35 protein-coding genes and 1 pseudogene are annotated in these 44554 nt (G+C 64.9%); 18 read left to right on the top strand and 18 right to left on the bottom strand.

Annotated features, from left to right (window positions below; translation table 11 throughout):
- The first annotated feature begins 303 nt into the window (after positions 1-303).
- The 6 genes from APH27_RS20975 (at position 304) to APH27_RS20950 (ending at position 8205) form a co-directional block, all read left to right on the top strand.
- Positions 304-1896 (top strand): ABC transporter substrate-binding protein, encoded by a 1593-nt coding sequence (locus tag APH27_RS20975; protein WP_371262728.1) that lies wholly within the window; start codon positions 304-306, stop codon positions 1894-1896.
- On the top strand, positions 1893-2879 hold the full coding sequence (locus APH27_RS20970) for an ABC transporter permease (protein WP_060485802.1): 987 nt from the start codon (positions 1893-1895) through the stop codon (positions 2877-2879). The genes APH27_RS20975 and APH27_RS20970 overlap by 4 nt, the downstream gene beginning before the upstream one ends.
- Positions 2876-3739, top strand: coding sequence for an ABC transporter permease (locus APH27_RS20965; RefSeq protein WP_060485800.1), 864 nt, complete (start codon positions 2876-2878; stop codon positions 3737-3739). Before APH27_RS20970 ends, APH27_RS20965 begins: the two co-directional genes overlap by 4 nt.
- Complete coding sequence (locus tag APH27_RS20960; RefSeq protein ID WP_060485799.1) at positions 3736-5448, top strand: ABC transporter ATP-binding protein; 1713 nt, start codon at positions 3736-3738, stop codon at positions 5446-5448. The genes APH27_RS20965 and APH27_RS20960 overlap by 4 nt, the downstream gene beginning before the upstream one ends.
- A gap of 166 nt (positions 5449-5614) precedes the next feature.
- Entirely contained in the window at positions 5615-6826 is a 1212-nt protein-coding gene (locus APH27_RS20955; protein WP_060485798.1) for an acyl-CoA dehydrogenase family protein, read from the top strand.
- Positions 6823-8205 carry an MFS transporter gene (locus APH27_RS20950; protein WP_060485797.1) on the top strand — a complete coding sequence of 461 codons (1383 nt, stop codon included), beginning with the start codon at positions 6823-6825 and terminating at the stop codon, positions 8203-8205. Before APH27_RS20955 ends, APH27_RS20950 begins: the two co-directional genes overlap by 4 nt.
- 82 nt (positions 8206-8287) lie before the next feature.
- Here the strand turns inward: APH27_RS20950 and sfnR are convergent, their stop codons facing one another.
- From sfnR to msuE, 3 genes are read right to left on the bottom strand one after another with little or no spacing between them, the layout of a single operon-like run.
- Positions 8288-9388 (bottom strand): sigma54-dependent transcriptional activator SfnR, encoded by a 1101-nt coding sequence (sfnR, locus tag APH27_RS20945; RefSeq protein WP_060485796.1) that lies wholly within the window; start codon positions 9386-9388, stop codon positions 8288-8290.
- 9 nt (positions 9389-9397) lie between these two features.
- The gene (locus tag APH27_RS20940) at positions 9398-10582 is read right to left on the bottom strand and encodes an acyl-CoA dehydrogenase family protein (protein WP_060485795.1); all 1185 of its coding nucleotides are present in this window, start codon (positions 10580-10582) and stop codon (positions 9398-9400) included.
- A gap of 9 nt (positions 10583-10591) precedes the next feature.
- Positions 10592-11152 carry an FMN reductase gene (gene msuE / locus APH27_RS20935; protein WP_027920387.1) on the bottom strand — a complete coding sequence of 187 codons (561 nt, stop codon included), beginning with the start codon at positions 11150-11152 and terminating at the stop codon, positions 10592-10594.
- A gap of 773 nt (positions 11153-11925) precedes the next feature.
- Here msuE and APH27_RS20930 point away from each other — a divergent pair.
- Positions 11926-13413 (top strand): aldehyde dehydrogenase family protein, encoded by a 1488-nt coding sequence (locus tag APH27_RS20930; protein ID WP_060485794.1) that lies wholly within the window; start codon positions 11926-11928, stop codon positions 13411-13413.
- 58 nt (positions 13414-13471) lie between these two features.
- On the opposite strand, the gene APH27_RS20925 is transcribed toward APH27_RS20930, so the two are convergent.
- On the bottom strand, positions 13472-14320 hold the full coding sequence (locus tag APH27_RS20925) for a proline/glycine betaine ABC transporter permease (protein ID WP_027920385.1): 849 nt from the start codon (positions 14318-14320) through the stop codon (positions 13472-13474).
- Entirely contained in the window at positions 14317-15333 is a 1017-nt protein-coding gene (locus APH27_RS20920) for an ABC transporter substrate-binding protein (RefSeq protein ID WP_027920384.1), read from the bottom strand. The genes APH27_RS20925 and APH27_RS20920 overlap by 4 nt, the downstream gene beginning before the upstream one ends.
- Positions 15334-15502: 169 nt before the next feature.
- Here APH27_RS20920 and APH27_RS26940 point away from each other — a divergent pair, with 169 nt between their 5' ends.
- Both APH27_RS26940 and APH27_RS26935 read left to right on the top strand, forming a co-directional pair.
- Positions 15503-16381, top strand: a complete 879-nt coding sequence (locus APH27_RS26940) for a hypothetical protein (protein ID WP_060485793.1) — start codon at positions 15503-15505, stop codon at positions 16379-16381.
- Positions 16382-16427: 46 nt separating this feature from the next.
- A complete protein-coding gene (locus APH27_RS26935) occupies positions 16428-17441 on the top strand; it encodes a S8 family serine peptidase (protein WP_256250666.1) in 1014 nt (337 codons plus the stop codon).
- Here the strand turns inward: APH27_RS26935 and APH27_RS27245 are convergent.
- Both APH27_RS27245 and APH27_RS27240 read right to left on the bottom strand, forming a co-directional pair.
- Positions 17426-18181 carry a methyl-accepting chemotaxis protein gene (locus tag APH27_RS27245; RefSeq protein WP_371260267.1) on the bottom strand — a complete coding sequence of 252 codons (756 nt, stop codon included), beginning with the start codon at positions 18179-18181 and terminating at the stop codon, positions 17426-17428. The genes APH27_RS26935 and APH27_RS27245 overlap by 16 nt on opposite strands.
- Positions 18182-18283: 102 nt before the next feature.
- A pseudogene (locus tag APH27_RS27240) lies at positions 18284-19351 on the bottom strand (HAMP domain-containing protein); the annotation flags it as partial.
- A gap of 708 nt (positions 19352-20059) precedes the next feature.
- Here APH27_RS27240 and APH27_RS20900 point away from each other — a divergent pair.
- Positions 20060-21379, top strand: coding sequence for a Na+/H+ antiporter family protein (locus APH27_RS20900; RefSeq protein ID WP_060485791.1), 1320 nt, complete (start codon positions 20060-20062; stop codon positions 21377-21379).
- Between the two features lie 4 nt (positions 21380-21383).
- Here the strand turns inward: APH27_RS20900 and APH27_RS20895 are convergent, their stop codons facing one another.
- The 3 genes from APH27_RS20895 to APH27_RS20885 form a co-directional block, all read right to left on the bottom strand.
- Positions 21384-22391, bottom strand: a complete 1008-nt coding sequence (locus tag APH27_RS20895; protein ID WP_060485790.1) for a FecR family protein — start codon at positions 22389-22391, stop codon at positions 21384-21386.
- 161 nt (positions 22392-22552) lie between these two features.
- Positions 22553-24322: an acyl-CoA dehydrogenase C-terminal domain-containing protein gene (locus tag APH27_RS20890; RefSeq protein ID WP_060485789.1), complete on the bottom strand. Its 1770-nt coding sequence runs from the start codon at positions 24320-24322 to the stop codon at positions 22553-22555.
- Positions 24323-24340: 18 nt separating this feature from the next.
- Entirely contained in the window at positions 24341-25963 is a 1623-nt protein-coding gene (locus APH27_RS20885; RefSeq protein ID WP_027920378.1) for an acyl-CoA synthetase, read from the bottom strand.
- Between the two features lie 194 nt (positions 25964-26157).
- On the opposite strand from APH27_RS20885, the gene APH27_RS20880 reads away from it, so the two are divergent.
- The 6 genes from APH27_RS20880 to APH27_RS20855 all read left to right on the top strand — a co-directional run bounded on the left by APH27_RS20880 (position 26158) and on the right by APH27_RS20855 (position 32637).
- A complete protein-coding gene (locus tag APH27_RS20880) occupies positions 26158-27564 on the top strand; it encodes a sensor histidine kinase (RefSeq protein ID WP_060485788.1) in 1407 nt (468 codons plus the stop codon).
- A 12-nt stretch (positions 27565-27576) separates the two neighbouring features.
- A complete protein-coding gene (locus APH27_RS20875; protein ID WP_027920376.1) occupies positions 27577-28206 on the top strand; it encodes a response regulator transcription factor in 630 nt (209 codons plus the stop codon).
- Between the two features lie 112 nt (positions 28207-28318).
- The gene (locus APH27_RS20870) at positions 28319-28792 is read left to right on the top strand and encodes a MarR family winged helix-turn-helix transcriptional regulator (protein WP_027920375.1); all 474 of its coding nucleotides are present in this window, start codon (positions 28319-28321) and stop codon (positions 28790-28792) included.
- Between the two features lie 30 nt (positions 28793-28822).
- Positions 28823-30016, top strand: a complete 1194-nt coding sequence (locus APH27_RS20865; RefSeq protein ID WP_027920374.1) for an HlyD family efflux transporter periplasmic adaptor subunit — start codon at positions 28823-28825, stop codon at positions 30014-30016.
- A complete protein-coding gene (locus tag APH27_RS20860; protein ID WP_060485787.1) occupies positions 30013-31548 on the top strand; it encodes a DHA2 family efflux MFS transporter permease subunit in 1536 nt (511 codons plus the stop codon). Before APH27_RS20865 ends, APH27_RS20860 begins: the two co-directional genes overlap by 4 nt.
- 342 nt (positions 31549-31890) lie before the next feature.
- A complete protein-coding gene (locus tag APH27_RS20855) occupies positions 31891-32637 on the top strand; it encodes an SDR family oxidoreductase (protein WP_027920372.1) in 747 nt (248 codons plus the stop codon).
- A gap of 10 nt (positions 32638-32647) precedes the next feature.
- Here the strand turns inward: APH27_RS20855 and APH27_RS20850 are convergent, their stop codons facing one another.
- The 5 genes from APH27_RS20850 to APH27_RS20830 form a co-directional block, all read right to left on the bottom strand.
- Positions 32648-34708 carry a PAS domain-containing sensor histidine kinase gene (locus APH27_RS20850; protein WP_060485786.1) on the bottom strand — a complete coding sequence of 687 codons (2061 nt, stop codon included), beginning with the start codon at positions 34706-34708 and terminating at the stop codon, positions 32648-32650.
- A 63-nt stretch (positions 34709-34771) separates the two neighbouring features.
- Positions 34772-36400 carry a PAS domain-containing sensor histidine kinase gene (locus APH27_RS20845; protein ID WP_060485785.1) on the bottom strand — a complete coding sequence of 543 codons (1629 nt, stop codon included), beginning with the start codon at positions 36398-36400 and terminating at the stop codon, positions 34772-34774.
- Between the two features lie 65 nt (positions 36401-36465).
- A complete protein-coding gene (gene mapR, locus APH27_RS20840; protein ID WP_027920369.1) occupies positions 36466-37875 on the bottom strand; it encodes a GntR family transcriptional regulator MpaR in 1410 nt (469 codons plus the stop codon).
- Positions 37876-37914: 39 nt separating this feature from the next.
- The gene (gene ccoG / locus APH27_RS20835; RefSeq protein WP_027920368.1) at positions 37915-39285 is read right to left on the bottom strand and encodes a cytochrome c oxidase accessory protein CcoG; all 1371 of its coding nucleotides are present in this window, start codon (positions 39283-39285) and stop codon (positions 37915-37917) included.
- A gap of 122 nt (positions 39286-39407) precedes the next feature.
- On the bottom strand, positions 39408-39647 hold the full coding sequence (locus APH27_RS20830; RefSeq protein ID WP_027920367.1) for a DUF3203 family protein: 240 nt from the start codon (positions 39645-39647) through the stop codon (positions 39408-39410).
- A gap of 236 nt (positions 39648-39883) precedes the next feature.
- Between APH27_RS20830 and APH27_RS20825 the strand changes: the two genes are divergently transcribed.
- Complete coding sequence (locus APH27_RS20825; RefSeq protein WP_027920366.1) at positions 39884-40402, top strand: MgtC/SapB family protein; 519 nt, start codon at positions 39884-39886, stop codon at positions 40400-40402.
- 531 nt (positions 40403-40933) lie between these two features.
- Here APH27_RS20825 and APH27_RS20820 read toward each other — a convergent pair.
- From APH27_RS20820 to APH27_RS20810, 3 genes are all read right to left on the bottom strand, one after another.
- A complete protein-coding gene (locus APH27_RS20820; protein ID WP_060485784.1) occupies positions 40934-41833 on the bottom strand; it encodes a hydroxymethylglutaryl-CoA lyase in 900 nt (299 codons plus the stop codon).
- Positions 41834-41846: 13 nt separating this feature from the next.
- The gene (locus tag APH27_RS20815; protein WP_027920364.1) at positions 41847-42245 is read right to left on the bottom strand and encodes a MerR family DNA-binding transcriptional regulator; all 399 of its coding nucleotides are present in this window, start codon (positions 42243-42245) and stop codon (positions 41847-41849) included.
- 63 nt (positions 42246-42308) lie between these two features.
- Positions 42309-43187 carry a helix-turn-helix domain-containing protein gene (locus APH27_RS20810; protein ID WP_027920363.1) on the bottom strand — a complete coding sequence of 293 codons (879 nt, stop codon included), beginning with the start codon at positions 43185-43187 and terminating at the stop codon, positions 42309-42311.
- A gap of 129 nt (positions 43188-43316) precedes the next feature.
- Between APH27_RS20810 and pobA the strand changes: the two genes are divergently transcribed.
- Complete coding sequence (pobA, locus tag APH27_RS20805) at positions 43317-44504, top strand: 4-hydroxybenzoate 3-monooxygenase (RefSeq protein ID WP_060485783.1); 1188 nt, start codon at positions 43317-43319, stop codon at positions 44502-44504.
- Positions 44505-44554 lie beyond the last annotated feature (50 nt).

Genomic DNA, 44554 nt, shown 5'->3' with positions numbered 1-44554 from the left:
CGCTCGATCTCATAGGCGCCACCTCGCTATCGACGAACACTGCTGCCCCTCATAGGCGCCATCTCGCTATCGACGAACACTGCTGCCCCTCATAGGCGCCACCTCGCTATCGACGAACACTGTTGCCCCCCAAACACCCCCCAGACATTTTGCCCCCGCCCCAGCATCAAATCGCCCCCAAACCCCAGCAAAATCAACCCCTTGAACCCGGCACAACTCCTGCAACAGGCCTTTCACAGCCCAGTCCCCGCAGGAGCGCCCTTGAACACACCCATCCTTCCCCTGATACCGCTCTGCGCCGCACTGGCCTTGCTCGGCTGCGAAAAAGCCGGGCAGCACACCGCGCAAAGCACAACGCCACAGCAGGGCGGCACCCTGGTCTACGCGACCGACCGCGAGCCCACCTGCCTGGACCCCCACGTGGCCGGCGACATGCCCCAGGTGTTCGTGGCCCAGCAGTACCTCGACTCGCTGGTTTCGATGGACAGCCAAGGCCAGATCGGCCCCTGGCTTGCCAGCCGCTGGGAAGTCTCCCCAGACGGCCTGCGTTACACCTTCCACCTGCGCCGCGACGTGCACTTCACCGACGGCACCCCCTTCAATGCCGACGCGGTCAAGGCCAACCTCGACCACATGGCCAACCCCAAGACCCAGTCCAGTACCGCAGGGGGGTACATCCGCCAGTACCGCGGCACCAAGGTCCTTGATCCTTACACCGCCGAGGTCACCTTGGCGACGCCATACGCCGCGTTCCTCGAAGTCCTCGCCCAGGGCTTCCTCGGCATCCAGTCACCCACCGCGCTGCAGCGCAGCCGCGACGAGAACTGCGAAAGCCCGGTAGGCAGCGGGCCGTTCAAGGTGGTGCGCTGGGACCGGCAGAACCAAGTGGAACTGGTGCGCAACCCGGACTACAACTGGGCGCCGCCGACGGCGCAGCATCAAGGCCCGGCCTACCTCGAACGCATCGTCTGGAAGTTCATCCAGGAACCCTCGGTGCGCTTCGCCTCGCTGCAGGCTGGTGAGGTCGACGTGATCGAAGCGCTGCCGCCAGAGTCCCACGAGGCGGCACGGCGCAACCCCGACGTCGACCTGATCATCGCCCAGCGCCCGGGCAACCCCACCAACGGTACCTTCAACCTGCGCCGGGCGCCGTTCGACGACAGCCGCGTGCGTGAGGCCTTCGTGCGTAGCGCCGATGTCGAGGGTGCGCTCAAAAGTGTCTACTTCGGCGAGTTCCCCCGCGCCGGTGGCCCGCTGAGCATGGCCACGCCGTTCTACAGTGGCGACTTCGAGCACAGCCAGGACTACGACCCGGCCCGCGCCGCCAAGCTGCTCGACGAAGCCGGCTGGACCGGCCGCGACAACGAGGGCTACCGCACAAAGAACGGCCAGCGGCTGCGCGCCGTCGTGCTGATCGGTGCGCGCACGCCGCCGTCGGAGCTGACCCTGTGGGAACAGGTGCAGGCCACCACCCGCCAGGCTGGCCTGGAGCTGGTGCTCGACCAGATGAGCGACGCCCAGGTCACCGCTCGCCAGGCCGCCTGGGACTACGACATCCGCATCGGCTACTGGAACACCAACACCCCCGACGTGCTGCGCATCATCTTCACCAGCGCATTCGTGCAACCGGCCGGGGTCGGCGGCTACCACCAGAACTCCTCCGGCTACGCCGACCCCGGCTACGACGCGTTGCTTGACAGCGCCCTGGCCACCCAGGACGCCGACCAGCGCCGTCAGCACTACTTCAAGGCGCAGCAACAGGCCGCCGAGCGCTACCTGCAACTCACCACCTACCCGCAGAGCACGCGCCTGGGCATCTACAAGACCGCCCACGGTGTGCGCCTGGAGCCTTCGCTGGCGGTGACCTACCTCTATGACGCATGGGTGAACAAATGAGTACGACGACACTGGCGATAAGCGACCCGCGCCGCGAACGCCTGGCCGCCCTGGGCCGGCGCGCTGCCGTCCGGCTGGGCGGCGGCGTGCTGGTGCTGTGGGCAGTGGCGACCCTGACGTTCTTTGCCCTGCGCCTGATGCCAGGTGACCCGGTGCTGGCGATTCTCGGTGGCCCCAGCGCCAACCCGACGCCGGAAGCGATCGAGGCCGCCCGCGTCGAGTTCGGCCTCGACCAGCCATTGGCGGTGCAATACCTGTTCTACCTTGGGCGCCTGCTGCACGGTGACCTGGGTGTGTCCTACTCGCAGCACTTGCCGGTCACCCGCGTGCTGCTCGAACAGGGCGGGGCAACGCTTGAGCTGACCATCGCCGCGTTGGTACTGGCCTGGCTGCTGGTCCTGCTGCTGACGGTGGTCACTGCCGGGCGTGGCCGGGTGGTGGGCGGCATCGCGTCGCTGGCCGAAACCCTCAGCGCGGCCTTGCCGCACTTCTGGCTTGGCGTGGTGCTGCTGGCCGTGTTCGCCTTCGGCCTGCGCTGGTTCCCGCCTGCCGGTAGCGACAGCTTTGCCAGCCTGGTGCTGCCGGCGTTCTCGCTGGCGATTCCGTTGGCCGGCTTCATTGCCCAGGTCACTCGCGAATCCCTTGAGCTGACCCTCGAACAACCCTTCGTGCTCACGGCTCGCACACGGGGGCTCAGCGACCTGGCCGTGCGCTTTCGCCATGCCCTGCGCCATGCCTTGCTGCCTGGCGTTTCGCTGTCGGGCTGGGCCATCGGCGCGTTGATCAGCGGTGCGGTGGTGTGCGAGGTGATCTTCTCGCGCAAGGGCATCGGCCGGCAGCTGTACCAGGCGGTGCAGGCCCAGGACATGCCCCTGGTGATCGGCATCAGCCTGGTGGTGGCGGCCGGTTACGTACTGGCGAACATTCTGGTCGACCTGCTGTACCAGTGGATCGACCCACGGCAACAGGAGGCTGCAGCATGACTGACCTGACACTTGAACGAACCCTTGCGCCATTGCGTCGCCAGCGCCAGTGGACGCTGCCGCCACTGGGCGCCAGCCTGGCGATCCTGTTTCTGTCGGCGTTGATCCTGGCCGCGCTGGCCCCCGGCCTGTTCACCCGCATCGACCCGCTGGCCATCGTCCCCCGTGATGCGTTCCAGCCGCCCAGCTGGGCGCACTGGCTGGGTACCGACCAGTCAGGCCGGGACATCTTTGCGCGGATCATTCACGGCGCGCGGCAAAGCCTGCTGATCGGCGTGGCGGCCACCGCCATTGCCATGGCCATCGCCATCACCCTCGGTTTGCTCAGCGGCCTTGGCGGCGCGCGGGTGGACCGCGCGCTGGGCTGGTTGCTGGAAGTGCTGTTCGCCTTCCCCAGCCTGGTGCTGGCGCTGTTGTTCGTGGCGGTGTTCGGCAGCGGCGTCGGCCCGCTGATCGTCGCCACCGGGCTGGGGGGTGCGCCGGGCTATGCGCGCATGGTGCGCGGCCAGGTGCTGGCAGTGCGCAACGCCGGTTACATCGAGGCGGCGCGGGCATTGGGGCACCCGACCTCGCGCATCGTCCTGCGCCAGTTGCTGCCAAACGCGATGCGGCCACTGGTGGTGACGCTGACCATGGGCGTGGGTCAAGCCATCGTCTGGGCTTCGGCGCTGAGCTTCCTCGGCTTGGGCGCCAGGCCCCCTGCGCCGGAGTGGGGGACCATGTTGTCCATGGGCCGCGACTTCATCGCCAATGCCTGGTGGCTGACCTTTTTCCCAGGCCTGTTCATCGTCCTCACCACCTTGGCCACGACAGTGACTGGCCGCTACATCCAACAACGCCTGGAGGGCCGCCAGCCATGAACGACAAGACCCTGATCGTCGAAGGCTTGAACGTGGCCTTCGCGGGCCAAAGTGTGGTGCGCGACCTGTCCTTCACCTTGCCGGCGGGGCGCTGCGTGGCGTTGGTCGGCGAGTCCGGTTCGGGCAAGAGCGTCAGTGCCCGCAGCCTGGTTGGCCTGGCCGGCGCCAAGGCGCAGGTGAGCGCCCGTCAGCTGAGTTTTGCCGGGCATGACCTGCTCGACCTAGGCGAGCGCCAGTGGCGCGAGGTACGCGGCAAGGACATCGGCTTCGTGCTGCAGGATGCGCTGGTTTCGCTCGATCCGTTGCGGCCGGTAGGCAAGGAAGTGCTCGAAGTGCTGCAGACTCACCGCTACGGCGACCGTCAGTTGCGTGCTGCGCGGGTGCACGAGTTGCTTGAGCGGGTAGGTGTGCCCGACGTCGAGCTGCGCGCTCGCCAGCGGCCCGGGCAATTGTCCGGTGGCCTGCGTCAGCGCGCATTGATCGCCAGTGCCCTGGCCCTGGACCCTGCGCTGGTGATCGCCGACGAGCCGACCACTGCACTGGACGCCACGGTGCAGGCGCAGATCCTCGAGGTGTTCCAGCAGATCAAGGCCCGCGGCGCCTCGCTGCTGATCATCAGCCACGACCTGGCGGTGGTTGCGCAACTGGCCGACGACGTGGTGGTGCTGCGCCACGGTGACGTGGTGGAGCAGGGGCCGATGCAGCAGGTGCTGCGCCAGCCGCGCCACCCCTACACCCGGGCCCTGCTGGCCGCGGTGCCCGCCGAACACCCGCGTGGCAGCCGGCTTTCACCGGAGCGGGCAGGCGTGCGCCGTGAGCCGCGTGCGCGCGCTCACTGTGATGTGCTGCTGGAAGGGCGTGGCCTGGGCAAGCGCTATCTTGGCCCGGACGGGCTGGTTCGCCAGGTGCTGCAAGGTGTCGACTTCACCCTGCGCGCCGGGCGCACCTTGGGCATCGTCGGCGAATCCGGTTCGGGCAAGACCACGGTGGCGCGCATTGCCCTCGGCCTGTTGCAGCCGGACCAGGGTGAAGTGCTGTACCGCGGCCAGCCGTGGAACCGCCCGGCCAATGCCGTAAGCGAAGCCGTGCGCCGGCCGTTGCGCCGCGAGATCAGCGTGATCTACCAGGACCCACTGGGCTCGTTCGACCCGCGCTGGAGCGTGGCGCACATTCTTGATGATGCCTTGCAGGTGGCCGGTATCGAAGCGGCGGCCCGGCCGGCGCGGATTGCCGTGCTGCTGGGCCAGGTGCGCTTGCCGGCTGAGCTGGCCCAGCGCCGGCCATTGCAACTGTCCGGCGGCCAGCGTCAGCGAGTGGCGATCGCCCGGGCGATTGCCAGCGAGCCGAAGGTGATCATCTGCGATGAACCGGTTTCGGCCCTGGACGTGTCGGTGCAGGCCCAGGTGCTCGATCTGCTGGCTGATCTGCAGGACGAGCTGGGCCTGGCTTACCTGTTCATTTCCCACGACCTGGGGGTGATCCGCCATGTCAGCGACGACGTGCTGGTGATGCGCCACGGCCAGGTGGTGGAGCAGGCACCGGTCGAGCAATTGTTCGACCGCCCGGCCCACGCATACACCCGACGGCTGCTTGGCGCGGTACCACGCCTGCCCGGCAGCGGCACCGCCCTGGTGGTGCCACCGCTGGACCTGGAACACGAAGCCTTCGACCTGTTCGACGAAACCCGCCTCTGGAAAATCGCGATCTGATGACTGCTCAATTTCCCAGCGCTGGTGCGATCCCCTGTGGGAGCGGGTTTACCCGCGAAGCAGGCAACGCGGTGCATGGCACCGGCTTCGCCGGTGTTCGCGGGTAAACCCGCTCCCACAAGGGCGGGCGTCTCATTTTTGAAAGCTGCATTTAAAGGACTGAACCATGACCACATTTCAACGTTTCCCAGCCCAGGCTCCTGCCGCCCACATCGCAGAACTGAAGGCCCGCATCGTCGCCTTGTTGCCAGCCATCGGCGCAGGCGCCGCACAACGCGAGCGCGAACGCCAGCTGCCCCACGAAGCCATCGGCCAACTGGCGGCTGCCGGGCTTTACACCGTGCGTATCCCGACCCAGTACGGCGGCCCTGGCGGCAGTGTCAGCGATGTGATCGAACTGCTGCTGCAGGTCGCTGCAGTCGACTCCAACGTCGCCCAGGCCCTGCGCCCGGGCTTTGCCTTCGTCGAAGGCCTGTTGGCCGCACAGGGCGAAGGCGCCGAGCAAGAGCGCGAGCGCTGGTTTGCGCGATACCTGCAAGGCGCGGTGATCGGCAATGCCGGCTGGGAACTGGGCGGTGCCAACGGCTCCATCGCGGCACGGCTGGTACGCGAGGGCGAGCACTACCGCGCCAACGGCAGCAAGTTCTACAGCACCGGCGCCTTGTTCGCTGATTACGTCAGTGCCGTGGCCCTGGACGAGAACGAGCAGCCGGTGTCGTTCATCCTGCCGCGTGACCGCGAGGGCCTGGAGCTGGTCGACGACTTCGACGCCATGGGCCAGCGCCTCACCGCCAGCGGTACCACGCACCTGCGCAACGTGCGGGTCGAGGCCAGCGAGATCCGCACGCGTACCGTCGAGGAGGGCAAGCGCACTGTCGTCACCCCGTTCCTGCAGCTGTTCCTCGGTACCGTGCTGGCCGGCATCGCCCGCAACGCGCTGGAAGACGCCACGCGCTTTGCCCGCGAGCATGCCCGGCCGATCAAGCACAGCACGGCCAGCCGTTCGGTGGATGACCCCTACGTGGAACTGTCGGTAGGCGATATCGCCGCCCGTGCCTACGGCGCCGAGGCCCTGGTGCGCAAGGCCGCGGCAAGCATCGACAAGGCCTGGGCCGCGCAGCTGGATGAGGCTGCTGTCGAACAGGCCGCCATCGAGGTCGCCCAGGCCCAGTACCTGGTGGCCGAGCTGGCGCTCAAGGCGGGCGAAACCCTGTTCGATGTGGGCGGTGCCTCAACCACTGGCCGCCAGCACAACCTTGACCGGCATTGGCGCAACGCCCGCACCGTGGCCAACCACAACCCGCGCCAGTGGAAGGCGGCGGTAGTCGGTGCCTGGCAGCTCAAGGGCACCCGCCCGCCCGTCTCGGGGCTGTTTTGACCGCCCAGCCGGCGTTGCTGGCCGGCCATCTGCAAAGCCCCAAGGTGCCGGTGATCATCGGCGCCGCGCTGTTCATGGAACTGCTCGACAGCACGGCGGTGATGACCGCCTTGCCGCAGATGGCCGCCGACTTCGGTGAACCGGGGCTGCGCATGAACCTGGTGGTATCGCTGTACATGCTTGCCCTGGCGCTGTGCGTGCCGGTCAGCGGTTGGGCCGCCGAACGCTTTCGCCCGCGCCAGGTGATGTTGCTGGCGATGGGCTTGTTCACCGCTGCCTCGCTGGCCTGCGCCCTGGCCGAAACGCTCTGGCAGCTGTGCCTGGGGCGCATGCTGCAGGGCGCGGCGGGGGCGTTGATGACGCCGGTGGGGCAGGTGATCATCCTGCGCTGGTCGAGCCGTGAACAGTTGCTGCAGGCCATGTCGTGGCTGGCCTTGCCGGCCTTGGTCGGGCCCCTGATCGGGCCGTTGCTTGGCGGCTTGCTAGTGACGGTGCTGTCGTGGCACTGGATCTTCCTGATCAACCTGCCGATCTGCCTGGTCGGCTGTTGGCTGATACTGCGCCATGTGCCGGACTACCCGGCACGGCCGGTGCCGCCGCTGGATGTGCGCGGGCTGTTGCTCAGTGGTGGCGCCCTGGCCATGCTGGTGTTCGGCCTGGAGTCGCTGGGGCTGGGGCAATTGCCACGGGCCTGGGCCCTGGCGCTGGTTGCCGCTGGCCTGGCCTGCACCCTGGGCTACCTGCTGCATGCGCGGCGCCACCCCAGCCCACTGGTCGATCTTTCGCTGTTGCGCTTGCGCAGTTTTGGCGTGGCCCAGGCCGGCGGCGGGCTGTTTCGCCTCGGCTCGGCGGCGCAGCCGTTCCTGATCGTGCTGTTGTTGCAGCACTCCCTGGGCATGAGCCCGCTGGCGGCCGGTTGGCTGGTGGTCAGCGGTGGCCTGGGGGCGCTGCTGATGAAGCTGTTGGCGGTACCGTTGGTGCGGCGCTATGGCTACCGACGGGTGCTCAGCTGCAATGCCGTGGCCAGCGCTGCGGGGATTGCCCTGTGTGCCGGCTTTGATCGCGATACCGCGGTCTGGCTGATGGCGGTGGTGCTGTTCGCGGCGGGGTTGGTGCGCTCACTGCAGTTCTCGACCTTGGGTGCTGCCAGTTATCAGGACGTACCCGGTGAGCGCTCGGCGGCGGCCAGTTCGCTGTCGGCGATGTCGGTGCAGCTGACCATGGCCATGTCGGTGAGCCTGGCCGGGGTGCTGTTGGGTGTACTGGCCGGCGTTGATGGGCGCAGTGAAACTTCAGTGACGGATATCGCCACGGTGATGCTGCTGTGTGCAGCAATGTGCGGATCGTCGGCGCTGGTGTTCCGACGACTGGCGGGCTGACGGTTCGCGGATAAATCCGCGCCTACAGGATTGGTGTAGGAGCGGATTTATCCGCGAGAGGACGGCATAGACATCCACCTTTTCAGATCGACAACTGCACCACCCGAGCATCCAGCACCGGCTCTTCCTGCGCCCGGCGCTTGTTCACCACCAGCTCCCCGATCGCAATCAGCCGCGTGCGTGTGACGTTGCGCGACAACCCCAGCAACTGCGCGGTATGCACCTGGTTGTAATGGCAGAAGTGGTACGCCGAACGCAGCAGGGCATTTTCGACCTTCTCGTACAAGTCCCCGGGCTGTTCTTCATACAACCGGCTGAACGCCTGTTGCAGCAGATCCTCCACGCCATGGCTGGCAAGTTCATCCTCCTGGCGCTCCAGGCGCAGGTTGGACAAACGCAGGTCCTGGGCTTGCACCAGCCCGTCGCCGCAGGTCAGCAGGCTGTGGTGGATGACGTTCTCCAGCTCACGAATATTGCCTGGCCAGCTGTATTCGACCAGCTTGGCCTGGGCCTTGGGGCTCAGCTCCACCGGCCCGTAGCCCAGCCGCTCGCTGTAGCTGCGGATGAAGTGCCGGGCCAATGGCAGGATGTCCCCCGGCCGGTCACGCAGTGGATGCAGCTGCAAGGTCACCACATTCAGCCGGTAGTACAGGTCTTCACGGAAGTGCCCGGCATTGATCGCTTTCTCCAGTTGCACGTTGGTCGCCGCCAGCACCCGCACATTGATCGGGATGCTCTTGCGCGAACCCAGGCGTACCACTTCGCGCTCCTGCAACACGCGCAGCAGCTTGACCTGGATCGGCAGCGGCAGGTCACCGATCTCGTCGAGGAACAGCGTGCCGCCATTGGCCTCTTCGAACCAGCCGGCCTTGGCCGCCAGGGCGCCGGTGAAGGCGCCTTTTTCATGGCCGAACAGCTCGGCCTCGACCAGCGACTCGGAGAACGCACCGCAGTTGACCGCGACGAACGGGCCGTTGCGCCGGCCGCTGAGGTTGTGGATGTGGCGCGCGACCAGCTCCTTGCCCGTGCCGGTTTCGCCAATGATCAGGACGCTGGCCTCGCTGGGAGCGACCTGTTGCAGGTGGGCGAGCAGCGCCTGCGACCTTGGGTCTTCGAAGACCTGCGCGGTCGCCCTGATCGAGGTAGCCAGTGTCGGTGACGGGGGGAGGGTCAGCAGTTGCATGAGCGATCCTTAGGAATAGAAGGATGGGGCGGGGCGCTTGCCGCCGAGGGCCCACTCGCCGAGCTCGTGGATACGGTAATCCACCGGGTCGTGCAGGGTTTGCGTCCTCAGGTTGCGCCAGTGTCGGTCGAAGCGCAGTGAAGCGTGGGTGGCGCGGGCGCCTGTGACCTCGAACAGGCGGTTGCAGATGTCCAGGCCGTGGCGCGTGGCCGCGACCTTGGCAGTGCCGATGGCCAGGGCCAGGTCGCCGCGTTCCTCGGCGCAGAGCGCCTGCTCCTTGGCCCAGGCGTTGTCGAGCTGGCGGGCGGCGCGGGCGATCAGCAGGCGCACGCTCTCAAGGCCCACCCAGAACTCACCGTAGTGGCGCAGCACGTAAGGGTCTTCGGCGCTGCTGGCAGCTGTTGAGCGGAACCACGGCCGGCTTTCCTTGAGGCTGTATTGGCGTGCTTCGTCGAAGGCACCTTCGGCAATGCCAAGGAACAGGTTGGCGAAGTGCAACTGGGCGATCAGCGGGCGCAGGGCGGCGAACGGTGTGCTCAACGGGCCGGGGTCGAGCAGCAGTTCGCCGTGTTCGACGCGTACCCGTTCGAAGGTGGCGCTGCCACTGTCGGTCTGGCGCTGGCCGATGTTGTTCCAGTCGTTGTGCAGGGTGATGCCGGTGCGCCCGCTGGGGATGGCGGCGATCAGCAGCTTGCCGCCGGCACGCTCGTCCACCGCCGAGGCGATCAGCATCTCCGAGTCGCTGGCGCCGGAGCAGAAGCTCTTCTTGCCAGAGAACTCGCACCAGCCGTCGAAATGCTTGACCACGGTGCGGGTGTCCAGCGGGTTGAGTGCGTTGCCCCAGAACCAGTGCTTGCGCGCGGTCTGCTCGAACCAGGGTTGCCACTGGTCCGGGCGCGAGAACAGGCGAACGGTGGCCAGCATCAGGTGGTGGAAGCCGAACACATGGGCAAGCGAACTGTCGACCCGGGCGAACTCGCGTACCACCTCGAAGGTGTCATGCCAGTTCGCACCCTGGCCGCCGAACGCCTGTGGAATCACCAGCGACAGCAAACCGCTGCTGCGCAGGGCATCGCGTTCGGCCTTGGGCGTGCCACCGCGCTCGTCGCGCTCCACCGCGGTCTGGGCGAACTGCATGGCCAGTTCCCGCGCTACTGCCAGTGCCGGGCGGGCCGCATGCAAGGGTGCATTCATGGCGGCTCCTCAGGCGCTTTGACGGAGTGCGTGATGGGCGCCGAACAACGGCACGGCGCGTTCGGCGGCCAGGCGGATGCGCGCATCAAGGGCATCGCTGGAAACCCGGTAATCGGCAAGCTCGGCCTGGCTGGCGTAGACGCCGATCGGCAGGGTCAGGGCCTGCAGGAAGCTGAACAGCGGGCGCAGTTGGTGATCGAGCACCAGTGCGTGGCGTTCGCTGCCACCGGTCGCGGCGAGCAGCACTGGGGTGTCGACCAGTGCGTCCTGGCCGATCAGGTCGAACAGGTGCTTGAAGTGGCCTGGGAAGCTGCCGCGGTAGACCGGCGCGGCCACCACCAGCAAGTCGGCCTTTTCCACCAGGCGCAGCTGCTGCTCCACGGCATCGGGCAGTTCGCTGCGCCACAGCGCGGCGCCCAATGGCCGGGCGATGTCACCCAGTTCGATCAGGTGCGGCTTGATATGCAGGTGCTGGCCCAGTTCGGTGACGATGGCCTCGGTCAGGGTCAGGGTGCGAGATGGGCGGGCAGTGCCACCTGAAAGGGCAACGACGTTCAGTGGGGTGCTCATGGGCAGGTCTCCGGTTCTTGTTGAGCGGGGGACTTTGCTTGAGCAATCGTCGTGCCGAGTTATTAATTCGTTGTAGATCAACAGGTTGCGTATTTAAGAGCGCCACCGGTGTTGCCTTGTGGGCGTTGTTTGTTGATCAGGTGTTGCGCTGCAGACAGTTGGCCTGATGTTGGCGGCTGTACAGTTGGGAGAGTTATAGCGGAATTGTTTTTTAATAAAAAAGAATAAGAATTTATATTCTTATGCGATTTTTTTCAGGTTCGTCGCGGGAGGGTGTCGGGGGCACACAGGTGCCTGCCTTTAGATGTTTTGCGCTGATGAGATCGAGCGCCGCCCGCGCGGCGCATCGCGGATGAATCCGCTCCTACATTTGTTGCAACGTGCCGAACCTGCAACGCCATGGTCGCCTGCCTTGGCGCATGTCTTGAGCCTTGCAAACAAGGCTGACAGCCATGGCCTGACAGACATGGCCACGTTGCAACAAATGTAGGAGCGGATTTATCCGCGATGCGCCGCGCGGGCGGCGCTCGATCTCACAGGCACAGAAGATCTCAAGGCATAAAAAAAGCCCGCTGACCGAGCGGGCTGAAAGGAACAACGCTTGCGTGATTCAGTGAACGCAGTGTGCCGAGCCGTCTGGCGCGGCGATTTGGCCAGCGTGACATTCTCTTGAGGCTGCCTGACAAAACGCCATACGGGGCTGGCAGGCGGGTAGGCGGGCGTTTGAAGATCGGCCGGCACACTTTTTTTGCACTGCCTCCAGGAGTCATGTCATGAGCGATATCCAGCTGTTACCTGCCGTGGTCGAGTTCCTCGACAGGCCCCATGGCCACTTCATCGAGGGCCAGTACCTGGCGGGTGAGGCGGGGCCGTCGATCGATATCCATGACCCGTCCAGCGCAGCGGTCATCGGCCGGGTGGCCGAGGCCACCGATGCCGAGATCGAACGGGCGGTGCGCAGTGCGCGGCAAGCCTTCAAGGGCGCCTGGGCCGAAACTTCGCCCTATCAGAAAGGTGTGGTGCTGAACCGCCTGGCCGATCTGATCGAGGCCAATGCCGAAGAGCTCGCGCAGCTGGAAACCCTGTGCTCGGGCAAGTCGATCAACCTCACCCGCGGCCTTGAGATCGCCCAGAGCGTGGTGTTCCTGCGCTACTTCGCCGGTTGGGCGAGCAAGATCACCGGGCAGACCATGACGCCGTCGATCCCGTCGTTCGCCGGCGAACGCTACACCGCGTTCACCCTGCGCGAGCCGGTAGGGGTGGTGGCCGGGATCGTGCCGTGGAATTTCTCGGTGATGATCGGCATCTGGAAGATCGCCTCGGCGCTGGTCACCGGTTGCACCATCGTCATCAAGCCCAGCGAGTTCACCCCGCTGACGCTGCTGCGTATCGCTGAACTGGCCATCGAAGCCGGTGTGCCGGCGGGCGCGTTCAACGTGCTCAATGGCCGTGGCCAGGCCGGGCAGCGGCTGATCGAGCATCCGGACGTGGCCAAGGTGGCCTTCACCGGTTCCGTGCCGACCGGCATTGCCGTGGGCAAGGCGGCCATGGCGGCCAACCTGACCCGCGCCACCCTGGAACTGGGCGGCAAGAATGCCGCTGCACTGCTGGCCGATGTCGATGTCGACGGCGCGGTGGCCGGTATCGTGCAAACGGCCTACGTGCACCAGGGGCAGGTGTGCGCATCGCCCGAGCGCCTTTATGTGCACCATAGCAAGGTCGAGGAATTCACCTGCAAGCTGGGCGCGGCGCTGGGGCAGATGAAGATCGGCTCGGCACTGGACCCTGAGGCGCAGTTCGGGCCGCTGGCCAATGCCGCGCACCTGCAGAAGATTCTTGGCTTCTTCGAGCGAGCGCGGGCCAACAACACGGTGATCTGTGGTGCCAGGGCGGTTGACCGGCCGGGGTACTTCGTCGAACCGACGGTGGTGCTGGCCAAGGGTGCCAACGACCCGTTGCTGCATGAGGAAACCTTTGGGCCGATCGTCTGTGTGTTGCCGTTCGACAATGAGCAAGAATTGGTCGAGCTGATGAACGACAGCCCGTACGGCCTGACCGCCAGCCTGTGGACCAACGACCTGTCCAAGGCACTGCGGCTGATTCCGCAGATCGAGGCTGGCACGGTGTGGGTCAACATGCACACCTTCCTCGACCCGGCGGTGCCGTTTGGCGGGACCAAGGCCTCGGGGGTGGGGCGTGAGTTCGGCAGTGCATTCATCGAGGATTACACCGAGTTGAAGTCGGTAATGATCAGGTACTGAACTGACGCGCACTCCTGTAGGAGCGCCCCGGCAAGGCCGCTCCTACAAACAATCGCGTTTAGCGGGTGCTGCGCCCATAGGCCTGGCTGATGCGGTCGATCACCATCGCCAGTGCGACGATGGCCAACCCCGCTTCCACCCCTTGGCCGACATTGAGCGTCTGGATCCCCGCCAGTACATCCTCACCCAACCCACGGGCACCGATCATCGACGCCACCACCACCATCGACAAGGCCATCATCACCGACTGGTTGAGCCCGGCCATGATGCTTGGCAACGCCAGCGGCAGGGCGACGCGCCGCAGCCGTTGCCAGCGGCCGGCACCCAGGCCGTGGGCGGCCTGCAGCAACGAGGGGTCGATCTGGCTCAGGCCCAGCTCGGTCAGCCTTACCAACGGCGGCAGGGCGTAGATGACGGTGGCGAACACCGCCGGTACCTTGCCCAGCCCAAACAGCATCAGCACCGGAATCAGGTAGACGAAGGCCGGCAGCGTCTGCATCACGTCCAGCACCGGCATCAGCATGCGCCGGGCCAGCGGGCGGGTGGCCAGGAGAATGCCCAGCGGCACACCGACCAGCACGCACAGGCCGGTACTGACCAGCACCAGGGCCAGGGTCTGCAGCAGTTTGTCCCACAGCCCGAGCATGCCGATGAACGCCAGCAGCGCAACCAGCACCACGCTGCGCAGCAGGCTGCGGCTGGCGTGCCAGGCGAGCAGGCCGACCAATAGCAGCAACAGCCACCAGGGCATCAGGCGCAGCAGGTTCTCCAGGCCCACCAGCAGTTGCAGCAGTTGGTCGGAGACGCTGCGCAGGTGGTCGCCGTAGTGCAGCACGAGCCAGTCGACCAGGCGGTTGATCGCGTCGGCGAATGACACTTGCAGGGCAGCGGGGAAGCCACCACTCACAGGCTGGCCTCGACCTTGCTGGCCACGTCAGCGGGTAGCCAGGCCTTCCATACATCCGGGTTGGCGCGCAGGAAGGCCTTGGCGGCATCGGCGGGCTGCTGGCGCTTTTCGTTCATCTCGGCCAGGGCCTTGTTGAGCCGGTCGATGGGCAGGTCGACCTTCTCGAACACCGCTACCAGTTCTGGGTAGCCATCGCGAAAAGCTTTGGACACACCGACCGACAGCTTTGCCGGCAACGACTGGCTGCCTTTGGGGTTGGGGTTTTTCGCGTCGGTCAGGGTGGCCCAGGCCGCGGCATCGAATGCTGGCTCCTGCAGCCGCACCAGGTCGTAGCGGCCAATCAGTGGAGTGGGGCTCCAGTAATAGAACAGCACCGGCTGGCCGCGGCGGATGGCCGAGCCGATTTCGGCGTCCAGCGCGGCGCCCGAGCCACTGCGGAAGTTGTTGTACAGGCCGTCGAGCCCATAGGCCTTGAGCTTCTGGCTGTTGACGGTTTCGGAGGTCCAGCCGCTGGGGCTGTTGAGGAAGCGGCCCTTGTCGGGCATCTCGGGGTCGCGGAACACCTGCGGGTAGCGTTTGAGGTCCTCAACGCTGCGCAGTTCTGGTGCCAGCGGCTTCAGCCCGCGAGCCGGGTCGCCCTTGATCACATAGGCCGGCACCCACCAGCCTTCTTCGGCGTTTTTCACCGTGTCGCCCAACGCGAACACCTGGCCGGCCTGCTCGGCCTTGACCCAGGCGGGGCTGCGCCCGGCCCATTCTTCGGCGATCACCTGCAGGTCGTTGCGCGCCAGCGCCACTTCCATGCTCACGGTGCTGCCGGGGAGGGTGTCGGTGGGGTAGCCGTAGCCGCGCTCGACAATCAGGCGCAGGATCTCGGTGGTCAGCGCGCCGCTTTCCCAATTGATGGCGCCGAAGTGGATGGGCGCGCGGGCTTCTGCCGAGGCGGCGCTGTCGGTGCTGGCCAGGCCTACTGCAAGCAACAGGCCGGCCAGCAGCGTTGTAACTTTTTTCATCAGGACCTCGAAGGTTGTCGCTCCTTGTGCCGGGCAAGTGTAGTCCACCGCTCAAGGCACCTTGGCACCAACTGCGGAACAGCTTCTGTCTGTCAATGAATGGTAGTGGCTGCAAGGCTTCGCCCCCTTGCCCGCATTCGCAGGGCGGTAGCGACGACAGGAGTACGAGATGAGCTTGAATCTGGATTTCGTGTATTACCGGAATTTCACCTTCGATGGGCATTTTCATGTGCGTTGCAGCGGTGACGACCTGCACAAGGTCAAGTCCATTCATTACCTGCTGGAGCGCATCGGAGCCGAAGGTGTGGTCCACCTCGACGGCATTACGGTGGCTTCGCAGGTGACTAGCGGCAAGGTTGCCAACCATGGTTGCCCGGCCACCTTGAACTGCGAGGCGGTGGCGGGCAGCTACAGGATCAGGCCGCAGATTACATTGGTGGACAGTGAAATCCTCAAGCTGAACCTCGGTGCCGACGCCGATGCCACACTGCGTCCTGAGCCTCTGGCCATTGACATCGGCCAAGGCGAGCCGACCCGGCGCATCCTCGACAGCGTGCCGCTGCCTTCAGCCGCCACGCGGCGCAAGCGGTCTGTGCAGGCAGCACCTGCATTCGCGCATCGTCCGCAGGGCCAGCGTTACCCGGCGTTGATCGTGGTGTTTGGCGAAGGAGGGTACGCGCAGCTCATGGCCGATCTGGAGCCTGATGCCACCTCGATATTGGCGAGGTATTGGCCAGGGCTGCGGGAGCTGCTTGATGTGCAACCGTTTCTGGACCAGCAGGAGCGGGAAGATGAGCGCTTTCACGTGCTTGCCAATCATTACTGGATCGAGCAGCCCCACAGCATGCTCAACGACACGTTTGTCGCGTTGATCCAGACCCTGGAGGCACTGGATTACGTCGAGGCCACGGCCTTTGTGCCTCCACAGGTCGAGCCGGGCAATGTGCTGCTTGGAGCTGCCGGCGTCATTGCGACGCTGCTCACGGGCGCTGCATATGTCGCCGGCACCAATGCCTTTGAGCAGGCGCAGCCTTACCCCGGACTTTGAAGCCTTGCAGCATTACCTGGGCGCCCCCGATGCCAGGTACCAAGGTTTGAACGTTCGCAAGGCCTGGGAGGCCGGGGTGAAGGGTAAAGGTGCACGGGTGCATTTTTCCGATGGCGGCCTGCATGCCAACCATGAAGATCTGCGTGGCAACCCGAAGTTGAAGGTCATCCCGCCATCAGTCAACAAAGATCCAGACCACGGTACTGCATCGGTCGGTGTGCTGCTGGCGCGGGATAACGGATTCGGCATGACCGGTGTCTGCCATGCGGCCGAACTGTATCTGTATGACAATCGTGCCCACGATGCGCGTGGTTACTCACAGACGCTGAAGAAACTGCTGGCTTATACAAGGGCTGGAGATATCGTTGCGGTCAACCGGCAGACGGCCAACCTCAACGTTTTGGGTACTTTCCTGCCATCGCTGCACGACAAGACCTGGTGGGATGTCATGCAGGCGTTGAGCCAGCGTGGCGCGGTGGTACTGAATGCCGCGTGCAACGGCACGAGTGCGGCCGATGACCGCGCTGGCACGACCGCAGGCTATGGGGTGGACCTGGAGCAGTGGCGTTACTTCGACGACCACGGCGACGCCGACGCGATTCTGGTGGGCGCCTGCCATTCCTGGGATGGCAAACCCCATCAGTACTCCAATTACAACTACCGCTACCGGATGCTCAATGCCTGGGGCGACAGTGTCGCGACGCTGGGTTACGGCGTTCTGCAAAACAAGGACGGACACGACCGCGACTACACCGACAACTATGGCGGCACCTCCAGCGCCACGCCGCTGGTGACTGGCGCACTGGCGTTGATCCAGTCCTACGCCATCGAACAGCACCACCTGTACCTGAACGCCAACCAGATGCACCTGCTGGTGATGCAGTCTGGCTACAAGGATGCCACGTTGCCTGCTAGCGACAAGTTGCCGATGGGCGCCCGGCCGAACGTGCTGGGCGCCTTGGTGTTGCTCGATCAGATCCTGCAGGCCGGCAGGTTTCACCTGCCGGATGATGGTTTCTGCGGCGACGACTGCGCGCCGCAGGGTCAGACCCGGAACTGATCCATCAACGCCTGCTGCTGGTTGGCCAGGCTGTTCAGCGACTGGCTGACCCGCGCTGATTCGTTGGCCTGCCCCGACAGCGACTCGGTGACATCGCGGATGGTCGCCACGTTGCTGTTGATCTCCTCGGCCACCGCGCTCTGCTCCTCGGCGGCCGAGGCGATCTGCAGGTTCATGTCGGTGATCACGCTCACCGCCTGGCCGATGCGCTGCAGCGCGGTCACGGCCTGGCCGACCTGCTCGACACCGCCCTGGGCCTGGCGGTGGCTGTGGTCCATGCTGCCGACCACATCGCGGGTGCCGGCTTGCAGGGCTTCGATCACCTGGCGGGTTTCTTCCACCGACTCCTGGGTGCGCTGGGCCAGGTTGCGCACTTCGTCGGCGACCACGGCAAAGCCACGCCCGGCCTCACCGGCACGGGCCGCCTCGATGGCGGCGTTGAGCGCCAGCAGGTTGGTCTGTTCGGCGATCGAACGGATCACCTCCAGCACCGAGCCGATCTTCTCGCTGTTCTGCGCCAGGCCTTCGACTTCGGTCATGGCCGCGCTCATGTTGGCGGCCAGGGCATCGATGCTGGTGGTGGTGCGGTCGATCACCGCCAGGCCTTCGCGGGTGGCCTGGTCGGCCTCGCGCGCAGCTTGCGCGGCTTGGGCGGCGCTGCGGGCGACGTCCTGGGCGGTGGCGCTCATTTCGTGGGAGGCAGTGGCCACCTGGTCGACCTGGCGGTACTGCTGCTCCATGCCGGCACTGGTTTCAGTGGCGATGGCCGAGGACTGGTCGGCGGTGCCGCGGGCGGCCTGCACCGAGCGTTTGACCTCGGCGATGGTCGGTTGCAGCTTGTCGAGGAAGCGGTTGAACCAGCCGGCCAGCTCGCCGAGTTCATCGCGCTTGTCATAGGTCAGACGGCGGGTCAGGTCGCCTTCGCCGCTGGCGATGTCCTTGAGCATCGCCGCCACGCCGAGGATCGGCCTGGTCACGCCCCGGGCCATCAGCCACACCAGCAGCAGGCCGGCGATCGCGGCAGCCAGGCCCAGGCCCAGCTCCAGCAGGGTGCCGCTGGTGTTCAGGGTGTCCAGCTCTTGCTTGAGCGCTTCGGCGGGGCCGGTCAGGGCATTTTCCGGCACATCCAGCAGCACGCCCCAGGGCTGGGCGCCGGGGATCGGTTCGAAGGCTGCCAGCACTTTCAGGCGTGCCTGGTCATGGAGGATGCTGAGCTTGCCATTGGCCAGTTTGCGCACCAGTTCGGCGCCTTGGCGCGGGTCGACCTGGTCAAAGCGCTGGGCCAGCTTGCTGGCGTCGGCACTGTAGCCGGCCAACAGGCCGACCGGGCTGAGGATGCCGACCGTGGTGCGGCCCTCGTAGAGGCTGCGGCTGGCGTCCTGGCTAAGGGCCTGCAGGCTGTTGAGGTTGATGTCGATGGACAGGGTGGCAATGATCTTGCCGTTGACCGCCAGCGGGAAGACGATGCTGGTCATCAGCACGCGCTGGCCGTCGATGTCATAGAAGTACGGCTCCACCACGCAGACTTTGCCGGTGCTGCGCGGGCAGCTCCACCAGGTGTTTGCCGGCTGGCCGCTGGGGCCGATCTCGGTGTTGGCCATGTCGTGTTCGGGCAGGGCCATGGCGGTCAGCTGGCCGGCGCGCGGCTGCGACCAGTACAGGGCGAAGCGCCCGGTCTCGTTGCTGCCCAGCTCGGGTTTACCGGCGAACAGGCTGTCCTTGTTGTCCAGCGCATTGGGCTCGAACACCAGCGACAGGCCAAGCAGGTCAGGGTTGGCCTGCAGCGCGGCGCGCACCTGGCGGGTCAGGTCTTCGCGCAGGTCGAAGGCGTCGAGGAAGCGTTTTTCCGCCTGTTCACGCAGGAACAGCACCTGGCGCGAGAAACCGGCGCCGTACTGGTAGGCGTCCATGAACTGACGGCGGATGTTCAGGGCCTGCACTTCGCCTTGCGATTCAATGCGCGCCTGCGCGGCTTCGGTGAGCATCTGCATGCTGCTGGCCTTGACCAGGTCCGAGCTGTGGTCCATGCGGTACAGCGAGAGGCCGACCAGCAGGGTGACGATGCCGGCGAGGCAGAGACCGGCGAGCAGGGTGATTTTCCACTGGATGGAAAGTTGTCGCAAAGGCATGGGGGCGAGTCCCTTTTTCTGGCAGTAAGGGTTTTGGTGTTGGGGCTGGGAGGTGTTTGTCTTGAGGTTTGCAGCGCCTGTGAGACCGAGCGCCGCCCGCGCGGCGCATCGCGGATGAATCCGCTCCTACATTTGTTGCAACGTGCCGAACCTGTTACGCCATGGTTGCCAGCCTTGGCGCATGTCTTGAGTCGTGCAAGCCGGCTGACAACCATGGCCTTACAGGCATGGCCACGTTGCAACAAATGTAGGAGCGGATTCATCCGCGATGCGCCGCGCGGGCGGCGCTCGGTCTCACAGGCGCTGCAAACCTCAAGGTAGGGACCTTTCAGCATCCCCCCTATATCGGCCCTGCCCATTTTTTCTTTATTCAAACATTCAATTTAAAATGACAGCGAAATACGCCGCAATATGGCGCTTTTGACATATCGCGCCCACTCCTTCAGAGTGCGCGCTTTTTTGTCTGCCACTAATGAGGAACCCCCAACCATGAATGCAGTGATCGCCGCGGTCGGCATCATGCTGATACTCAGCCTGTCCCGCGTGCACGTGGTCATCGCCCTGATCATCGGCGCACTGGTCGGTGGCCTGGTCGGCGGCCTTGGGGTCGAAGGCACGCTCAAGGCCTTCAACGGAGGCTTGGGTGGCGGCGCCACGGTGGCACTGTCCTACGCCTTGCTCGGCGCCTTCGCCGTGGCCATCGCCAAATCGGGCCTGGCCCATGCCTTGGCCGACCGCGCCCTGAGCATGATCGACCGCCAGGGCCATGCCCATGGCGGCAAGGTCAAATGGCTGCTGATCGGCCTGATGCTGGTGGTGGCGGTGTCGTCGCAGAACATCCTGCCCATCCACATCGCCTTCATCCCGCTGCTGGTGCCGCCACTTTTGTACGTGCTGACTCGCCTGCGCATCGACCGCCGGCTGATCGCCTGCGTGATCACCTTCGGCCTGATCACGCCGTACATGTTCCTGCCGGTGGGCTTTGGCAACATTTTCCTCAACCAGATCCTGCTGGCCAACGTCGCCCGGGCCGGGGTCGATGTCAGCGGGGTCAATGTCACCCATGCCATGGCCATCCCGGCGGCCGGCATGTTCGCCGGCCTGCTGCTGGCGGTGTTCATCAGCTACCGCAAGAAGCGTGACTACGACCTGGCGCGCATCGAGCAGGTCGAGCAGGTCAGTGTGCAGTACAACCCGCTGACCCTGTTGGTGGCGGGGCTGGCGATCGCTGCGGCGTTCGTCGTGCAACTGTGGCTGGACTCGATGATCATCGGCGCCATGGTCGGCTTCCTGATCTTCTCGCTGTCGGGGATCGTGCGCTGGAAGGAAACCGACGACCTGTTCACCGAAGGCATGAAGATGATGGCCATGATCGGCTTCATCATGATCGCCGCTTCCGGTTTTGCCGATGTGATGAAGGCCACTGGCGAGGTCAACAGCCTGGTCGCGACTTCAGCGCAGTGGATCGACCACAGCAAGGGCATTGGCGCCTTGCTGATGCTGCTGGTGGGGTTGCTGGTGACCATGGGCATCGGTTCGTCGTTCTCGACCGTCCCCATCCTGGCGGCGATCTTCGTGCCGCTGTGCGTGCAACTGGGCTTCGACCCGCTGGCCACGGTGTGCATCGTCGGTACCGCAGGTGCCCTGGGCGATGCCGGCTCGCCGGCTTCGGACTCGACCCTCGGCCCGACTTCGGGGCTGAACGTGGATGGCCAGCATCACCACATCTGGGACACCGTGGTCCCCACCTTCATCCACTACAACCTGCCGTTGCTGGCGTTCGGCTGGCTGGCGGCGATGACGCTGTAGGGCGTCAGCCTTTGCCGGGTGGCGGGGAGATGCTGTTGAGGACGGTGCTGCCGTCCTTGCTGCGGGTCAGGTAGATAGGCAGCACCTTGGGCAGGTTGTCCACCAGCCGCCCAACCTCGCGGGTGTTGTAGATGCCGCTGATGCGGATGCGCCCGGTGCCGGGGTCGGCCAGCAGCAGCGGGGCGTCGAGGTAGCGGTTGATTACCGGCAGGGCCTGCTCCAGGCTCAGGTTGTCGAGCACCAGCTTGCCGTTGCGCCAGGCCAGGCTGTTGTCGTAATCGTTGTTGTCGGCCAGTTGTGGCTCGAAGTCACCGGTGTGATAGCTGGCCTGCATGCCAGGGCCAAGGCGGTAGCCGCCAGCGCTGCCATCGCTGCTGACCAGTACCGATCCCTGCACCAGCGTGACCTTGACCTGGTCCTGGTACTTCCAGACATTGAACTGGGTACCGGTGACGCGGGTCTGGCCGCGCCCGGCGCGGACGATGAACGGGTGGCTGCTGTCGTGCTGCACCTTGAAGAAGGCTTCGCCACGCTTGAGCGTGACCTGACGCTGGTCCTTGTAGTTGAGGTAGGTCAGTTCGGTGTGCAGGTTGAGCTCGACGGTGCTGCCGTCGCTCAACTGCACGGTCTGCATGTCGTTGCCGGCTTCGAAATGCTGGTAATGGTTGGGCAGCCAACCTTGCTCCCAGCCCACCCAACCGGCCAGCGGCAGTACCAGCAGGGCCAGCGCCGCAGCCGAAGCCAGTGGCCGCCAGTGGCGAGCCCGTGCTACGTGCCGCGCTGGCGGGTTGAAGTCGATGACCGTGGCAGTGCGGGGCAGCTGGTCGGCGGTTTGCCAGATTTCCAGCATCGCCTGGTATTCCTCCGCGTGACGCGGGTCGGCCGCCAGCCAGCGGGCGAAGGCTTCACGTTCGACCCGCGAGCAATCGTCGGCGTGCAGGCGCATGCACCAGTGCGCGGCGGCGTCGGTGATGGCATCGTCTGGGCTGGGATTGAGGCGGTCTTGGTTCATCGTGGCTCCGGGTTTTGCGCATTCTACCCCTGCAAAGGGGCTCCCGAGAACCGAGGTAATGGCGAATGACTATCAGTTATGTGTGTTTTTCGTCGGTTTCGCAAGGGATTTCCAGCGTTTGAGAACGCTTCGCGGCAAGCGCGAAGCGCTCCCTTGCCGGCTCAGAACTGCTCGGCCGTCATCGCGTACAGGCTGGCACTACCGGCGCGGATGCTGGCATCCAGGGCCAGGCTGCGCGGCAGCAGGCGCTGGAAGAAAAACGCCGCGCAGGCCAGCTTGGCACCATGGAAGGCCGGGTCTTCAGCGTGCCGGGCCTGGGCCACGGCAGCCATGCGCGCCCACATGTAGGCATAGGCGGTCAGGCCGAACAGGTGCAGGTATTCCACTGCCACGGCATTGACCAGGTTGGCGTCCTCGCGCGCCCGTGCCCGCAGCCATTCGCTGGTGGCCTCCAGGCGCGCCAGGCTGGCTTGCAAGGCTTCGCGGTGCAGCGCTGCAGCGGCACTGAAGGACCGAACCTCAGCGGCAAAGCACGCCAGGGCCTGGCCACCATCGGCCAGCACCTTGCGCCCCAGCAGGTCGAGGGCCTGGATGCCGTTGGTGCCTTCGTAGATCTGCGCAATGCGCACGTCGCGCACACGTTGCTCCTGGCCCCACTCGCGGATGTAACCATGGCCGCCATACACCTGTTGGCCTAGCACGCAGCTTTCCAGGCCATTGTCGGTGAAGAACGCCTTGGCCACCGGGGTCAGCAGGGCCACCAGGCGCTGGGCATGCTCGCGTTCACCGGCATCTTCGGCGTAGCGCGCCAGGTCCAGCTGCTGGCCGACATAGGCGGCGAAGGCACGGCCGCCTTCGGTGAAGGCGCGCATGGTCAGCAGCATGCGCCGCACATCGCCATGCTCGATGATCGGGTCGGCGACCCGTTCTGGCCGCTGCGGGCCACTGGCGGCGCGGCTCTGCAGGCGCTCGTTGGCGTAGCGTGCAGCGCTCTGGTACGACGCTTCGGCGCAGCCGATGCCCTGGATGCCGATGGACAGGCGCTCGTAGTTCATCATGGTGAACATCGCCGCCAGGCCTTTGTTCGGCTCACCGACCAGGTAACCCATGGCGCCGTCGAAGTTCATTACGCAGGTGGCCGAAGCCTTGATACCCATCTTGTGCTCGATCGAGCCACAGTGGGCGGCGTTGCGCGGGCCAAGGCTGCCGTCGGCCTCGACCCGGTATTTGGGCACCAGGAACAGCGAGATGCCCTTGGCCCCGGCGGGGGCGTCTGGCAGTTTGGCCAGCACCAGGTGGACGATGTTTTCGGTCAGGTCCTGTTCGCCGCCGGTGATGAAGATCTTGCTGCCGCTGATCAGGTAGCTGCCGTCGGCCTGTGGTTCGGCGCGGGTGCGGATCAGCCCAAGGTCGGTACCGGCGTGCGGCTCTGTCAGGCACATGGTGCCGGCCCAGCGGCCTTCGTAGAGTGGCGGCAGGTAGGTCGCCTTCAGCGCTGCGCTGGCATGGGCATCGATGGCCAGGCAACTGCCGGCGCTAAGCGCTGAATACAGGCTGAAGCTGCAGTCGGCGGCGTAGAGCATTTCTTCGAACAGCACGCCGAGCATTTTCGGCATGCCCATGCCGCCATATTCGGGGTTGCCACCCAGGCCGACCCAGCCGCCTTCACGGTAGGTCCGCCAGGCCTCGCGAAAACCGTCCGGGGTGGTGACTTGGCCTGCGTCGAAGCGCACGCCTTGTTCGTCGCCGTTACGGCTGAGCGGGGCGATCAACTGGCCGGTGACCTTGGCGGCTTCTTCAAGAATGGCATCGGCGGTTTCGCCGTCGACGCGCTCGGCCAGGGCAGGCAGGCGCGCCCACAGGGCAGGGCCCTGAAACACGTCATGGAGGATGAAGCGCATGTCGCGCAGTGGGGCGGTGTAGTCGGTCATGTCAGGCTCGATATCGGTTCACAGGGCCTTGGCGCGGTCGCGCAGGACGTATTTCTGGATCTTGCCGGTGGAGGTCTTGGGCAACTCGCCGAAGACCACGGTCTTTGGCACCTTAAACCCGGCCAGGTGCTCGCGGCACCAACTGATGATGTCGCTCTCGCGGGTGTGCTCGTGGCCGGGCTTGAGGGCGACGAAGGCGCAGGGCGTCTCGCCCCACTTGTCGTCGGCACGGGCGACCACGGCGGCTTCGAGCACGGCGTTGTGCTTGTACAGGGTGTCTTCGACTTCGATGGTCGAGATGTTCTCGCCACCGGAAATGATGATGTCCTTGAGCCGGTCCTTGATCTCGACATAGCCGTCGGCGTGCCAGACCGCCAGGTCACCGGTGTGGAACCAGCCGCCACGGAAGGCCTCGGCGGTGGCCTCAGGGTTTTTCAGGTAGCCCTTCATCACCGTGTTGCCACGCATGAAGATTTCGCCCAGGGTGCTGCCGTCTTGCGGTACGGGTTGCAAGGTTTGCGGGTCAGCGACCATCAGGCCGTCGAGGGTGGGGTAGCGCACGCCCTGGCGCGACTTGATCCGCGCCCGCTCTTCCAGCGGCAGGTCGTCCCATTCTTCATGCCAGGCGCAGACGGTGACTGGCCCGTAGACTTCGGTCAGGCCATAGGTGTGGGTGACCCGAATGCCCATCTGCTCGACCGCGCCGATGACCTTGGCCGGCGGGGCAGCACCGGCAACCATGGCCTGCACCGGGTGCTCGATGGCAGCCTTGGCGGCGTCTGGCATGTTAACCAGGGCGTTGAGCACGATCGGCGCGCCGCACAGGTGGCTGACCCGATGTTCGCGGATCAGGGTGAGGATCTTCTGTGGGTCGACCCGGCGCAGGAACACATGGGTGCCGGCCAGCGCGGTGATGGTCCAGGGGTAGCACCAGCCGTTGCAGTGGAACATCGGCAAGGTCCACAGGTACACCGGGCGATGGCCCATGGCCCAGGTCATCTGGTTGCCGATGGCGTTCAGGTAGGCGCCACGGTGGTGGTAGACCACGCCCTTGGGGTTGCCGGTGGTGCCCGAGGTGTAGTTCAGCGAGATCGCCTGCCATTCGTCTTCGGGCCATTCCCAGGCGAAATCCGGGTCGCCTTCGGCCAGCAGCGCTTCATAGTCGAGGTCGCTGACGGCACAGCCTTCGCCGTACTCGGGGTCATCCACATCGACCACCAGCGGTGGGTGTTCGAGCAAGGCCAGGGCGGCGGCGATCACAGTGTGGAACTCGCGGTCGGTGATCAGCACCTTGGCCTCGCCGTGCTGGAGCATGAAGGCGATGGCCTCGGCGTCCAGGCGTACGTTGAGGGTGTTGAGCACGGCGCCGATCATGGGTACGCCAAAGTGCGCTTCGAGCATGGCCGGAATGTTCGGCAGCATCACCGCCACCGTGTCGCCACGGCCCACGCCGCGCCCGGCCAGGGCGCTGGCCAGGCGCCGGCAACGCTGGTAGGTCTGGCGCCAATCGCGGCGAATGGCACCGTGGATCACGGCCGGGTAGCTGCCGTAGACGGCGGCGGTGCGTTCGATGAAGCTCAGCGGGGTGAGGGCAACGTGGTTGACGGCAGCGGGCATCAGGCCCTGGGCGAAGATCGACATACGGTAATCCTGTAGGGGAGACAGACGCAGCCTGTGCGTGTGGCCCCCCGGTGGCTGATTGTTAGCTCTGATCAGGGTGCGGGCAGCGCGCCGATGGCGGCTTGCCCCTGTCGCAGTTTTACGCGAACCGCTATCGTAGATGGAATATCGACTATAGCAATATAGTAAAACTACTATAAGAACGAGCACCGACCGTGAATCAGACCCTTTCACCCTTGCTCGCCAAGGACCCACAACCCAGCGTGCTGCTGGCTGCCGATGCCAGTGCCCTGGCAAGCAACCCGGCCTTGCAGGCACTGATCGGGGTCGGCGCCTCGCTGGCCGACTGGCTGCCGGGCAACTGTGCGGCGCTGGTGCGCGCCTGCCTGCGCCAGCACCGGGCAATCGCAGACGTCGAAACACAGTTCGGCGAACGCATTCTGCTGTGGACGTTCATCCCCGATGACCAGGGCCAGCGGGTGCTGGCACGTTGCCGCGATGCCAGCGAGGAGCGCCACGGCATCCGCGAAGCCAGCCGTGCGCGGCGCCTGTACCGGCTGATCATCGAGAACACCACCGACCTTATATCCCGGCACAGCCCGGACGGCCGCTTCCTTGACGCCTCGCCGGCCGCTTACCGCTTGCTCGGCCTGTGGCCGGAGCAGCTGCGCGGCATGCCGGTGCGGGCCTTGCTGCACCCGCGCGAACGGCGCCAGGCGTTGCGCCAGGCCGCTGCGGCGCTGGACCAGGATGGTTACCACACCATGACCTGTCGCGTGCGGCATGCCAGCGGTGCTTATCGCTGGTTCGAGATCGCCAGCCGGGCGATCCGCGAGACTTACACCGGCGCCGTGGTGGAGGTGGTCAGCGTGTCGCGCGACATCACCCTGCGCATCGAGGCCCAGGAGAACCTGGCCCACAGCGCCCGGCTCGCTACCCTGGGCGAACTGGCGTCGGGGATTGCCCACGAGATGAATCAGCCGCTGGCGGCGGTGGTCAACTATGCCAATGCCAGCCAGCGATACCTGCAAGGCCTGGAGCGTGACCCGCAGGCGCGTGAACGGGTTGGCCAGGGCCTGCAGCGCATCACCGAACAGGCGACCCACGCCGCCGAGGTGATTCGCCGCCTGCGTGCGTTCCTGCGCAAGGGGCCGCGGCGCCTGCAGGCGGTGGAGGTGGCAGAAGTGGCGGCCGAAGCCATGCGCCTGTGCGCCTGGGAAGCGGCGCGTGATCAGGTCGCTGTCGAACTGCGCATCAGCGTGCAACTGCCTGCGGTGTTCGCCGACCGGGTATTGCTTGAGCAAGTGCTGCTTAACCTGCTGCGCAATGCCATCGAGGCCAACCGCGAGCAGCATGGCGCGCAGCCTTCCCGTATTCTGCTCGGCGCCGTGCGCGAGGGCGACGGGGTGCTGATCGAGGTCGTCGACCAGGGGCCGGGCGTGGCCGCCGAGCGCCTGGATCAGATCTTCACCCCGTTCGGCACCACCAAGGCCGATGGGCTCGGCCTGGGCCTGAGCATGAGCCGCAGCCTGATCGAAGGCTTTGGTGGCAGCCTGTGGGCGCGTGCGGGTGAGGCGGGTGGGTTGGTGTTGTGCTGTCGGCTGGCAGTGAGCCGGGGATAAGGAGAGGGCAGGGTGCAAGCGAAGGTTTATGTGGTCGATGACGATCAGGGCATGCGTGATTCGACGGTGTGGTTGCTGGAATCGGTGGGCCTGCAGGGCGTGCCGTTTGCCAGCGGCCAGGCGTTTCTCGATGCCTGTGTGGACGATGGGCCGGCCTGTGTGCTGCTGGATGTGCGCATGCCCGGGCTGGGCGGCATGGCGGTGCAGCAGGCCTTGCGCGAACGTGGCCTGCAGATCCCGGTGATCTTCGTCAGCGGCCATGCCGATGTGCCTATCGTGGTGCGGGCGTTCAAGGCCGGGGCGAGCGACTTTATCGAAAAACCCTACAGCGACCAGCTGCTGCTCGACAGTGTGCAGGCGGCGTTGGAGCGGGCAGGGCAAGCGCGCCAGGACGACCTGGTGCTTGCTGCGGTGCAGGCGCGCCTGGATGCGCTGACGCCCCGTGAGCGCGATGTGTTCGTGCCACTGGCCCAAGGCTTGAGCAACCGCGAGATTGCCGAGCGCCTGGGCATCAGCGTGAAGACCGTGGACCTGTACCGGGGGCGGGTGATGAAGCGCCTGCAGGCGCAAAGCCTGGCCGAGCTGGTAGGCATGGCGATCGCCTGTGGAGCGGTAGAGGCGCTGGGTTTGCGCGCGCGCTGAAACGTCGCCGGCAACGGCCGTTTCATGAATATTTGCATAGCCCCCTAATCAAAGCTTTGACATTCACTGCCTAGGCAGTAATATTTTTAAACAATTGCCCGAGCAGAGCGCGATGTCCCATTTCACCCCGGAAAATTTCCAGACCTGCGCCATCGGCATGCTGCTGGGGCGTGCGGCGATCCTCAAGGACCGCATTCTCGACTGGCACCTCGAATCAGAGGGCGTCACCGCCGCACAGTTCAAGGTGCTGATCATCGTCACCCAGTACCAGGTGGATACCCCGGCCGAACTGTGCCGCTACCTGGGCCTGGACAGCGGTTCGATGACCCGCATGCTCGACCGCCTCGAGCAGAAGGGCCTGATCCTGCGCAACCGCTGCGCCGATGACCGCCGCCAGGTGCGCCTGGCGCTGAGTGACGATGGCCAGCGCCTGGCCGACCGCCTGCCAGAGATCGGCGCGGCGGCGATGAACGAACTGGTCGGCGTGTTGCAGCCAGACGAGCTGAAGACCCTCGAAGGCCTGCTGGCCAAGGTCCTGCTTGGTGCCGGCGACCCTCTGACGATCCGCCGCTTCGGCGATCGTTGATCCCTGTTACGCATATTCCAAGGTATTGTCATGGCCACTCCCACAGACACCTCAACTCCCTCCGCCGACGCCCCAGCGCCGGGCAAGCGCAAGGCCTGGCTGCTCGGCCTGTTGTTGCTGGTGCTGCTCGTCGGCGCGGGCACCTGGGCCTGGTACAGCCTGGTCGGGCGCTGGCACGAAAGCACCGACGACGCCTACGTCAATGGCAACGTGGTGGAAATCACCCCGCTGGTGACCGGTACCGTCACCAGTATCGGCGCCGATGACGGCGACCTGGTGCATGCCGGCCAGGTGCTGTTGCAGTTCGACCCGTCCGACAGCGAAGTGGCCCTGCAGTCTGCCGAAGCGAAGCTGGCGCGCACCGTGCGCCAGGTGCGCGGGCTTTACAGCAACGTCGATTCGCTCAAGGCCCAGCTGGAAACCCGCCAGGCCGAACTGCAGAAAGCCCAGCAGAACTACAACCGGCGCAAGGTGCTGGCTGACAGCGGTGCGATTGCAGCGGAAGAAATCTCCCATGCCCGTGACGACCTGACCGTGGCCCAGGCCGCCGTCAACAGCGCACGCCAGCAGCTGAACACCAGCACCGCACTGGTCGACGACACCGTGGTGTCCTCGCACCCCGAGGTGATGGCGGCCGCGGCCGACCTGCGCCAGGCCTACCTCGATCACGCCCGCACTACCTTGCTGGCGCCGGTGACCGGCTATGTTGCCAAGCGCACCGTGCAGCTCGGCCAGCGCCTGCAGCCCGGCACTGCGACCATGGCCGTGATCCCGCTCAATGAAGTGTGGATCGACGCCAACTTCAAGGAAACCCAGTTGCGCGACATGCGCATCGGCCAGCCGGTGGAAATCAGCGCCGACCTGTATGGCAGCGAGGTCAAGTACAGCGGCACGGTCGACAGCCTCGGTGCCGGTACCGGCAGCGCCTTCGCCCTGCTGCCTGCGCAGAACGCCACCGGCAACTGGATCAAGATCGTCCAGCGCGTGCCGGTGCGTATTCACCTGAGCCCTGACCAGCTCAAGGACCACCCGTTGCGCATCGGCCTGTCCACCGTGGTCGAAGTCGACCTTCACGACCAGAGCGGCCCGACCCTGGCCCAGCAGCCACCGCAGCAGGCCAGCTACACCACCCAGGTGTATGACCGCCAGCTGGGCGAGGCGGACCAGCTGATCGCCCGGCTGATCCACGAAAACAGCGCCACCGGCAAGACGGCGCAGCGATGAGCAACAACGCCCCGGCCCAGTTCACCCCGCCGAGCCTGTTGCTGACCACCATCGGCCTGTCGCTGGCGACCTTCATGCAGGTGCTCGACACCACCATCGCCAACGTGGCGCTGCCGACCATTTCCGGCAACCTGGGGGTGAGCTACGAGCAGGGCACCTGGGTGATCACCTCGTTCGCGGTGAGCAACGCCATCGCCTTGCCGCTGACCGGCTGGTTGAGCCGGCGCTTTGGCGAGGTGAAGCTGTTCATCTGGGCCACGCTGCTGTTCGTGCTGGCGTCGTTCCTGTGCGGTGTCGCCCAGTCGATGCCGGAGCTGGTCGGCTTTCGTGTGCTGCAGGGTGTGGTGGCCGGGCCGCTGTACCCGATGACCCAGACCTTGCTGATCGCCGTCTACCCGCCGGCCAAACGCGGCATGGCCCTGGCCTTGCTGGCGATGGTCACGGTGGTGGCGCCGATTGCCGGGCCGATATTGGGTGGTTGGATCACCGACAGTTACAGCTGGCCGTGGATCTTCTTCATCAACGTGCCGATCGGCCTGTTCGCCGCCGCCGTGGTGCGCCAGCAGATGCGCACGCGGCCGGTCGTCACCAGCCGCCAGCCGATGGACTACATTGGCCTGCTGACGCTGATCGTTGGTGTGGGCGCATTGCAGGTGGTGCTGGACAAGGGCAATGACCTGGACTGGTTCGAATCGTCGTTCATCATCATCGGCAGCCTGATCTCGGTGGTGTTCCTGGCGATCTTCATCATCTGGGAACTCACCGACCGCCACCCGGTGGTCAACCTGCGGCTGTTCGTGCACCGCAATTTCCGCGTCGGCACCATTGTGCTGGTCGGTGGTTATGCCGGGTTCTTCGGCATCAACCTGATCCTGCCGCAGTGGTTGCAGACGCAGATGGGCTACACCGCCACCTGGGCGGGCCTGGCGGTGGCGCCGATTGGTTTGCTGCCGGTGATCATGTCGCCGTTCGTGGGCAAGTACGCGCACCGCTTCGACCTGCGGGTGCTGGCGGGGCTGGCGTTTCTGGCGATTGGCACCAGCTGCTTCATGCGCGCGGGGTTCACCAGCGAGGTGGACTTCCAGCACATCGCCCTGGTGCAGTTGTTCATGGGCATCGGCGTGGCGCTGTTCTTCATGCCGACCTTGAGCATCCTGCTGTCGGACCTGCCGCCGCACCAGATTGCCGATGGCTCGGGGCTGGCGACCTTCCTGCGTACGCTGGGGGGGAGCTTTGCGGCTTCGTTGACTACATGGATCTGGATTCGCCGGGCGGACCAGCATCATGCCTACCTGAGCGAGCACATCAGCCAGTTCGACCCGGCCACGCGGCACACGCTGGAGCAGCTGGGCGGGGCGAGTTCGCAGAATTATGCGAAGCTGGAACAGATTGTGAATGCGCAGGCGTACATGATGTCGACGGTGGACTACTTCACCTTGATGACTTGGGTGTTTGCCGGGTTGATCCTGCTGGTGTGGCTGGCCAAGCCGCCGTTTACGGCGAAGGCAGGGCCGGCCTCGGCGGGGCATTGAGATTGTTTGCCTTAAGCTCTTCAGCGCCATTGAAACCGAGCGCCGCCCGCGCGGCGCATCGCGGATAAATCCGCTCCTACATTTGTTGCAACGTGCCGAACCTGTTACGCCATGGTTGCCAGCCTTGGTGCATGTCTTGAGCCGTGTAAACAAAGCTGACAACCATGGCCTGTCAGGCATGGCCACGTTGCAACGAATGTAGGAGCGGATTTATCCGCGATGCGCCGCGCGGGCGGCGCTCGGCCTCAATGGCGCCGAAAATGCTGTGGCGTACACCCCCTTGCCCTCACACGATCTTATCCCCTATCGTCACCGCTCCCTCCCCAAACCATCGGCAGTCCCATGGAGAAAGTCATTGTCATCACCGGTGCCAGCCGTGGCATCGGCGCCGCCACCGCCTTGCAGGCCGCCCGTGAGGGCTACCGCATCTGCATCAACTACCACGCCGACGACCAGGCCGCCGACAGCATCCTCGCCCAGGTTCGCGCCTTGGGTGCCGACGCCATCAGCGTGCGCGCCGACGCCAGTGTCGAAGACGAGGTGATCCAGTTGTTCCACCGCGTCGACCAGGAACTCGGCCCGGTCACCGCGCTGGTCAACAACGCCGGTACCATTGGCCAGCAGAGCCGTGTCGAGGACATGTCCGAGTTCCGCCTGCTCAAGGTGATGAAGACCAATGTCGTCGGCCCCATGCTCTGCGCCAAGCACGCCTTGCTGCGCATGGCCCGCCGTCATGGCGGGCATGGTGGCGCGATCGTCAATGTGTCCTCGCTTGCCGCACGCCTCGGCTCACCCAACGAGTACGTCGACTACGCCGCCTCCAAAGGTGCGCTGGACACCTTCACCATCGGCCTGGCCAAGGAAGTGGCGGGTGAGGGCGTGCGGGTCAACGGCGTGCGACCGGGTTACATCCACACCGGTTTCCATGCCCTTTCCGGTGACCCTGATCGCGTGACCAAGCTTGAATCTGGCCTGCCCATGGGCCGGGGCGGGCGCGCCGAAGAAGTGGCAGAGGCGATTCTCTGGCTGCTGTCGGACAAGGCCTCGTACTCCACCGGCAGCTTCATCGAACTGGGCGGCGGGCGTTGAGCGCTGCCCGTCAGGGCAGCTCATCCGCCAGCAACTGGCGTACCCGCTCGGCCAGTGCCTCAAGCTCGAAAGGCTTGGTCAGCACGCTGGTACCCTGCAGCAACTGGCCGTCGCTGAGCGCCGCACTCTCGTCGTAGCCGGTAATGAACAGCACTTTCAGGTGCGGATACCGTTGCCGGCACTGCTCAGCCAACTGGCGGCCACTGAGGCCGTGGGGCAGGCCGATATCGCTCAGCAGCAGGTCAGGTTGCTCGCACTGCTGCAGGTACGCCAGCGCGGCAGGGCCATTTTCGAAGGCCTCGACCTGATAGCCCAGCTCTTCCAGCACTTCGCCGACCACCAGGCGCAGCGCCGCCTGGTCTTCCACCAGTACGATGCGTTGCCCGCCCGAGCTGCTGGCCAACCCTTTGCTCGCCGGTGGCGCAGTGGCCACAACAGGCTGTTCGTGATGGCGCGGCAAGTACAGCTCGACCCGTGTGCCTTTACCAGGCGTGGAGAGCAGGCGCAGCTGGCCGCCCGACTGGCGCACGAAACCATACGTCATCGACAACCCCAGGCCGGTGCCTTGGCCCATGGGTTTGGTGGAGAAGAACGGGTCGATTGCCCGTGCCGCCACCGCTGCGCTCATGCCGCAACCGGTGTCGGCCACGCTGAGCCGTACATAGTCCCCGGCGGCCAGTTCGAGCGGGCGTGCCTGCTCGCTGCCGAGGCTGATGTTGTCGCCCTCGATATCGATCGCGCCACCATCGGGCATGGCGTCACGCGCATTGATGCACAGGTTGAGCAGGGCGCTTTCCAGTTGCGGTGGGTCGATGAACGTCGGCCACAACCGGGCGTTGAAGTGGCTGCGCAAGGTGATGGACGGGCCTATGCTGCGGTGGATCAGCTCTTCCATGTCGTTGACCAGTGCCGCGACCCCGGTCGAACGCGGTTGCAAGGTCTGCTGGCGTGAAAAGGCCAGCAACCGGTGCACCAATGCTGATGCCCGTTGCGCCGAGTGGCTGGACAGTTGGAGCAAAGGCCCCAACTCTTCGTAGCGCTGCTGGCCCAGGCGCTTTTTCATCAACTCCTGGGCATTGATGATGCCGCCCAGCAGGTTGTTGAAATCGTGAGCGATGCCGCCGCTGAGTTGCCCCACGGCTTCCATCTTCTGCGCTTGGCGCAGCGCCTGTTCGGCCTTGGCCAGGCGCTGCTGCTCCTGCACTCGCTCGGTGATGTCAAAGGCGAATAGATAGGCACCTAGCACGCTGTCATCGTGGTTGCGCAAGGCGTTGAAACGCAGCTCGTAGTGGCGTTGTCCGAAAGCACCAATCTCGATGAACTGTTCGCCTGCCAGCGCCCGTTGCCACATGGGTATGATCAGATCGCGGTCCGTGGGGGCGTTTTCCATCAATGCTGGCAGATAGTCGCCGACCTCAGGCGTGCGCCCGTACAAGGCATGGAAATCGTGCCTGGCCTGACGGTTGACCGCCAGCCAGTGCATGCCGGTATCAACCACATGCAAGTTGACCACGCTATGGTCGACCAGCTCGGCGAACAGGCGCCGTTCGGCCAATGCTGCACCGACCCGCTGCTCAAGCTCTTCGTTCAGTTGCTGCAGTGCCTGCTCGGCCCTGCGCCGCTCGGTGACATCCTTGAACAGCACCGCGACCTGGCGGCGCTCTGCCGGCTCCACGCGGAAGGTGGTCACCGATAGTACATGGCCAGTGGCGACCAGCTCCTGTTCGAACTGCATTGGCTCGCCGGTACGCAACACCTCGCCGTAGCGGGCCACCCAGTCGTCGGCTTCGTTGGGCACCATTTCTCGCAGCTTCTGCCCGACCACATTTGGGATCCCTGCATGCTTGGCGTAGGCCGCGTTGGCCAGCACGTGGATGTAGTCGCTGAGCGGGCCGTGGGGGCCGTCGAAGAATTCGATGATGCAGAAGCCTTCGTCCATGGTGTCGAACAGAAAGCGATAGATGTTCTGGTCCTGGTCTGCGTGTTGCAGCAGCTTGGACTCCAGCTGTGCGTTACGTTGGCGCAGGGTTTCGATTTCCTGGCGCAGTGCGAGCAGGTCGCGGCGGGGCATGGCGACGTCCGACAGAAATGAATGGCCAGACTTTACCTGTCCGCAACGCAGCCGCATAGCGGCCTACAGCGGTAAGCGCCGATTTTCCAGCAGCTGTACCACTTGCTGGTTGAGGGCTGCCAGCTCGAAGGGCTTGTACAGTATGGCGCTGTGCCGGCCGGGGGGGACATTGATTCGATTGCTGGCATAGGCCGTGATGTACAGCACCGCGATAGTGCCCGGCAGCTTCTGGCAGGCTGCTGCTATCTGGTCGCCATCGACCCCGCCCGGCAAGCCGATATCGGTGATAAGCAGGTGCGGGCGCAAGCCTGCCTGCAAGGCTTCCAGTGCGTCGCGGCCGTCGCTGAAGGCATGCACCCTGTGCCCCTGTTCCTCGAGCACTTCGCTGATCAGCAGGCGCAGGGTGTCCTGGTCTTCCACCAGCATCACCTCTTGAGGCGTTGCATGGTGCCCTTCGCGGGTTGCCTGTGGCTGCTCGCTGGCTTGCGCAGCGGTGCCGCTGGAGGCCCGCGGAAGGTAGAGGTGGATGCAGGCGCCGTGCCCCGGTTCGCTGACGATGCGCAACCGGCCCCCGGACTGGCGCACGAAGCCATACACAATTGACAGCCCAAGACCGGAGCCCTGGCCCAGTGGTTTGGTGGTGAAGAAAGGCTCGAGTGCCCGTTGCAGCACTTCGGCGGGCATGCCGACACCGCTGTCGCAGACGCTGAGATGAAGGTAGGCGCCGCAGGGCAGCTCCAGTGCACGGGCCTGCACTTCATCGAGCTGGGCGTTTTCACTGGCAATACGCAGCGTGCCACCGAGCGGCATGGCGTCGCGGGCGTTGATGCACAGGTTGAGCAGCGCGTTCTCCAGTTGATGCGGATCGATCTGCACCAGCCAGCAGTCGCTTTGGGTCTGGTCGATGAAGGTGATGCGCTCATCGAGCGAGCTGGCAATCAGCTCGTGCATGCCGGCCACCAGCTGTTGGACGTTCACGGCCTGAGGTACCAGCGTCTGCTGGCGCGAGAACGCCAGCAGGCGCTGGACCAGCGAGGCCGCGCGTTGAGCGTTGCGCCGGGCGACGCCGAGCAGCCGGGAGCTGTCATGGTAGCGCTGCTCGGCCTGGCGCTGCTCGGCCATCTCCAGCGCGCCGAGGATGCCACCCAACAGGTTGTTGAAGTCATGTGCGATGCCGCCGGTCAACTGCCCCACTGCTTCCATTTTCTGCGATTGGCGCAGGGCCTCTTCGGTCGTGCGCAGGCGCTCCTGCTCGGCGACACGCTCGCTGATGTCATAGGCGAACAGGTAACCACCCTGGATCTGTTGCTGGGCGTCGCGCAAGGTGTTGTAGCTGATTTGATAGTGGCGCAGGGCATCGGGTGGGCCGATGGCGATGGTGTCGATGAATGCTTCGCCGGTGAGCACGCGCGGCCACGTCGCTTCCAGCCATTTGCAGATGTCAGGCTGGTTGGCAATGAACTGCGGGATGTAGTCACCGACCTGCGGCACGAAACCGCGCAGGCGTTTGAAGGTTTCCTGCGCGGTGCGGTTGATTGCCAGCAGGCGGAAGTTGCGATCGGCTGCAAACACGTTGGCCTGGCTGTGATCGACCAGTTCGCCCAGCAGCTTGTTGTTGGCCTGGGCTTGATCGATGCGCAGGGCCAGGTCCTGCAGCGCTTGGGGGGAGGGCGTCGAGTCGTCAGGCGGCATGGGGCGATCCAGCGTGTGGGGTCGCCCAACTATAGCCGCTCTTGTTCACGCCTTCCTTCAGAACTTCAGAACGAGCGGATGATGCGCCCCAAGGTTTCCATGGCGCGTTCGGCGTTCTCGTTCCACGGTGTGCCGTAGTTCAGACGGATGCAATTGCCAAAGCGTCGGGTCGGCGAAAAGATCGGCCCCGGTGCGATGCTGATGCCCTGGGCCAAAGCCATGTGGAACAGCTTGAGGGCGTCCATCTGTTCAGGCAGTTCCAGCCACAGGAAGTAGCCGCCGGAGGGCTGGCTGACGCGGGTCTGCGCCGGAAAATGGCGGGCGATGGCGGCCAGCATGTTGGCCTGCTGCCCCTCCAGGGCGTAGCGCAGCTTGCGCAGGTGGCGGTCGTAGCCACCGTGCTGAAGGTAGTCGGCGATGGCGGCTTGGGCGGGCATCGAGGCGCACAGCGAGGTCATCAACTTCAGCCGCTCGATTTTCTGGGCAAAACGCCCCGCAGCGACCCAACCAATGCGGTAACCCGGTGCCAGGCTCTTGGCAAACGAGCCGCAATGCATCACCAGCCCCTGGGTGTCGAACGCCTTGGCCGGTTTCGGGGCCTGTTGCGAGTAGTAGAGCTCGGCGTAGACATCGTCTTCGATCAACGGCACCTGATGGTGGCGTAGCAGTTCGACCAATGCCTGCTTCTTCGCCTCGGGCATGCTCGCGCCCACCGGGTTCTGGAAGTTGGTCATGCACCACACGGCCTTTACCGGGTGCTTGTCCAGGGTCTGGGCCAGCACGGCCAGGTCCATGCCCTCGCGCGGGTGCACCGGGATTTCCACGGCCTTGAGCTTGAGCCGCTCCAGCACTTGCAGGCAGGCGTAAAAGGCCGGTGCCTCGATGGCCACCAGGTCGCCGGGTTCGGTAACGGCCTGCAGGCACAGGTTCAGGGCTTCCAGCGCGCCATTGGTGATCAGCAGCTCTTCCATCGGCAGCATCAACCCACCGACCATGTAGCGCAGGGCGATTTGCCGGCGCAATTGTGGGTTGCCCGGCGACAGGTCGGTGACCACCATGCGCGGGTCCATGGCCCGGCTGGCGCTGGCCAGCGAGCGTGACAGGCGCTGCAGCGGGAACAGTTCAGGGCTGGGGAAGGCCGAGCCGAACGGTACGGTACTTGGGTCCTTGATCGAGTCGAGGATGGAGAACACCAGGCCGCTGACGTCCACCTCGGTCGATTCGCTGAGCGGCTCCAGCGCCTGCGGTTCACTGAACTGGCGCGGTGCATGGGCGTTGACGAAGTAGCCTGAGCGTGGCCGTGCGCGGATCAGCCCACGGCGTTCGAGCAGGTAGTAGGCCTGGAACACCGTGGACGGGCTGACGCCGTGAGTCTGGCTGGCATAGCGTACCGAAGGCACGCGCTGGCCTGGGCCGAGTACCCCGGAGCGGATCAGTTCGGCAATGTCGTCGGCGAAGCGTTCGTAACGTTTCATGGGGGCTCGGCAGGCAAGGTGAACGATCAGTGTAAGGGATCAGCGGTTCAGTGGCGCCACGAAGCGGCTGCGGGCAACGCTGCGCACGGCGGGCTGGTCACTGTCGCGGATTTCGAAGGCCAGGTCCTGTGAGCTGCTGGCCGGGCGCTCGGCCAGCAGTGCCACCGACACAGGCAGCTCGCTCATTTCGCCGGCCGGGATGCTGAACTCGGTGTTGCCGTGCAGTTCGAAGCCCTCGGCATCGAGCAGGCGCAGGCGGTAACGCTGGGGTTGCGCGGTCTTGTTGATGACTTTAAGCAAATAGATGTTCTCGATCTGGCCTTGGGCGTTTTCACGGAACAGGCCACGGTCCTTGATCACGTCCAGCGATACCATCGGGCGCAGCTGCAGAGCCACCACCAGGGCGCCGATCATCAGCACCAGCGCGGCGGCGTAGCCGAGCAGGCGCGGGCGTGCCCAGTGGGAAGTTCCACCTTGCAGGCTGTGCTCGGACTTGTAGCCGATCAGGCCGCGGGGGTAACCCATCTTGCCCATGACGTTGTCGCAGGCATCGATACAGGCCGCGCAACCAATGCAGGCCATCTGCAGGCCGTCGCGGATATCGATGCCGGTGGGGCAGACCTGCACGCACAGGGTGCAGTCGATACAGTCGCCCAGGCCTTGGGCACGGGCGTCGCTGCCTTTCTTGCGCGGGCCGCGGGATTCGCCGCGGCGCGGGTCGTAGGCCACGGCCAGGGTGTCCTGGTCGAACATCACGCTCTGGAAACGCGCATAGGGGCACATGTGCAGGCACACCGCCTCGCGCAGCCAGCCTGCATTGATATAGGTGGCGGCGGTGAAGAACAGCACCCAGAACAGTGCCACGCCGCCGAGCTGCAGGGTAAACAGTTCATGGGCCAGTGGGCGTATTGGCGTGAAGTAGCCGACGAAGGTCAGGCCGGTTAGCACGCCAATGGCCAGCCACAGGCTGTGCTTGAGCGTGCGCCGGGCCAGTTTGTTCAGGCTCCAGGGTGCTGCAGCCAATTTGATGCGCTGGTTGCGGTCGCCTTCGGTGACCTTCTCGCACCACATGAACAGCCAGGTCCAAGTGCTTTGCGGGCAGCTGTAGCCGCACCACACCCGGCCGGCGTAGACGGTGATGGCAAACAGGCCGAAGGCGCAGATGATCAGCAGCGCCGAGAGCAGGATGAAGTCCTGCGGCCAGAAGGTCGCGCCGAAGATGTGGAACTTGCTGTCGGCCAGGTCCCACAGCACCGCCTGGCGACCGTTCCAGTCGAGCCAGGCAGTGCCGAAGAACAGCGCGAACAGCACGCCGGCGAAGGCTATGCGCAGCGTGCGGTACAGGCCGGTGAAACTGCGGGTGTGGATACCCTCGGCGGCAATCTGGATGGCATGGATTCGATCAGTCATGGCGTCGGTGCTCTTCTGGCCTCGATCAGGCACGAGCACTATGACCCCCGAACTGTTTTCAGCACAGACTCAGGTCAGGCGATAAAAACCATATCAGATTGCCGCAAATGGTCTCGCAAGCCCTAGATCACCGAGCCTGGCGTGCTGGCCTTGAGGTGCCTGCGGCTATCGACCGCACCCGCCACAGTCAGCGCGTCGGCTTCGGCCTCGGTGATCGGGAAGCGTTCGCCGGCGAGGATGGCCACGGACATCCGCAACTGTTCGTCAGTGATGATTTCGATCTCGGGGCCTTTGCCCTCGATGCGCAGCTTTTCACCAATGAGGGTGCAGCGCTGGGTGCTTTCTTCGACTTCGATGGGCATGGTGGCGTCCTCCGGGGCGGTTACAGGTTGTGACCACAGGCGAAGGAAGGTTGCTGCATCGGCTTGCCGGGTGGGCACTTTGCGGGCTGCGCAGGGGTCAACTTCATTAGGCACCCGTCCGGCCTCTTCGCGGGCAAGCCTGCTTCCACAAATAGTGCGCGGACCTCTGTGGGAGCGGGCTTGCCCGCGACGAGGCCGGTGCAGGCAGAGCATCCCTTCAGCCCGGTACCCAATCCATGGATCTGATCTGGCAAACCATTCAGGCCGAATTCGCCGACATCACCCATGAACGCGAGGTCATCCAGGTTCTCGTTCGTCTGCTGATGGCCGCTGTACTGGGTGCCGTGCTGGGTTTCGAGCGCGAGCACAAAGGCAAGTCCGCCGGCGTGCGCACGCACATGCTGGTATCCCTGGGCGCGGCGCTGTTCGTGCTGGCACCCAGCATGGCCGGTGCTGATCAGCAGGCCCTGAGCCGAGTGATCCAGGGTATCGTCGCCGGCATCGGCTTTCTCGGCGCGGGCACCATCCTCAAGGGTAACGGCCAGGACACCAGCCACGTCAAAGGCCTGACCACCGCTGCGGGGTTGTGGATGACAGCTGCAATCGGTACCGCTGCGGGCATGGGGCGCGAAGCCACGGCGCTGGTCAGCACGGTGCTGGCGCTGTTGGTCCTGGGCACGATGCCGCTACTGGTGGAGAAGGTCGAGGGAGAGGACGAGGAGAAGCAGAACGAGGAGGGGGGCAGGAAGCACTGAGGGGAGCCGAAGCTCCCCTCAAAGCGTTGTTGCCTGCTCTTTTCTTATTATTGAGACCGGCCTTTTATTGTTTTTGTAGGCTAGCCTTGATGTCGCGTGCGACCCCCATCCGGGGTCAAGAGCAAACGTATTTTTTTGAGCGCTGACCTGCTTTCATCCTGTGGATCCGAGCCTGACTGCCGCTACCTTCAGGTAGTTTTATTGTTCTGTGTCAGTCCGCGGGGCGAGCCCCTGAAAAGCCTGTCTACTCCAAAAAAATCTGCTTGCTGCGCCTCTGCCGTGTTGTTCTTGTTATGTCAGAGCCGTTACATGTTGTTTTTATTGGTTATCGCGTTTTTCTTGTTGTTGTACCAAACATATAGCAGGTGCCGTGCCAACTTTTTAAAAGCCTTTAAAATCAATGGTTTGGCGTGAGTGACGAAATCGGTCGACCTGAAATTCTGTCGATTTGTTTCCCTGTTACCCGGTTTTTTGCTGAAAACTGTGGGGGCGGTAACACTCACCCACACTCATGTGACACCTGTATGAAACTCATTGTGCGCTGCGTGCACGTGCCACCCTCGAACCGTTGGCGCGGCCCAGCACCGCGCTGATACGCTGCCCGGCGGCAATCAGCCGGTCAAGGTCGATACCGGTCTGGATGCCCAGCCCCTGCAGCAGGTACAGCACATCCTCGGTGGCGATGTTGCCGGTAGCGCCCTTGGCGTAAGGGCAGCCGCCCAGGCCTGCGACCGAGCTGTCGAACACGCTGATGCCTTCGAGCAGGCTGGCATACACGTTGGCCAGCGCCTGGCCATAGGTGTCGTGGAAGTGGCCGGCCAGTTGCGCGCGTGGCACCACGGCCGACACCACCTCGAACAGCCGCCGGGTATCACCGGCCGTGCCGGTGCCGATGGTGTCACCCAGCGAAACCTCGTAGCAGCCCATGTCGTGCAGGGCCTTGGCCACTGGCGCTACCTGCTCGGCGCTGACCTTGCCTTCATAAGGGCAGCCCAGCACACAGGAAACGTAACCGCGTACCCGCACGCCGTGGCTGCGGGCGGCCTGCATGATCGGTTCGAACCGCTGCAGGCTTTCGCTGATCGAGCAGTTGATGTTGCGTTGCGAGAAGGCCTCGGACGCGGCGGCAAACACCGCCACTTCCTTCACCCCGGCCGCCAGGGCGTCCTCTAAACCGCGCAGGTTGGGCGCCAACGCGGCATAGGTAACACCCGTGCGCTGCTGGATACCGGCGAACACTTCGGCCGAACCGGCCATTTGTGGTACCCATTTGGGCGAGACGAAACTGCCGACCTCGATATAGCTCAGCCCGGCGTTGGTCAGGTCGTCGACCAGTTGCACCTTGTCGGCGACGCTGATGGGTTGGGCCTCGTTTTGCAGGCCGTCGCGGGGGCCGACTTCGACCAGGCGGACTGTTGCGGGCATGGGCATGGTGGGGTTCCTGTCAGCGTTTGTCTTTATTGTTCAGGGTGGCGGCCAGGGCCTGTTCGCAGCGCTCCTGGGCGGTATCCAGTTCCAGTTGCATCTGGTGGATATCGAGCATCTGCTGTTCCAGCTGGGCTCGGCGCTCTGCGATCTTCGCCAGCATGCTGTGAAGCTGCTTGAGGTTGCCGCTGCTGGGGTCGTACAGCTCGATCAGCTCACGGCATTCGGCCAGTGAGAAGCCGATGCGCTTGCCGCGCAGGATGAGCTTCAGGCTCACTTTGTCACGGGCCGAATAGATGCGCTCCAGGCCGCGCCGCTCGGGGCTCAGCAGGCCCTGTTCCTCATAGAAGCGGATGGCGCGGGTGGTGATGTCCAGCTCGCGGGAGAGGTCGGAGATGCTGTAGGTCTGGCTGCTCATGCTAGGGCTCGGCGTGGGGTATGCCAGTATCCTGAGGGCAGGTTGACGTATACGTCAAGCAGATCAGTCGGGCTGCCCCGAGCGCCGGTAGCCATTGGGTGTCTGCCCGCTCAGGCGCTTGAAGAAGCGGGCGAAATAGGTAGGGTCGCTGAAACCCAGGTTGTCCGACAGCTGCCCGATGCTCATGCGCGTATAGATGAGGTTGCGGCGAGCCTCCAGCAACAGGCGCTGATGGATCACCTGCAACGCGGTCTGCCCGCTCAATGCCCGGCACAGCTGGTTGAGCTGCAGGCTGGGGATGTTCAGGCGCGCGGCGAAGTCCTCCACCGACAGGTGTTCGCGGTAGTGCGCCTCGACCAGCCGCAGGTACTGCCCGAGCAACTGCCGGTCACGTTCGTCACGGTTGCGTGGTGGCTGCCCCAGTTGCTGGCGGCGGCTGATCCACACCATCAGCGCGGTCACCAGTGCCTCGAGCATGGTCGCCCGCGCGGGGGCGTTGCCCTGGTACTCCTGCTGCAGTGTTTCGATCAGGCCGCGCAACTGCACGCGGTCCTTGCCCAGCGGGTAACACGCCGCTTTCGCCAGCACCCCCAGCGGTGCACCCAGGCGCTGTTCCAGGTCGGCCACCAATGCGCTGCCGAACGTCAGCACATGGCCCTGGATATCGGCGCTGAAGCGAAAACCGTGCACGGTCAGCGGCGGCACCACTTGTATCGCAGCCTCGACGACTGTGCTGCGCACGCCTTCGATTTCCACTTGGGCCTCACCGCGCTGCACATAGAGCAACTGGAACAGCTCGGCGTGCTGGTGCGGTTTGATCTCCCAGTGGTGCAGGCGGCTGCGCGCCGGGATCGACTCGCAATGCAGCAGGTCGGTGCCGGGCCAGTGCTGGTTTTCGCCATATAACTGGAACAGCGGGACGCCGGGGAGGGTAGATCTCATGTCGTAATTGCCTGTCCGTTAATCGAACAATTTTTGTAAAAGTGCATTTTTTGCATCGGATAGCACACTTAATTGGCCGTTATTGCCAGTAAAAATGCAAGGGCTGATCCTAATAACGAGATAAAAACAATGAACACTCAGGTTGCAATCATCGGCGCAGGCCCGTCCGGCCTGCTGCTTGGCCAGCTGCTGCACAAGGCCGGAATCGACACGGTCATTCTCGAACGCCAGACCCCCGAATACGTGCTTGGCCGCATCCGTGCCGGTGTGCTTGAACAAGGCACCGTCGACCTGCTGCGCGAAGCCGGCGTCGCCGAACGCATGGACCGCGAAGGCCTGGTGCACGAGGGCGTCGAGCTGCTGGTTGCAGGCCGTCGCCAGCGCCTGGACCTGAAGCACCTCACCGGCGGCAAGACGGTGATGGTCTACGGCCAGACCGAAGTCACCCGGGACCTGATGCAGGCCCGCGAAGCCAGCGGCGCGCCGATCATCTACTCGGCCAGCAACGTGCAACCCCACGAGCTCAAGGGCGAACGCCCCTACGTGACCTTTGAAAAGGACGGTCAGGCCCACCGCCTGGACTGCGACTACATTGCCGGTTGCGATGGCTTCCACGGCGTATCGCGCAAGAGCATCCCCGAAGGCGTGCTCAAGGAATACGAGCGGGTGTACCCGTTTGGCTGGCTGGGCATGCTGTCCGATACCCCGCCGGTCAACCACGAGCTGATCTACGCCCACCACGCGCGTGGCTTCTCGCTGTGCAGCCAGCGCTCGCAGACGCGCAGTCGCTATTACCTGCAGGTGCCGCTGGAAGAACGTGTGGAAGACTGGTCCGACGAGCGCTTCTGGAACGAGCTCAAGGCGCGCCTGCCCGAAGACGTGGCGCAGCACCTGGTTACCGGGCCTGCCCTGGAAAAGAGCATCGCGCCGCTGCGCAGCCTGGTGGTCGAGCCGATGCAGTACGGTAACCTGTTCCTGGTCGGCGATGCCGCGCACATCGTTCCACCGACGGGTGCCAAGGGTCTGAACCTGGCGGCCTCCGACGTCAACTACCTGTACCGGATCCTGGTCAAGGTATACCGCGAGGGGCGCACCGACCTGCTGGAACAGTATTCGCCCCTGGCGCTGCGTCGGGTGTGGAAGGGCGAGCGTTTCAGCTGGTTCATGACCCAGCTGCTGCATGACTTTGGCGAGCACAAGGATGCCTGGGATCAGAAAATGCAGGAGGCCGATCGCGAGTATTTCCTGACCTCGCCGGCGGGGTTGGTGAACATTGCCGAGAATTACGTGGGGTTGCCGTACGAGGAGGTGGCCTGAGGCGCCGGGGTACGCCGACAGGGGGTTGTCGCCTGTGGGATCGAGCGCCG

The organism is Pseudomonas sp. NBRC 111123 (assembly GCF_001320205.1).
GTDB lineage: Bacteria > Pseudomonadota > Gammaproteobacteria > Pseudomonadales > Pseudomonadaceae > Aquipseudomonas > Aquipseudomonas putida_J.
The sequence above is the reverse complement of the archived record's forward strand: the minus strand, read 5'-3'. Positions and strand labels throughout refer to the sequence as shown.

What these genes read in the sequence shown, in the direction of transcription:
- APH27_RS26940 (WP_060485793.1), top strand. Translation starts at nt 15,503, where the DNA reads ATGAGCTTGAATCTGGATTTCGTGTATTACCGGAATTTCACCTTCGAT.
- APH27_RS20940 (WP_060485795.1), bottom strand. Translation starts at nt 10,582, where the DNA reads ATGAATGCACCCTTGCATGCGGCCCGCCCGGCACTGGCAGTAGCGCGG.
- mapR (WP_027920369.1), bottom strand. Translation starts at nt 37,875, where the DNA reads ATGAAACGTTACGAACGCTTCGCCGACGACATTGCCGAACTGATCCGC.
- APH27_RS20810 (WP_027920363.1), bottom strand. Translation starts at nt 43,187, where the DNA reads ATGAGATCTACCCTCCCCGGCGTCCCGCTGTTCCAGTTATATGGCGAA.
- APH27_RS20850 (WP_060485786.1), bottom strand. Translation starts at nt 34,708, where the DNA reads ATGCCCCGCCGCGACCTGCTCGCACTGCGCCAGGAAATCGAAACCCTG.
- APH27_RS20855 (WP_027920372.1), top strand. Translation starts at nt 31,891, where the DNA reads ATGGAGAAAGTCATTGTCATCACCGGTGCCAGCCGTGGCATCGGCGCC.
- APH27_RS20865 (WP_027920374.1), top strand. Translation starts at nt 28,823, where the DNA reads ATGGCCACTCCCACAGACACCTCAACTCCCTCCGCCGACGCCCCAGCG.
- APH27_RS20895 (WP_060485790.1), bottom strand. Translation starts at nt 22,391, where the DNA reads ATGAACCAAGACCGCCTCAATCCCAGCCCAGACGATGCCATCACCGAC.
- msuE (WP_027920387.1), bottom strand. Translation starts at nt 11,152, where the DNA reads ATGAGCACCCCACTGAACGTCGTTGCCCTTTCAGGTGGCACTGCCCGC.
- APH27_RS20825 (WP_027920366.1), top strand. Translation starts at nt 39,884, where the DNA reads ATGGATCTGATCTGGCAAACCATTCAGGCCGAATTCGCCGACATCACC.
- APH27_RS20815 (WP_027920364.1), bottom strand. Translation starts at nt 42,245, where the DNA reads ATGAGCAGCCAGACCTACAGCATCTCCGACCTCTCCCGCGAGCTGGAC.
- ccoG (WP_027920368.1), bottom strand. Translation starts at nt 39,285, where the DNA reads ATGACTGATCGAATCCATGCCATCCAGATTGCCGCCGAGGGTATCCAC.
- APH27_RS20860 (WP_060485787.1), top strand. Translation starts at nt 30,013, where the DNA reads ATGAGCAACAACGCCCCGGCCCAGTTCACCCCGCCGAGCCTGTTGCTG.
- pobA (WP_060485783.1), top strand. Translation starts at nt 43,317, where the DNA reads ATGAACACTCAGGTTGCAATCATCGGCGCAGGCCCGTCCGGCCTGCTG.
- APH27_RS20960 (WP_060485799.1), top strand. Translation starts at nt 3,736, where the DNA reads ATGAACGACAAGACCCTGATCGTCGAAGGCTTGAACGTGGCCTTCGCG.
- APH27_RS20920 (WP_027920384.1), bottom strand. Translation starts at nt 15,333, where the DNA reads ATGAAAAAAGTTACAACGCTGCTGGCCGGCCTGTTGCTTGCAGTAGGC.
- APH27_RS20965 (WP_060485800.1), top strand. Translation starts at nt 2,876, where the DNA reads ATGACTGACCTGACACTTGAACGAACCCTTGCGCCATTGCGTCGCCAG.
- APH27_RS20845 (WP_060485785.1), bottom strand. Translation starts at nt 36,400, where the DNA reads ATGCCGCCTGACGACTCGACGCCCTCCCCCCAAGCGCTGCAGGACCTG.
- APH27_RS20900 (WP_060485791.1), top strand. Translation starts at nt 20,060, where the DNA reads ATGAATGCAGTGATCGCCGCGGTCGGCATCATGCTGATACTCAGCCTG.
- sfnR (WP_060485796.1), bottom strand. Translation starts at nt 9,388, where the DNA reads ATGCAACTGCTGACCCTCCCCCCGTCACCGACACTGGCTACCTCGATC.
- APH27_RS20955 (WP_060485798.1), top strand. Translation starts at nt 5,615, where the DNA reads ATGACCACATTTCAACGTTTCCCAGCCCAGGCTCCTGCCGCCCACATC.
- APH27_RS20930 (WP_060485794.1), top strand. Translation starts at nt 11,926, where the DNA reads ATGAGCGATATCCAGCTGTTACCTGCCGTGGTCGAGTTCCTCGACAGG.
- APH27_RS20890 (WP_060485789.1), bottom strand. Translation starts at nt 24,322, where the DNA reads ATGACCGACTACACCGCCCCACTGCGCGACATGCGCTTCATCCTCCAT.
- APH27_RS20820 (WP_060485784.1), bottom strand. Translation starts at nt 41,833, where the DNA reads ATGCCCATGCCCGCAACAGTCCGCCTGGTCGAAGTCGGCCCCCGCGAC.
- APH27_RS20870 (WP_027920375.1), top strand. Translation starts at nt 28,319, where the DNA reads ATGTCCCATTTCACCCCGGAAAATTTCCAGACCTGCGCCATCGGCATG.
- APH27_RS27245 (WP_371260267.1), bottom strand. Translation starts at nt 18,181, where the DNA reads ATGGAGCAGCAGTACCGCCAGGTCGACCAGGTGGCCACTGCCTCCCAC.
- APH27_RS20885 (WP_027920378.1), bottom strand. Translation starts at nt 25,963, where the DNA reads ATGTCGATCTTCGCCCAGGGCCTGATGCCCGCTGCCGTCAACCACGTT.
- APH27_RS20830 (WP_027920367.1), bottom strand. Translation starts at nt 39,647, where the DNA reads ATGCCCATCGAAGTCGAAGAAAGCACCCAGCGCTGCACCCTCATTGGT.
- APH27_RS20970 (WP_060485802.1), top strand. Translation starts at nt 1,893, where the DNA reads ATGAGTACGACGACACTGGCGATAAGCGACCCGCGCCGCGAACGCCTG.